Source organism: Pantoea sp. Acro-807, assembly GCF_011752675.1.
GTDB lineage: Bacteria > Pseudomonadota > Gammaproteobacteria > Enterobacterales > Enterobacteriaceae > Pantoea > Pantoea eucrina.
Window position 1 is genome coordinate 228,852 of record NZ_VWXE01000003.1, and the last position, 57,671, is coordinate 286,522.

Sequence of the window (57,671 nt, forward strand, 5' to 3'; positions counted from 1 at the left end):
ATTGCCGGGGCCGCGACATGGTACTGGGGGACCGGCTCGGTATTTATTCTGATGACAGCGATGGCGCTGCTGACCTCACTCGCTATCCTGGCCATCCGCGGAAAAGATATTGATCATCAGGCAGCGCGCGGTCTGGATGCGTCTGCGGGCGGCGCGGTTCCCCGCCTCTCTGACCTGACGCGCAACGCACCGCTGATGACCACAGGCATCACGCTGCTGCTGTTCCATCTCGCGAATGCGGCACTGCTGCCGATGCTCAGTATGCGCGTAGCCGCCTCGCCCGGCGGCATGAATCCCGGCGTTTATGCTGCTGCAACCGTTATTATCTCGCAGGCGGTGATGATCCCGGTAGCGCTCTGGACGGCGGCGCGCGCCGAAACGCTGGGGTATCAGCGTCTGATTATGCTGGCGCTGCTGCTGCTGCCGCTGCGCGCCGTACTCGCCGCCAGCTTTACCAACCCCTGGATGATGATCCCGGTTCAGGTGCTGGACGGCATCGCGGCCGGTACGCTGGGCGTCGCCGTGCCTGGCTACATTGTGCAGCTGCTGCGCGGCAGCGGCCATGTTAATGCCGGGCAGAGTGCGGTGATGCTGATGCAGGGAGCGGGTGCCGCCTTTAGTCCGGCGCTGACCGGCATGATTGTCAGGCACTACTCTTATAGCGTGGCGTTCAGCACGCTAAGCGTGATTGCGCTGACAGCGCTGCTGATCTGGTGGCAGGCGAGGCGGTTCGCGCCGGTAAGTGAGGCATAAAAAAGGCCAGCACAGAAGCAACCTCACTATGCTGGCTGGCCAGCTGGCCGATAAATAATATGCAATGTCAAAGTCCGGGGAAGAAAATCAAAGCGCAGCCAACGCTATTTCTTTGCTTCTACGCCTGGTGTACTGGAGCGGATAAGGAACTGCTTTGTAACGTCGCCCAGATGATTGGCTGTCCAGTCGGCCATCGCCTGTTCCTGCTCGCGAATGCGGGTGAAAATTGACACGCTCTCGCTGTCGTTAAGCTGTTCCGCCGCGGCAATGAGCGCAGTGTAATTCGCGATCTCAAAGTTCTCAAAAACGTTGCCGCTGATGGCGCCTTTCACCACCTCATCTTCGGTCATCATTCCGCCAACTGCCTGGCCAAACGCCGACAGTTTTCCTGCGGCATCTTTGATCACCGAACGGGACGTGTCGTAACGGTCAATGACGCTCTGCACCAGCTGCTGCTGTTCACGTGTTTCATCAATGTGCTGCTCAATACGCGCTTTGAGATCGGGATAGTGTTCGAGCCGGGCTGCCATTTTTTCCAGCATGCTCTCCGCCTGCTTCTCCATAGCGTGTGCATCTCTGACCCAGTCAATAAAATGTTCTTCGTAAGTCATTAGATTCTCCCGTTAATGTTAAGCCTGTGCACCCTGTGCAGCATCTTTATCTGTGCCACGACGACTCTTTTTACCCCCTTTACGGCCCGCTTCAATTGCGCGCTCAGGGTTATTGCGAAAGTTACCGCCGCTGACCTGACCGCCTTTTTTCCCCGCTTCGCGGGCACGTTCAGGATTCAGGGCAAAATTACCGGCACCGCCACGTGGATTGCTCATCATTTACTCCTCAGAGGGTAAAGCATATTAAAGTATTTAGTTTGCAACTTAAGGTTAGCGTTATTTTCCGGATTAACAAGGGCGCCAGCCAGGAATAATCTTAATTGGGGTTTTTATATTTTTTATTTCTTTAAGAGCTAATTTATAAAATCACGATTCATTTTGTGTACAGAGAAATACTATTTGTACAATAAATTTTATCTCGGTATTTTTAGATATTTATCCTTTATTTTTAGTTTCTTACTTCAATTAAGGGTGGTTTTTATAAGTTGTACGATTTTACTGTGTGTTGTACAGATTTATATTGCAAGGTAACAGAGTGTCGTATGAAGGGAATTAAGCGCAGCGGTGGAAAGTATTTCTTAAATTTAACATGTAATTTTTTGTCAGTTGATTTTTTTGACTGAGATCATTTCAGCCAGGGCAATAATATATTCTGGAGTGGTCATTACCTAAATTGAGACTTTCAGGTTATGCAGTGACTTAACGGGGCTCTGCACCTTATGATGGCGGCATCACTTATGCTCAGCCCGGTGAGCAAGCATGCAGGAATCACCCCGTAATGAATTTACTCAACGATCTCGATCTGCGTCAGCTGGAAGCGTTCGCAGCAGTTATTGCAGCGGGCAGCGTGACCGCCGCAGCCAAAGCGCTGAATCGCTCACAGCCTGTGGTGTCACGCCAGCTGCAGGAGCTGGAGCTCTCTCTGGGCTATCCGCTCTTTATCCGCAACGGACCGCGTATTCACCCCTCCGAAGAGGCGCTGCAGCTGCATCAGTATGTGCAGAAAGCGCTGCTCTCTTTACAGCAGATCCGGCTGCGTGCGCAGGAGATCGCGCAGCAGCAGCAGCGGCCACTCAGCATTGCGGCCACGCCGGCGCTGGCTGCAGGGCTGCTGCCACAGGCGCTGGCGGCGATTGGCCTGCACAATAAAGTGCAGATCATCAGTGAGTCTGCGGCGCAAACGGCGCACGCGGTGATCACCGCTGAGGCGGACATCGGCCTCTGCAGCCTGCCGCTGGAGCATGATGCAGTGGTACTGCACTGGATTGGTCACGCGCGCTGCGTGGTGGCGCTGCCGGATAGCGACCCGCTCGCGGCGCAGCCGCAGATATCGCTCAGCCAGCTGGCGGGACGGCGACTTATCGCCCCCTGGAACCCGCAGCGCCTGCGCGGGCGCTATGAAAAAGCGCTGAAGCGTGTCAATACGCCGCTACCGGAAACCATTGAAACCAACTCTTCGGCAAATATTCTTGGCTGCGTCCGCGCCGGGCTGGGCGTGGCTATTCTGGAGCCGGTTTCCGGCTGGGGAATGCCGCTGGCTGGCGTCACTATCTGTACGCTGGAAGAGGATATTCCTTACTACTTTGGCGTGGTCACGCCGCAGGGACGGCAGATCACCGCGGCAGCACAGGCGCTGGTAGAAGCGCTCGCCGCCGCGGCTGCCGCGCTGTTGCCCGATTTTCAGCGGCTGGCCTCAAGCGAACACACCCGCGTTATGCGGCTTATCAATCAGCTTTAAGGCGTCTGCAGGGCGTGGCAACTGGCTTATACCCATTCCGGCATAAGATATAAGAAATCCATTGGTTAAATGCTGAGCGCTATTATTGACTCCGCCCGGTCGCAGGAGGAGTATGCAAAGCCTCAGCTTTTACTATGCGTATTAACAATCATTAGCCGGTAACTATGTGTTATCAGGATAATAAATCCGGCGGTTGTGGGTATGCGTTTGACAGCGTTTTTTGCGCTGACATCAGGGGATACTTATATGACTTCAGCTGCCGACGGTCTGGCTGCGCTGGAAGCTCAGCTACAGCAGGACCTGGAATACCTTGAACTGCCCGCAAAACCCTGGGTGCCTGTGCACACGGCTTATGACCAGCCGGTGCGCGATGTCGTCGTGATCGGTGCCGGAATGTGCGGCCTGGCGGCGACGGCCCGGCTGCAGCTGGCGGGCATCACCAATAGCATCGCTTACGACACTGCACCAGCAGGGGAGGAGGGGCCGTGGGTCACCTTTGCCCGCATGGAGACGCTGCGTTCACCCAAATCACTGCAGGGACCGGCACTCGGTCTGGCCTCGCTGACCTTTCGCGCATGGTATACCGCGCAGTGGGGAAAAGCGGCCTGGCAGGCGCTGGACAAAATCCCGAAAGAGATATGGATGAACTATCTGGTCTGGTACCGGCAGGTACTGAATCTGCCGGTACAGAACGGCGTCCGCGTTACCGCCATTGAACCTGCCGGGTCGCTGATTGCGCTGACGCTGGAAGGCGCAGCGCCGGCACGCGTATATACCCGCCGGCTGGTGCTGGCAACCGGCCGTTCCGGCCTGGGCGGCGTCGCCGTTCCCCCCTTTTTGCAGGGCGTCGATCGCCGCTTCTGGGCACACTCCGCCGACAACATCGACTTCCGTGCGCTGCAGGGTAAGCGGGTTGCGGTGATCGGTGCCGGTGCCTCGTCAATGGATAATGCCGCAACCGCGCTGGAGCAGGGCGCTGCCAGGGTGGATCTGCTGATCCGCCGTAAAGCGATGCCGCGCATCAATAAAATGACCGGTATCGGCAGTCAGGGCGTGGTACACGGTATGCACCAGCTGCCGGATATGTGGAAATGGAAGTTTGTTGATTATACCGCTGCCACCCAGACGCCGCCGCCGCGCGCCTCCACCCTGCGCGTTTCGCGTCATGAAAATGCCCGTTTTTTGCTGAACTGCGCTATCAATGCCGTCAGGCCCGAAGGGGATGAGCTGGTCATTGAGACGACGCAGGGGCCGCTGCGCTATGACTACCTGATTGCGGCTACCGGTTTCAGCAACGATTTCAGCGGCCGATCCGAATTCGCCGCCATCGCCCCGCACATCCGCCGCTGGGCAGACGGTCGCTATCAGCCTGCCATGGGGCCGGCGCGCCAGAATATGCTGGAGGCGCCTGACCTGGGACCCGGGTTTGAGTTTCGCGAGCGCTCCCCCGGCGCCTGCCCGATGCTTTCACATATTCACTGTTTCAATGATGCCGCGATGCTGACGCACGGCAAAGTCTCCGGTGATATCCCCGCGGTCAGCGCCGGTGCCGATCGGCTGGTGCGGGCGATTGCGGCCTCGCTGTTTGCCGAGGATGTGGAGCAGCACTATGCCAGCCTGCAGGCGTATGACACGCCTGAATTACAGGGCGATGAATGGGTGGACGCCACCCCCTTACTGAATCAGGAGAACGCGTTATGAGTGACGCTATCGATCGCGCCGCCGGGCTGACCCCTGACGCGGCGCTCTACCAGACGCGGCGGCTGCGGCCGGAGTTTGTTGATGGCGCCGAGGCGTGCCGTCGCTCCGTGCTGACACCGGAAGATGACCAGGGGCTCTCTGCAGCCCTGCGGCTGGCGCTGGCGCAGCGCATGGCGCGGCTGAATCAGGATAGCGCGCTGGAGCAGGCGTATCAGCATGAGCTGGCGCAGCTGCAGCCGGCAGATGAGCTGCTGGCGCTGGCGGAAGGTGCGCTGCCGGCAGGCGAACCGCTGGCGACGATTGTGCGTCATACCGATCTGGTCACGTCTCAGCCGGTGCAGGCCACCGAGCAGCACATCCGGCTGCTGGAGCAGGCGGGGCTGAATAACCCGCAGATTGTGGCGCTCTCTGAGCTGATCGCCTTTGTTAACTTCCAGACGCGCGTGGCGGCTGGCCTGCGCCTGCTGAGGTCAGCATGATCCCTTCTGTTTCCCTGAAGCCGCTGCACTGGCACCCCTATATTGCGCCGGTCAGCGTAGACGACGCCACGCCTGCCCAGCGCGATGCGATGAAAATCACACCGTCTAACAAGAAGGTGTCGGAGTATGTCCGCACGCTGGTACACGATCCGGAAAGCTACACCGCACGCACCGGGCTGTTCAACGCCATCATGTATGTTGAAGGCGGCCTGAATCGCGCCGATCGCGAGCTGGGCGCGCTGGGCGCGTCAATCGTGAACGGCTGCCGCTACTGCGCGGTGGTGCATGCGCGCCGGCACGTGCAGCTGGCTGAAAACGACGCGGTGGTCAGTGCAATCTATTTTGACCGCGCCGATGCGCTGGGCGAGCGCGACGCCGCGATCTATCACTTTGCCCGCCGCCTGTCGGTCACGCCAGCCGAAGCGACGGCAGAAGATATTGCGCCGCTGCGTGCGGCCGGAATGGACGATCGGGAGATTATCGACCTGATCCACGCTATCGCCATCTTTGGCTGGGCCAACCGTCTGATGCATGTGCTGGGCCATGCTGACCTGAATAAATAGGGCAATGCCATGTTAGAACTTAATAATATTACGCTCGCCTATGGTAACAACCCGATTCTGAAAGGGGTCGATCTGACGGTAAAGCGGGGCGATGTGGTGTCGATTATCGGGCCAAGCGGCACCGGTAAAACCACGCTACTGCGCTGCATTAATTATCTGGCAAAGCCCACAGCCGGAACGATCGCGCTCGATCAGATCCGCATGGATTATCGCAAACCCGATAAAGCGGCGATCCAGGCGATCCGCCTGCGTACCGCGATGGTATTTCAGCAGTTCAACGTCTTTAAGAACATGACGGTGCTGGAGAATGTGATGGATCCGCTGATCGTGATCCAGCGCAAAAGCCGCCAGGAGGCGCGGACCATCGCGCTTGAGGAGCTGGAGCGGGTCGGACTCGGCGCGAAAGCCGATCACTATCCTTCCCAGCTATCTGGCGGACAGCTGCAGCGCACCGGCATTGCCCGCGCACTGGCGGTGCGGCCGGAGGTCATTCTGTTTGATGAACCGACCTCTTCGCTGGATCCGGAGCTGGTGGGTGAGGTGCTGAAGGTAATCAAAGATGTCACCTCCTCAGGCATCACCTCGCTGCTGGTCACGCATGAGATGCAGTTTGCGAAAAGCGTCTCTAACCGCATTGTGTTTATGGATCAGGGGGTGGTCGCCGCGCAGGGTACGCCGGCAGAGATGTTTGAAAACCCGACCCTGCCGCGCCTTGCCCAGTTTCTCAGCTCAGAACGCATATTCTAATAATCAGAGGAATCAAGATCATGCCTGCACTTAAAACAACATTACGTCGCCTGGCCGCGCCTGGCATCATCGCACTGGCGCTGGTCAGCGGCAGCAGCTTTGCCGATGCGGTTCGCACCATCAAAATCGCTACCGCTGCAGAGTCCAAGCCGCTCTCCTGGGGCGCGATTGGTCATGAGCCGCAGGGCTATGAGCCCGACGTGCTGAAAGCGATTAATGCCAGACTGCCGCAGTACAAATTTGTGATGGAAGGCGCCGCGGATATCGCTCAGGAGACCGGGCTGGCGACCGGCAAATATGATATGGCAACCGGCGGCTACTATAAGGCCCCGGCGCGTAGCAAGCAGTTCCTGATCCCGGATGCACCGATGGGTGCCAGCCTGATGAAGATCTACAGCCGCAGCGACAGCACCATTCAGGGCATGAAAGATCTGGTGGGCAAAAAGGTTGTCCCGGTGACCGCTGGCGGTGGCGTCTACAAATTTGTGACGCAGTGGCAGCAGGATAATCCGAACGACAAGATCGCCATTAAAGCCTCCAGTGCTGGCGTGCCCTATCCGGATCGCCTGAAAGAGGTGCAGAACGGCAAGTATGACGCGCTGATCCTGCCATCCAACCTCGGCGAGCAGACGGTCATTGATAACCAGAAACTGGCTATCAAAGCGAGCGAACCGGTGGCGATCAACAACACCTATGTGCTGCTGCATCGTTCGGCAGAGAATCAGGCGCTGAGTCAGGACATTACAAAGGCGCTGCAGGATCTTAAGGCGGACGGCACGCTGGATAAGCTGGCGCAGAAGTGGTTTGGTGAAGACGTCACGAAATATATGCAGTAACGGATTCACAAGCAGATACCGCGCCGGCTCTCTGGCAGGCGCGGCTCTATAGTAAGCAGGAGTGTTTCACCGTGAATCTATCCGCCATGATCCCCGAGCTGCTGTCAGCGCTGCCGCTGACGCTCGGTATTATGTTTGTTGCGATGCTGGCTGGCTTTGTTCTGGCGCTCATCACGACGCTTTTCCGCGTCCGTCGTATTCCGCTGGTCAGCCAGCTGGCCGATCTGTACGTCTCTTATGCGCGCAGCGTGCCGGTGGTTCTGCAGCTGTTTGTCGCTTTCTACGGCCTGCCGCTGATTACGCAGCAGCTCGGCTTTACGGATTTTGTTTCACCTAATCTGGCCGCCATGATTGGCCTGAGCTTCTATCACGGCGGCTATCTCTCCGAAGTAATGCGCCCGGCGTTTCTGGCGGTAGAGCGCGGTCAGCACGATGCGGCGGACAGCCTGGGTTACGGCTTTCGTCACAAGATGCTGCGCGTGGTAGGACCGCAGGCGGTGCACTTTGCGCTGCCGGGCTATGGTAACGCGATAATTTACCTGATCCATAACGTTGCGCTGGTGATGTATATCGGTGCCGCTGATGTCATGGCGACGGCGCATCTGATTATGGAGCGCGATTATAACCAGTATCAGTTTGGTACCTATCTGGTGCTTGCGGTGATCTATTCGCTGCTCTGTCTGGTCGCCTGGCTGATTATTCGTTTCTTTGAACAGCGTCATGCGAAGTACAGCGCCAAAACGGCGCGCGTCAAGCTGACCGCCAGCGTCTGAGCAGGAGAGCGCGCATGTTTGATACTGAAGTACTACTGCCCGATTTCTGGAGCATTCTGGATGCGGTGCCGGTTACGCTGCTGATGGCGGTAACGGTGTTTATCTGTTCCACGCTGCTGGGCGGGCTGTTTGCATATATTGAGCATCAGCGTATTCCGCTACTGCGTCAGCTGGTGATGGTTTACAAAATTGCCTTTAAAGGCGTGCCGATGGTGGTGGTGATTTTTCTCGCCTACTACGGTCTGCCATCCGCGCTGCATTTCTTCGCTACGCTGTTTAACGTTGAGGTGAATGCTCACTCGCTGCCTAACTGGGTGATTATCATCGTCGCGCTGAGCGCCTGCGTAGCGGCGTTTCAGGCAGAAGTGTGGAAAGGGGCGCTGAACTCGTTTGACAGCGGCCAGTCCGACGCCGCGCTGTCGCTGGGTTACAGCGGTGGCCAGCTGTTCCGGCGCGTGATGTTCCCGCAAATCATCGTGGCGGCGATCCCGGATCTGGCCAACGCCTTTATGGTGATTATGAAAGCGCTGTCGCTCGCCTTTGCTATCGAAGTAGTGGATATCTTTGCGCAGGCGCAGCTGACGGCGGCGCTGAACTTCTACTATCTCGAAGCGTTCCTGATTGCCGTGGTGTTTTATATGGTGATTGCGTGGGTGGTGACCAAGGTCGCCGATATGATTGAAGCGCGGTTGCGCGTCAGGACCTGAGAGAGAGAGGAGGCTGGCGCCGGTTCTGTTCGCCACGGGGGCGTGGGGCACGGGACTGGTTCCGTTCGCCACAGGGGCACGGGGCCGGTTCCGTTCGCCACAGGGGCACGGGGCCGGTTCCGTTCGCCGTCAGCCGTGGCAGCAGCCTTTGCCCCGGCGCGGCGACCGGGCAGAGGACGCCTGGCCGCGCCCTCTGCACTCCCCGGCCCTGCGCCAGCCCCGCCCGCCGCTGCGCGGTTCCCTCGCTCAAGCCCGCTTCCCGGGGACCGGCCGCTATTCGCTCCTGCTCACCGCGCCCTTTCGCCGACGTCCTGTCGGCTCATCCCGGAATCGCGCCCTCCCTCGGCGGACCCGGATGGCGCTTCCCCCGCCTTCTGATTTTTTCTCTTTCCTGGGCTTTTTTAATGGCGGTGGGTTCTGGTGGTTTGCGCTTTTTTCCTGTCACATGTGTTTTATGGCTGACGGTCCTGTCGGAAAGCTTCAGCGCACACCAGACCAAATTTAAAAAAAACAAAATGAAGAATTTGCAGGCGGGGAGGGGGACGCCATCCGCAGCGCCGGGCGCAGAGTGACGGCCAGGGCGAGCCGGCAGGACGCCGGCGAGAGCGCGGGCTGAGCAGGAGCGAATCCGCGCGGTCCGTTAAGGCCGGAGGGATAAGTCCGGGAATTCGCGAGGACGGCGCGGGGCGCGGATTGCTAAGGGGCGCGCCCACCCGCCCCTTAGCCCGTCCGCGTGCGGGAATGCCGCTGAAACTGCCAGAAGCCAGGCGGGCGGAACCCCCCCGGTGCCGCGCGCTGCTTAGCGCACAGCCGCGTGCTGCTGCCCCGGGGCCGGTTCCGTTCGCCGTCAGCCGTGGCAGCAGCCTTTGCCCCGGCACGGCGACCGGGCAGAGGGCGCCTGGCCGCGCCCTCTGCACTCCCCGGCCCTGCGCCAGCCCCGTCCGCCGCTGCGCGGTTCCCTCGCTCACGCCCGCTTCCCGGGGACCGGCCGCCATTCGCTCCTGCTCACCGCGCCCTTTCGCCGACGTCCTGTCGGCTCATCCCGGAACCGTGCCCTCCCTCGGCGGACCCGAATGGCGCTTCCCCCGGCTTCCACTTTTTTCTCTTTCCTGGTTTTTTTTATGGCTGTGGATTTTGTTCGCAGGTTCAGACCCTGCAACCTTTTAAGAATGAAAAAATGAATGTGCAGGCGGGAAGGGGGCGCTATCCGCAGCGCCGGGCGCAGAGTGACGGCCAGGGCGAGCCGGCAGGACGCCGGCGAGAGCGCGGGCTGAGCAGGAGCGAATCCGCGCGGTCCGTTAAGGCCGGAGGGATAAGTCCGGGAATTCGCGAGGACGGCGCGGGGCGCGGATTGCTAAGGGGCGCGCCCACCCGCCCCTTAGCCCGTCCGCGTGCGCAAGCGCCGCTGAAACTGCCAGAAGCCTGGCGGGCGGAACTCCCTCAGTGCCCCGCGCTGCTAAGCGCCCAGTCCCGCGCTGCCGCGCCCCCCTCCCCAACAGACAAAGCAAACTGAAAACTGGCCGATAATGCGCCATTACTTCTGCGGTTGGGACAATTTTCCGAAACTCGTCGGCTTTTCACCTCGTCTGTTTACAGAAAATTCAGGACAGGCAAAATAGCGTTTATTTTCTCACCGTAATTGACTATGTCTGAAGAAGCCCTGCGTCAGCAGATCCAGAACCTGAAAAAACACAACGCGCGCCTGAAGCGCATTGCGCATGATGCGCGCAATAAACTCAGCGCTGCGCTGGATGGCACCGGACTCTGCCTGTGGCAGCTGGACATTCCCAGCGGCAAACTGGTGATATTCAACCGGCGCTGGGGGGCGATGCTCGGCTTTCAGCCGAAAGAGACCAAAGCGCGGTTTGATGCCTGGCGGGAGTGCCTGCATCCGGAAGATGCTGATGAGGTGCTGCGGGCGTTTTACGACCATATCGAAGGGCGGGCACCGTGGTATGAGGCGCTGCACCGCATGATTGGCAAAAATGGCAAAATTACCTGGGTGCTGGACCGCGGTCGCGTCAGCGAGTGGGATGCGGCGGGTAATCCGCTGCGTGTGACCGGTACGCATATCGATATGACCAAAGAGAAAAATTATGAGGCTCAGCTTGCGCTGCTGGCGCATCACGATCCGCTGACGGGTCTCGCCAATCGCCATGCGCTCTCCGTTCAGTTTGCGCAGATGCATGCCGGAGGGCCGCTCTGTGTGGCGTTTATCGATCTGGACAACTTCAAACACGTCAATGATACGCTCGGTCATCGCAGCGGTGATGAAGTGCTGATCCAGCTCAGCCAGCGGATGCTGGACGCTCTGCCGCCTGTGGTGCTGGCAGGCAGGCTCGGCGGTGATGAGTTTGTGCTGCTGATGCCATTCCTGATCGACTACCCTAAAGTGCGGATTCTGGCGCAGGCGGTGCTGGAGGCGGCGCTGCAGCCGTTTGATGTCGACAACGGTCTCGCACAGATTGGCGCTTCAATCGGGGTGGCTCAGGTACGGGCAAAAGAGAGCTTTGATGATGCGCTGAAACGGGCGGACGAGGCGATGTATCAGGTGAAGCGTAACGGAAAACAGGGGATAAGGCTTGCTGCCTCCGGGCAGGAGAGACGCGACATTTAATTATTAAACGCATCCGCTGTCACCCCTGTTCGCGTAATGCGCCTAAACTTGTCTGTGATTATTGCTGCAGCGATCTCTGCCGGCAATAAAACTGCCTGTTATCGGCCACACACGGAGAATGAGATGAGCACTTTTCAGACTAAAGATGGCGTTACGCTCTGGTTCAAAGACTGGGGCAGCGGCCAGCCAGTGCTGTTCAGCCACGGCTGGCCGCTGGATGCGGATATGTGGGACAGCCAGCTGACTTTCCTCGCGGAGCGGGGCTATCGGGTTATCGCGTTTGACCGTCGCGGTTTTGGCCGCTCAGAGCAGCCGTGGGAAGGGTATAACTACGATACCTTCGCTGATGATATCCATGACCTGATCGAACATCTCCAGCTGGAAGAGATTACGCTGGTAGGGTTTTCAATGGGCGGAGGCGATGTCACGCGCTACATTGGCCGCTACGGCAGCGCAAAAGTAAAATCGCTGGTGCTGCTGGGTGCCGTGACGCCGGTGTTTGGCCGGAAAGCGGATCATCCGGAAGGCCCGGAACAGGCGGTCTTTGATGATATCAGGGCGGGATTACGTCAGGACCGTGCGCAGTTCATCAGCGATTTTGCCACGCCGTTTTATGGTCTGAATGCCGGACAGCAGGTTTCAGACGGGGTGCTGACCCAGACGCTCAATATCGCGTTGCTCGCTTCGCTGAAAGCGACTATCGACTGCGTTACGGCGTTTGCAGAGACGGACTTCCGGGATGATATCGCTAAAGTCGATGTGCCCACGCTGGTGATCCACGGCAGTAACGATCAGGTCGTACCCTTTGAGGCGACCGGCAAGCTGGCGCATGAGATGATTAAACATTCACAGCTGAAAGTGTATGACAATGCACCGCACGGCTTTGCTGTTACTCATCAGGATCGACTCAACGCCGACCTGCTCGCCTTTTTGCAGCAGCAGAAATAAAAAAAGGTCGCCTGCGGGCGACCTCCTCTGAACTGCAGGGCAGAGTTAATCTGCCAGCAGATGACCATACATCGTCAGCAGACGACGCGTCACGCCGTTGGTCCAGCCAAAACCGTCCTGCAGCGGATATTCGCCGCCGCCGCCCGGACGCGCCCGATCGCCGCTGATATCATATTTCTCAACCAGCTTGTGATGCAGCGAGTAGAAGTTTTTCACCGTCGTCAGCCAGTTCACCGCAATTTCAGTGGCCAGCGTCTCTTCACCGTAATGATTCAGCCCCACTACGGCCATCCACTGCAGCGGTGCCCAGGCGTTAGGCGCGTCCCACTGCTCGCCGCTCTCGACCATCGAGGTCAGCAGTCCGCCCTGCGTCAGCAGCAGCTGGCGCAGCGCAATCGCCTGCAGATGCGCCTGCTCAGGCGAAGCGAGACCGAGGAACAGCGGTACAACCGCAGCGGCAGTAAAGGCGCCAAACCGCTCGTTGCGCCAGTCGTAGTCACGATAAACGCCTGCGGTGGTATCCCAGAGGTAACGGTTAATCGCCTGCTTGCGCGCATCCGCTTTTTTCTGCCACGCCAGCGCCGTCAGCTCTTCGCCCCGGGCGTGCGATAGCGTGGAGATCATCAGCTCCAGCTTGTAGAGAAACGCATTGAGATCGACCGGGATAAACTGCGTAGTACGGATACTCGCCAGTCGCTGCGGATCGCGTAGCCAGCGTGAAGAGTAATCCCAGCCGGATGCAGCACCGGCGCGCAGATCGCGGTAAACCTCACTGGCCGGACGGCTCGACTTGCTGGCCGTCTCCACATCTTCCACCCAGGATTCATCACGCGGTGTGTCGCGATCGTCCCAGTAGCGGTTGAGCAGAGAGCCGTCGGGCATGCGCACAACGTGACGATAAGCCTGATGCGGCATCAGCTCACCTGCGCCATCCATCCAGAACTGATACTCTTTCATCAGCTGGTCAAGGTAGCGTTTGGCACCGCGAATGCCATCCTCTTCAAACAGCTCCACCATCAGAGCAAATACCGGTGGCTGCGAGCGGCTGAGATAGTAAGTACGGTTTCCGTTAGGAATATGACCGTAGTTATCGATCAGCCAGGCAAAATTGTCCGCCATATGACGCAGCAGATCGTCACGTCCGGCATCAGCCAGCCCCAGCATGCTGAAATAGGAGTCCCAGTAATAGGTTTCGCCAAAGCGGCCGCCGGGTACCACGTAAGGTTTTGGCAGCGGCAGCAGCGAGGAGTGTGGCATATGCTGCTGAGGCATTTTTGTCAGCACCGGCCACAGATCATCGATGTGCTCTTTCAGCGTTTTATCCGGATTTGAGACATAAAAGCTCTCATTTACCTGCGGCAGGTAAAAGTGCTCATGAATAAACTTTTCCAGATCGAGATCGCCCGCCCGTTTGCGGCGACGATAGCGGATAAGAATATCCAGCGGATCGAATTTAGGCGCGCAGTCGGGAAATGTTTTGCTGTCAGCAAAAATATGAGAGGTCTGAACGTGTTCAAACATCTCCAGATAGCGATCGGCAGGCGTCAGCGCATCCGGTGCCGGCAGTCCCTGAATCAGCTCAGGTTCTGGCTCCGAATCCTCTGCGCCTTCACGCACGAACTCATGAGGATCGTATTGATACTCCAGATCAGCATGGGCTTCGTGTTCCCCGAACACCTGGCGTGGCTGGTGGTTAGTATTAATAACGGCCTCCTGAAATTCCTGGTTGCTCAAAAGACAAATTATAGAGGGTTCGCGGTTGCAGACAACAATGCGAAATATCTATGAACGTAATAAATATTGTCGATGGATCGCCGTTTTTGCCTTTTTTGCAATATTAACAACGGCCTGTATTTAAAGATATTTAAGGTGTTTCTTAAATATACCTTCAGAAAGCGCACCGGATTAATCTGCAAATAAGAAAATCGCCAATTTCAGGCGCCGTTCTCCCTTTTTTCTTGATCAATTTATGCGGTTGTTTTCTGCACCCGGTGCGCGACTTACGCGTTACAGCCATCCGGGTGTCTGTACATCCGGAATCTGCACAGGACCTCGCCGCGGTAAATTTTTTGCCAGATGAGCAGGCGCTAAGCGAAAACGTTATTAATTACCTTTCGCTATAAACAGGTTTTTTTTAATTTTAATTTAACTAAAAAACGGCCGTGCAATAATTTTTACACTGCGCTGGCGCAAACATCAGGCTGCCGTTTTGGTTGTTACCGTAATTAACAATCAAATGAACTGCTTAAAGAAGTAATCTCTTTTACAGCCGCTAAGCTTAATAACAACATTGTCACAATAGAGCAGGATAATTAACCTTAACTCAGTGATTTTAAACAGATAGTTTCTCGCAAAAACAATGATCTTAATCAAGATTTACTGGTATAGTTTTATTCACTCCTACTTTTCCGTTTGTTCCTGCCGGTTTCTCACATTTGGCGGGAATTGATGACGGCGTAGCAGAAATTATTCTGTGCGCCATCTTTGTTAATAATAAGTAAAAATTCCGCGTAATTTTGTGGCAATGAGGTAAGCAATGTTTGGATTAGATGCTTTTCATCTGGCCAGGATACAGTTCGCGTTTACTGTCTCCTTCCATATTATCTTCCCGGCCATCACTATCGGGCTTGCCAGCTTTCTGGCAGTGCTTGAGGGGATGTGGCTGAAAACCCGTAACGAAACCTATCGCGATCTCTATCACTTCTGGTCGAAAGTGTTTGCGGTGAACTTCGGTATGGGGGTGGTCTCAGGTCTGGTTATGGCCTATCAGTTCGGGACCAACTGGAGCGGGTTTTCGCAGTTTGCCGGGAGTATTACCGGTCCGCTGCTGACCTATGAGGTGCTGACTGCCTTCTTCCTTGAGGCGGGCTTCCTCGGCGTCATGCTGTTTGGCTGGAACCGCGTCGGACCAGGCCTGCACTTCTTCGCCACCTGTATGGTCGCGTTAGGTACGCTGATCTCCACGTTCTGGATCCTCGCATCAAACAGCTGGATGCACACGCCGCAGGGCTACATCATCCAGAATGGTATTGTGGTGCCGGAAGACTGGTTCAAAATTGTGTTTAACCCCTCATTCCCTTATCGGCTGTTCCATATGTCGGTGGCGGCATTCCTTGCCAGCGCCTTCTTTGTGGGCGCGTCCGGGGCATGGCATCTGCTGCGCGGCAATGACAACCCGGCGATCCGCAAGATGTTCTCAATGGCGCTGTGGATGGCGCTGATTGTTGCTCCGATTCAGGCGATGATTGGCGATGCGCACGGCCTGAACACGCTGGAGCATCAGCCGGCAAAAATTGCTGCCATTGAAGGACACTGGGAAAACCCGCCGGGTGAAGCCACGCCGCTGATCCTGTTTGGTATTCCGGATATGGAAGAGGAGCGTACGAAGTATGCGCTGGAAATTCCTTATCTCGGCAGCCTGATCCTGACGCACAGTCTTGATAAACAGGTTCCGGCACTGAAAACCTTCCCGAAAGAGGATCGGCCTAATTCGCTGGTGATCTTCTGGTCGTTCCGCGTCATGGTGGCGATGGGGCTGCTGATGATCACGCTCGGCGTGTTCAGCCTGTGGCTGCGTTATAAACAGCGTCTTTACAGCTCACGACCGTTCCTGTGGTTTGCGCTGCTGATGGGACCATCGGGCCTGATCGCTATCCTTGCTGGCTGGTTCACCACTGAAATCGGACGTCAGCCGTGGGTGGTTTACGGCGTGCAGCGCACAATTGATGCGGTTTCAGCGCATGGCGACCTGCATATGAGTATCAGCCTGCTGGCCTTTATCCTGGTCTACTCATCGGTGTTTGGCGTGGGCTATGTCTATATGATGCGCCTGATCAAAAAAGGTCCGCACACCGGTGAAGGGAAAGATGTCCGTCACGGTGGTCCGGGTCAGGATAAGACGCCAGCGCGCCCGCTCTCTGCTGCACATGAGAGCCTGGATGCTTCGCAGGAGGGTAAATAAATGATCGATTTTTCCGTTATCTGGTTCGCCATCATCGTCTTTGCCACGCTGATGTATATCGTGATGGATGGCTTTGACCTGGGCATCGGTATTCTGTTTCCGTTTAACAAAGATGCCGTTGAGCGCGACATGATGGTTAACACCGTGGCGCCGGTCTGGGATGGTAATGAAACCTGGCTGGTGCTGGGCGGAGCAGGGCTGTATGGTGCCTTTCCGCTCGCCTATGCGGTGATCGCTGATGCACTGGCGATCCCGCTGACGGCTATGCTGATCGGCCTGATTTTCCGCGGTGTGGCGTTTGAATTTCGCTTCAAGGCGACCGAAGAGCATCGTGCATTCTGGGATAAATCGTTTATTGCCGGCTCGCTGCTGGCGACCTTCAGCCAGGGCGTGGCGGTCGGTGCGATGATCAACGGTTTCCCGGTTAAAGGACGTGAGTTTGCCGGTTCAGCTCTGGACTGGCTGGCCCCGTTCCCGCTGTTCTGCGGCGTGGGTCTGGTCGTGGCCTATGCGCTACTGGGCTGCACCTGGCTTATCATGAAAACCGAAAACGAACTGCACCGTAAAATGTCTGCGCTGGCTACGCCGCTGGTGATTGCGCTGCTGGTGATAGTCGGCATTATCAGCCTGTGGACGCCGTTTGCTCACGAAGCGATTTCGCAGCGCTGGTTTACCCGGCCAAACCTGTTCTGGTTCCTGCCGGTGCCGGTACTGGTTCTGCTCTGCTCGTGGGGGATCATGCGCGCCATCAAACGTGAGGCGCACTATTCGCCGTTCCTGCTGACGCTGGCGCTGATTTTCCTCGGCTTCTCCGGGCTTGGCATCAGCGTCTGGCCAAACATTATTCCGCCATCCGTAACTATCTGGGAAGCGGCATCGCCGCCGCAGAGCCAGGCCTTTATGCTGGTGGGCAGCCTGCTGATTATCCCGATGATTCTGGGCTATACCTTCTGGAGCTACTATGTGTTCCGCGGAAAAATCAAAGCTGACGCAGGATACCATTGAGATGCAAACGGAGGTCAGCAACATGAAACAGCACACTGAACACAAAGCGCCGCTCTGGAAGCGGGTGATGTGGCTGGTGATCATCTATGGTGCAAGCGTGCTGGCACTCGGCGTGGTGGCATCCCTGTTTCGTATGATGATGACCGCGGCAGGTATGCGTTCGCATTAATATCTGTCTGCAGCAGAGCGGCACAGCACAGCGTGCCGCTCGCCTTGCGTTAAAAAAAGTTAGTAACCTAAGCAATTAGTGCGCCGCCCTGAGCGGATCCTTTACTCTTCCTTACGTTGGTTAGGCGATTTTGTTATATTTATGTGACAAATAACGCATTAACGCGCGCTTTCCTGACTCATTCAATTAGAACCATGCTTAGCCTGAACCTGAAAAAGCAGTATATCTCTGACCTGGTTGACTGGATTGAAGCCAACCTGACCGATGAGCTTAATATCGATCTTATCACCCTGAAATCAGGCTATTCCAAATGGCATATGCAGCGCATGTTCAAGGAGATGACCGGCCAGACGCTGGCCTCCTACACGCGCAAACGCCGCCTGACTTTATCCGCTATGGCGCTTCGCTTAACCAGCATGCCGCTGATCGACATCGCCGTACGTTTTGGCTTCGACAATCAGCAAAATTTTACCCGCGTGTTCAAAAGCCATTTCTCGCTGACGCCTGGCGCCTATCGTCGTATTCCGGAAATGCGCATGAAAGCTTTTCACAGCCGCATCTCTGCGCCGCGCCCGTGGGTTAAAACACGGCTCGCCGAGAAGCCGGAAATTCGTCTGAGTGGAGAGGTGGTGGAGTGGGAGTGCCGCTTTGGCGAATATATTGACCATCACAATCATATTGTGGCGCAGCATACACGCGACTTTATCGCCTTTGCCGGACAGCACGCCACGCGCGGCTGGCTCGGTTTTCAGTTCAGTCCCGGCGTGAGCTCGCTCGATCAGCAGCATATCAGCCTGTTTCAGGCGCTGGAGAGTGAGCACGCTGACGTTCTGCCGCAGCATGTGCAGAACTGGACCGGCGAGAGCGGGCTGTATGCAGAGATCGACTGGCATGGCGCGCCGGAAGAGATCAACGCCTTCACCGCCGAGATTTACTACAACCATCTGCCCGCGCTCGGCGTGGCACGCCGGCCCGGTAAAGATCTGCTCAGGCTCGATTTGAAATACAGTACGCCGCAGCTGCTGCAGGGCACCTTTCATATTCCGGTAGCACTGGAATAATCAGCAAATTGTGCGGCTAAATGTGACAAACCGCACAATTTTATAAACCCTGCGCCGGTAGCGGCGTAAAATTCTGCTCCGAAGCCTGACCTGCCGCGCCATGTGCTGGCAGCGCAGCATCAGGCTGGATGGCTCTCTGCATTCCCGATCCGCTCCGGATCTTTAAATGAAACCCTAAATTATCATGCGACTTTTACCGTTGTTCTTGTCCGCGGCGCTTGCCGTTTTTTCATCGCTGGCCGGTGCGCAAATGGCTGAGCCATTTTCACCCCCCGGTGGCCTGCATCCGCACCAGCAGCGCTGTGCTCAGCAGGAAATTGTGGGTGATAACGCACTGCCTCAGTATGAAAACAGTGAGAACGTTTCTCTCTGCTGCAGCGATCTGCACGCCTGACACCTGCCGCCGCTCTCCGCTAATGCGGCAACCGCATTTTTCGACATTGTTTCCCGGCGCGGTCACCGCTATCGTTTCGCCACGTAATGAGAATTATTTACATTAATTTAGCGTGGCGGCACAGGCGGAGTGCGCTGCTGCCGCTGCCGGGAGAAGTGAATTGTCACAGAAAAAGAGTCGTGCACCGCAGCGAGTGCGTAATGAGCTGCGCTTTCGTCATCTGACGGTAGCCAGCAAAACCCGTGTTGCCGGCGTCTTCTGGCGCATTGTATTTACCGGGGCCGATCTGGCAGGCTTTCATTCCCCCTCGTTTGACGATCACATCAAAGTCTTTTTTCCCTCCGGGCCGGGCTGCGATGTTGCGCTGCCGCAGCTGAGTGAAGAGGGCATCGTCTGGCCTGAGGGCGTGCGTCCCGCCGCGCGTGACTACACGCCGCTGGCGTTTAACGGCGTCGACTCTCTGACGCTCGATTTCTATATGCATGATGACGGAGTGGCGAGCGGCTGGGCAGCTGCGGCTAAGCCTGGCGACCGGATCGCGATGGGCGGGCCGCGCGGCTCCTGCATTATGCCGGTGGATTACGCCTGCCAGGTGTATGTCTGCGATGAAACCGGGCTGCCTGCTTTTAAGCGGCGCTATGCGGAGCTGCAGGCGCAGCACGTTCACCTGCTGGCGTTTACGGATGCCGCTATCGGACATGACTATCTGGGAGAGATGGAGGGCGTTACCGTTCACTGGCTGGGCAGCAACCGTATGGCGGCCACTACGCCAGCGCAGCTGACGGCAGAACTGGCTGCCATCGATTTTACCGGCGATGACTATTTTGTCTGGCTGACCGGAGAAGGCAATGCGGTGAAACAGCTCAGCGACTATTTTACGCAGCAGCGCGGCGCGGATACGGACTTTGTCCGCGCCGTCGCCTACTGGCATCAAAAGTCACCTGAAAAGTAAGCAGCGGCAGATATCCCGCTGCCGGCGAGCGGCGCTAGCGCCGTTTGTCGGCATGGCCCAGTGAGCGATCCGGCCAGCAGTAGTCGCGCACGCGCTGTTTCAGCGTGACCGCATCCGGAAAACCGCCGTCGCGTTTGCGCTCCCAGATAACCTGACCATCCACGCTGATCTCAAAGACGCCGCCGGTACCAGGCTGCAGCGTGACCGCGCTGAGATCGTCGCTGAACGTCTGCAGCAGCTCCTGAGCCATCCACGCTGAACGCAGCATCCAGTTGCACTGGGTGCAGTAGTGCAGGGTAATCGCGGGCTTAGACATCGTTAACTCCCTGACGGCAATCCACTATCAGCCGGCCGCGCACGTTGCCCGCCAGCAGCTGTTCGGCACCTTCCTGCGCTTCGCTGAGCGGAATGATGCGGGTTATCTGCTGCAGCAGCGCGCTGTCGGCCTGTTCTGCCAGCCGCTGCCACACCTGCTGGCGCAGCGCCTGCGGACACATAACGCTATCGATACCGGTCAGCGTGACGCCGCGCAGAATAAAGGGGGCCACGCTGCCCGGCAGATCCAGTCCCTGCGCCATTCCGCACGCGGCCACCACGCCGTCGCGCCGCATCCCTGCCAGCACGTTGGCCAGCGTATGGCTGCCCACGGTATCAATGGCGGCAGCCCAGCGCTCTTTTGCCAGCGGTTTACCCGGTTCGCTGAGTTCAGCACGATCGATTACCGCTGTGGCGCCCAGCGTATTGCACAGGTAGTCGCGCTCAGCTGCGCGTCCGCTGGCGGCGACCACCTCATATCCCAGGCGTGCCAGCAGGCTCACCGCAAAACTGCCTACGCCGCCGCTGGCTCCCGTTACCAGCACCGGGCCGTGCTGCGGAGTGATGCCCTGTTTTTCCAGCGCCATCACGCAGAGCATCGCGGTAAAGCCGGCGGTGCCTATCGCCATCGTCTGCTGCGGACTGAGCGCATCCGGCACGCTGACCAGCCAGTCGCCGGAGACGCTGGCTTTCTGCGCCAGTCCTCCCCAGTGCTTTTCACCCACGCCCCAGCCGGTCAGCAGCGCCAGATCGTTCTGCTGCCACGCCGGATGGCGGCTGTGGGTCACGCGGCCCACAAAGTCGATGCCTGGCACCATGGGAAACTGGCGTACGATCGGCCCTTTGTTGCAGATGGCGAGGGCATCTTTGTAATTCAGCGTGGAGTAGCTGATATCGAGGATAACATCCCGATCGGGAAGCTGTTGCTCGGAGAGATCCTGAAGGGAGGTGCGATACCCCTGTGCATCATTTTCAATGACTAATGCTTTGAACATGCCGCCTCCGGCGATAGGAAGTGTGCAGCCAATAGTACCCCTGATTGTGAGCCGCAGCAAAAAATGCCATTATCGCGACCGGCGGGTGTCCTGCACCGGTCACGCCGTTCCTTTCTGTGCCACTGGCACCCACTCATCCTGTTATGCCGGGGATTTGAGTTATGAACCCATTGAAAATAGCCGCCAGCGTCGCAATTGCGCCGGGCCTGAGCCTGAATACCACCCGCGATGTCGTGACGCTCGACACGACCGACTTTACTGACGTTGCCGCGGTGGTGCTCTCGCTGGCGGATACGCGCAGCGGCGTACTGATGCTGCTGCGCCAGACCGGATTTAACCTGCCGGTATTTGTGGCTAACGCGTTTGATACCGCAGTGCTGGATCTGCCTGGCGTGACCGGAGAAATCAACGGCGCAGCTGAAGAGTGGCAGGCGCTGGAGCAGGCTGCGCAGCAGTATGAGGCGGCACTGCTGCCGCCTTTCTTTGATACCCTGACGCGCTACGTCGATATGCAGAACAGCACCTTCGCCTGCCCGGGCCATCAGGGCGGGGCGTTTTTCCGCCGCCATCCCGCCGGGCGGCAGTTTTATGAATTTTATGGGGAAAACCTGTTCCGCTCTGATATGTGTAATGCAGATGTCCGGCTGGGCGATCTGCTAATCCATGAAGGCTCGGCGAAAGATGCGCAAAAGTTTGCAGCCCGCGTTTTTAACGCCGACAAAACCTATTTTGTGCTGAACGGAACATCAAGCGCTAATAAAGTCGTCACCAATGCGCTGCTGACGCGCGGCGACCTGGTTCTGTTCGATCGCAATAATCATAAATCCAACCATCACGGCGCGCTGCTGCAGGCGGGCGCCACGCCAGTCTACCTGGAGGCGGCACGTAATCCGTTTGGCCTGATTGGCGGCATCGACGCGCACTGTTTCGATGAAAGCTATCTGCGGGCAGAGATCGCAAAGGTTAACCCTGAACGCGCCAGGCAGGCGCGGCCATTCCGGCTGGCGATTATCCAGCTCGGCACCTATGACGGCACCGTTTACAACGCGCGTCAGGTGGTGGACCGCATCGGTCATCTGTGCGACTACATTCTGTTTGACTCCGCGTGGCTCGGCTATGAACAGTTTATTCCGCTGATGGCAGCGGGTTCACCGCTGACGCTTACCCTGACGGAAGACGATCCGGGGATCTTTGTCACCCAGTCAGTACACAAACAGCTGGCGGGCTTTTCGCAGACCTCACAGATCCATAAAAAGGATAATCATATCCGTGGTCAGCAGCGCTTTTGCCCGCATAAGCGGCTGAACAACGCCTTTATGCTGCACGCCTCAACCAGCCCGTTTTATCCGCTGTTTGCCGCGCTGGATATCAACGCGCGTATGCACCAGGGCGAGGCAGGACGCAGCCTGTGGCACGACTGCGTCATACAGGGCATTGATGCGCGTAAAGCGATCCTGCAGCGCTGCACCATGATTAAACCGTTTCTGCCTGCTCAGGTACACGGCGCGCCGTGGCAGCAGGCAGACAGCGCCGCTATCGCCCGCGATCCGGCTTACTTTAGCTTTGAGCCCGACGCAGAGTGGCACGGCTTCAGCGGCTATGCGCCGGGCCAGTATCAGATTGACCCCTGCAAGCTGCTGCTTACCACGCCGGGCATCGACGCACGCAGCGGCGCGTACAGCGACTTTGGCATTCCGGCCACCATACTGGCGAACTATCTGCGTGAGAACGGCATCGTGCCGGAGAAGTGCGATCTCAACTCCATTCTGTTCCTGCTGACGCCGGCAGAAAGCGCGGAGAAGATGGCGCATCTGGTGGCGATGCTGGAGCAGTTTGAACAGCAGGTGCGCGAAGATGCGCCGCTGGCGGAAGTGCTGCCGAGCCTGTATCGCAAGCATGCGGAGCGCTATCGCGGCTATACGCTGCGCCGCCTCTGTCAGGAGATGCACGATCTCTACGTCAGTTTTGCCGTTAAAGATCTGCAGAAAGCGATGTTCCGCGCTGACTGTTTCCCGCCGGTAGCGGTCAATCCGCAGGATGCGCATCAGGCTTATATCCGCGGTGAAGTGGAGCTGGTGCCGGTCGCAGAAGCGGAAGGGCGCATCGCGGCGGAAGGGGCACTACCTTATCCACCGGGCGTGCTGTGCGTCGTGCCCGGCGAGGTGTGGGGCGGGGCGGTACAGCGCTACTTCCTCGCGCTGGAAGCGGGCATCAACCAGCTGCCGGGCTTTTCACCGGAGCTGCAGGGTGTTTATATCGCGGAACAGAGCAGCGGCTATAAGCAGCTGGTGGCGAATATGCTGACCTGAGCGTATCGCGCCCTGACCCGATCGGGCAGGGCGCGACAATCCGGCGCATTTAATAGCGGTGATAGCTGCGCTGCGCCTGGTTAACTTTATAGAGATAACGACGCGACTCGGCAGAAGGATGGCGGCTGGTCAGCGTCTGGTAGACATCGGCTGGCGACATATCGTTGATCAGCGAAAATGCTCGGTCTTTATCGCTGGAGAAGACGCGCAGTACGCTGCCGGCACCGCCGTTATACGCGGTGATCACCGCATAGCGACGCGAAGTGGGATCCTGAATGCCGCCCAGATAGCTTTTCTGCAGCAGCGACAGATAAGCCGTACCGGCATCGATGTTGTTTTCCGGATCCAGCAGATAACTGCGGCTCGGCTTGCCCCATTTACCTTTCATGCGGAAGACGTCAACGCCGGCAGTATGCTGCACCACCTGCATCAGCCCCAGCGCATCAGCGTGGCTGACCGCATAGGGGTTAAAGCTCGATTCGGTCTGCATAATCGCCAGAATCAGTGAGGCATCGACACCATACTGCTCAGCAGATTTACGCACCATCGGCAGATACTTATGTGCACGCTTGTCGAGATGGTTCGGCACCATCGGAATGGTTACCGACCAGATCACATGCAGCCCGGCGGTGCGTTTTTGCAGTTTGTTCTGGATCAGGTAGTCCGCAAAGCTGGCGGCGCGCCCCTGCCAGCGGATTGGCTGCCCGGTATTATCCAGCACCTGGCCATACAGCAGCGGCTCTTTACTGATCTTAATATCGTTGGCGTCAGAGTAGAGATCGACATTGCCCGGATCGTCGCCGATCAGCAGAGTGGTGACGATCGCCTGGCGCAGGCTGGCCATGGGATCGGTACTGGAGATGGTCTCAATGGTGATACTACCCTTGTCGAAGTTGATGTGACTGCGGGTGTAGTAGCTGTCACTGTACTTCACATAATCTTTCGGCCCGGCGATAAGGACTTCATTAATGCCCCAGATATTTTCAATATTGGCGGCAAACTGTCCCATCAGAATGTCAAAGCCGTTGGTATCTTTAACCCACTCTTCGTGATACTGCGATTTTTTTTGTCCGGAGCAGGAGATTAATAGCGGCGCGATCGCCAGCAGGGCTATCAGTTTTTTATTCATCGTGAATCTGTGCCTGACTCAAAAAAGCGGGCCTCAAAGGAAGGCCCGGAACGGTTATTTTTCTGGCGGGGTAAAACCTTCGATATGCACATCTTTGCCTTCAAACAGGAAATTGACCATCTCCTTTTCCAGCACTTTGCGATCTTCCGGATTCATCATGTTGAGCTTTTTCTCGTTGATCAACATGGTCTGTTTCGACATCCACTGCTGCCAGGCTTCTTTAGAAATCTCATTATAGATGCGCTTGCCCAGCTCGCCGGGATAGAGCTGAAAGTCCTGGCCTTCAGCGTCACGTTGCAGATAGGTACAAAAAATGGTGCGGCTCATTACTCTTCCTCTTCGATCGCGCGCGATGACAGTGACAGCTGCTGCGGATGGCGTAATTCATGCAGTAAACGCTCTACCGGGGCAGCAAGGCCCACTGACGGTGGTTGCGCTAAGTTATACCAGAGACCGCCCGCTTCATCCATCAGCGACCCGGCGGATGGCTCTGCCAGCCACATCGGCACAATATCCAGATGGAAATGGCTAAAGGTGTGGCGAAATGCCGTCAGCTGCTGCAGATTGCCGCTAATACCGTGCTGTGTCAGCCACTCCCGCAGTGCATCCTCGCTGCTAAACTGCGGAAAGCAGTAAAGGCCGCCCCACAGTCCCGTGGGCGGACGCTGCGCCAGCCAGACGTTATCGCCATCCTGCATCAGCAAAAACCAGCCGCTGCGTACCGGCAGAGTGACTTTGGGCTTTTTGCCCGGATAGTCAGCCCAGCTCTGGCTGGCATACGCTTCACAGCCGCTATTAAGCGGGCAGATTTCACACTTTGGCCGTGAACGGGTGCAGACCAGCGCGCCGAGATCCATCATCGCCTGATTAAACTGGCTGACGCCCTGCGCTGGCGTCACTGCTTCGCTAATCTGCCACAGCTGCTTTTCGACCTCTTTTTTGCCAGGCCAGCCACCGATTGCGTAGCAGCGCGCCAGCACGCGTTTGACGTTGCCATCCAGAATCGGAAAATGCAGGCCAAGCGACAGTGAAAGGATCGCCCCGGCGGTCGAGCGACCCACGCCCGGCAGAGCAGCAATTGCCGTGAAGTCCGGCGGGAACTCACCGCCGTGCTGATCCACGACCTGTTTAGCCGCTTTATGCAGGTTGCGCGCCCGCGCATAGTAGCCGAGGCCGGTCCAGAGATGCAGCACTTCATCCAGCGGCGCGGCAGCAAGATCGCGCACGGTGGGGAAGCGCGCCATAAAACGTTCAAAATAGGGAATAACCGTGGCAACCTGCGTCTGCTGCAGCATGACCTCTGAAAGCCACACTTTGTAGGGCGTCTTTTCCAGCTGCCACGGCAGCGTTTTACGGCCAAAGCGGTCATACCACTTCAGCACCTGTTGCGCGAATTGCGACGCCTGCATCATATGAAGGAAATTTTCCGTGTTTACTCTACAATCAGGCAGGAATTGCAGCACAGAGCGTCAGGGGTGTAAACCGGAAGATTGCAAAGGCTTGCTTCTGACCTTTAACTTTGCATAATGCCCGTTTCCCCGAACAGGCTAACCAGCAGGCTTCAACATGATAAATGACGTCATCACTCCGGAATTTGATGAAAACGGGCGGCCGCTGCGCCGTATCCGCAGCTTCGTACGCCGCCAGGGGCGGTTAACGAAAGGCCAACAGCTCGCGCTGGATCAATACTGGCCGGTGATGGGCGTTGAGTATCAGCCCGCGCCGCTGGACATGACCGCGCTGTTCGGGCGCGACGCACCGCTGGTGCTGGAGATCGGTTTTGGTATGGGCGCCTCGCTGGTCACCATGGCGCAAAATAATCCGCAGCAGAACTTCCTGGGCATTGAAGTGCATGCGCCGGGCGTGGGTGCCTGCCTGGCATCTGCGAAGGAAGCGGGCGTAGAGAATCTGCGGGTCATGTGCCATGACGCGGTAGAAGTGCTGGAGCATATGATCCCGGATAACTCTCTGCGCATGGTGCAGCTTTTCTTCCCGGATCCGTGGCACAAAGCGCGTCACAATAAACGCCGTATCGTGCAGGCGCCGTTTGCTGAACTGGTGCATCGTAAGCTGAAGCTTGGCGGCGTGTTTCATATGGCCACCGACTGGGAAGATTACGCGACCCATATGCTGGAGGTGATGAACAGCGTAGCGGGTTACGTTAATCAGTCAGCCACCCAGGATTACGTGCCGCGTCCTGAGACGCGTCCATTGACTAAATTTGAGCAGCGCGGGCAGCGACTGGGCCATGGCGTGTGGGATCTGATGTTTGAGAGGGTAAAATAATGGCCGTACAGCGCAGTCGTCGTTTACGTAAGAAACTGCATATTGATGAGTTTCAGGAGCTGGGTTTCTCCGTAGCATGGCGTTTTGCCGAGGGAACCACCGAAGAGCAGATTGATGCCACGCTGGATCAGTTTATCACTGAGGTGATCGATCCAAACGGTCTGGCTTATGACGGCAGTGGTTATCTGGTATGGGAAGGCCTGGTCTGCATGCAGCAGACCGGAAAGTGCACCGATGAGCATCGTGAACTGGTGCGCAAGTGGCTGGAAGGGCGTGAATTGTCTGATATCCAGATAACGGAACTCTTCGACGTCTGGTGGGACTAAGTTGTAGTGCGACATTCGGCTGCGCATGAAGGCGCGCCCTGTAATGTTTTGCACCAGGGGCGCATTAATGCGCCCCCTGCGATGTAATTTGCCGCAGGGGCGCCACTCATGGCGCCCGTTGTAACACCGCGCCAGAGGCGCATTAATGCGCCCCCTACAATGTAATTTGCCGCAGGGGCGCCATTCATGGCGCCCGCGCCATTGGCCGCACAATACCCACCCCGCACAGCACATTCAGGAGATCTCATGATTCGTAAGGCTCTGTTCGCCGCGCTACTGCTGACGGCAGCGCAGGCACACGCTGACTACCAGTGCAGCGTTAATCCGCAGGATGATGTGGTGATCACCCCACAAAGCGTTCAGGTTGTCGGCAGCAACGGCAATCTCACGATGACCCCACAGGGTGATGTCACCTTTAACGGCAAAACGGTTACCGTTGATAACGCGGCACGTCAGCAGGCGATTGATTACCAGAGCGCGCTGCGTCGCGATTTGCCGTGGGTCAGCAACGGCGCAAAAACGCGCCTTGAACGCGGGCGCGCCGCACTGGATAAAGTGATCGTTGAGAAACTGGGCAGTGACAGCAATGTGCGCAACCGCCTGACCACGCTGGATGGCCAGCTGAAGCAGCAGATGAATCGCATCATTGAGCAGCGCCAGGATGGCCTGACGTTCCACCACCAGGCAATAAACCAGGTGCGCGCTGACGGACAGAAGCTGGTACAGAGCACGCTGGGCGGCGTACTGCAGGATAGCCTGAATGAGATGGGCACGCAGCAGGCGACCAGCGGCAGTAATCCGCTGCAGGCGCTGATGGGCAATCTGGGTGGTCTGCAGCAGTCGATTCAGACTGAATGGAACAACCAGGAGCGCGATTTCCAGAACTTTGGCCATGAGGTCTGCAACCGGGTCATCGCGCTGGAAAACCAGCGTAAAACGCTGGTGAAGAGTATTAACTAGCAAAAAAAGAGCGGCCACCGGGCCGCTCTGATTACATAAACAGTTCCAGCAACGAATTCAGGAACAGTTTGCCTTTCTCGGTGATCTGCCACTCGCTGGCGCTCTCAGTGACATAGCCTGCGGCGATAGCCTGCTCCATCTGCGGGCGAATCGTCTGTTCATCCAGCCCGGTATAACGCTGAAACTCCACGCGCGGCGCCGCTTCCAGCAGGCGGAACCGGTTCATAAAGAACTCAAACGGCTTATCTTCGTCCGCCACTTCATGTTGCTTATCAAGATAGTTGCCCTTCATAAAGCCGCGCGGATGACGGGTTTTGACCGTCCGCACAATGCGGCCATCCGCCTGCGTCAGCTTACCGTGCGCTCCGCAGCCGATACCGAGATAATCACCGAAGCGCCAGTAGTTGAGATTATGCTCACAACGATAGCCCGGCTTCGCGTAGGCTGAGGTTTCATACTGCTGATAGCCGGCAGCCGTCAGCAGCTGGTGCCCCTGCTCGTAAATATCCCACAGCGCATCATCATCCGGCAGCTGCGGTGGTCGGGAACCAAACAGCGTGTTCGGCTCAATGGTTAGCTGATACCAGGAGAGATGCGGCGGGTTAAGCGCAATTGCCTGACGGAGATCGTCCAGCGCCTCTTCCAGCGACTGGTCAGGCAGGCCATGCATCAGATCCAGATTAAAACTGCGCAGCCCGAGCGCGGCGGCCAGTTCAGCGGCGCGTTTCGCCTCCTGCGGTCCATGAATACGCCCCAGCCGCTCCAGCTTCTGCGGACTAAAACTCTGCACGCCGATGGAAATGCGATTGATCCCCGCAGCCTGATAGCCGCTGAAGCGATCGGCTTCCACCGTGCCGGGATTCGCTTCCATGGTGATCTCCGCATCAGCCGCCAGCGGCAGGCGCGCCCGTACGCCATCCATCAGCGTCTGCATCGCGTGGCTGCTCAGCAGGCTTGGCGTGCCGCCGCCAATAAAGATGGTGCGTACCTCGCGTCCGGCGGTCAGAGGCAGGTCCTGCTCAAGATCCTGCAGCAGGTGCTGCACATACTCCAGATGCGGGACTTCCCCTTTCAGCGCGTGTGAGTTGAAGTCGCAGTAGGGGCACTTCTGTACGCACCACGGAATATGGATGTAGAGGCTCAGCGGTGGTAACTCAGCCATTGCGCATCGCGTCCAGCAGCAGCGTTAACGCTTTACCCCGGTGGGAGAGGGCACGCTTCTCCTCTTTGCTCAGTTCAGCGGCGGTTTTACCCGCTTCCGGTACAAAGAAGATGGGATCGTAGCCAAAGCCGCCTTCACCGGCCGCCGTACGGGTAATTTCGCCCGCCCAGCTGCCGTGAAACACCAGCGGTACCGGGTCAGCGGCGTGCCGCACATAGACCAGCACACAGTGAAACTGCGCCTGACGCGCGCCATCCGGCACATTTTCCAGCGCCAGCAGCAGCTTCTCCAGATTTTGCTGGTCGCTGGCTTCTGCGCCAGCATAGCGTGCGGAGTAGATGCCGGGCGCGCCGCCCAGCGCATCTACCGCCAGACCGGAATCATCCGCGATAGCCGGCAGGCCGGTTATCTGCGCCGCGTGACGCGCTTTAAGCAGCGCATTTTCAATGAAGGTCAGACCGGTCTCTTCGGCTGACTCCACGCCAAGCTCCGTTTGCGCCACGATATCCAGCCCGAAATCAGCGAGCAGATCGGCCAGTTCGCGAACTTTGCCCGGATTACCGGTTGCGAGAACAACTTTTTGCATAACAGTTCCAGATTAACAAATTACAGCAGATACCAGAGACCCGGGAACAGGTCCATGCCAAGGAAATTCAGCGCATAGAGCACCAGAATGACAATCATGGCGGAGAAGTCGATACCGCCCATAGCGGGCAGCATACGGCGAATAGGTGCCATCAGCGGTTCGGTAAGCTGTATCAGCACGTGATCCAGCGGCCCGCGTCCCTGACTGATCCAGCTCATCAGCGAGCGGATAATAATGACCCAGAACACCAGATTACCGGCTGACTTCAGCAGCGACAGCAGTCCTACCAGCAGATTGGTGGGATCAACCGAGAAAGCGCCGACCTGAATCAGCAGCAGAATCGGATACTTCAGCGTGGTCAGCACAAACGCCAGCAGCAGCGAGGCGGTATCGATGGGGCCGATAGCGGGCAGCACGCGACGCAGCGGTTTGATCACCGGCTGCGTAATCTTCACCACAAACTGCGCCAGCGGATTGTAGAAGTCGCAGCGTGACCACTGCATCCAGATACGCAGCAGCAGTACCATGACGTAGAGATCGATCAGCGTTTTGACTAAAAACGTCAGTGTTAACATGGAGTTCCTCAGTTATTGTTGTGAAGGTCGCGCATAATCCCGCGCGCCAAACAGGGCGGTGCCAATTCTTACCATAGTGCTGCCGGCCGCGATTGCCGCTTCCATATCGTCGCTCATGCCCAGTGAAAGCGTATCAATGGCGGGATAGTCGCGCTGCAGCGCATGAAACGCACTGGCCATCTGCTGGCAGACGGCCAGCTGGCGTGCATAATCCTGCTCGGGAGCCGGAATCGCCATCAGGCCGCGCAGGCTCAGGCGGGGCAGGGCGGCGATAGCCGCGGCCAGCGCCGGAACAGCCTCCAGCATGATGCCAGATTTACTGTTTTCGTCACTGATATTTACCTGAATTAACACGTTCAGCGGCGGCAGGTGCGCCGGACGCTGGTCGTTAAGCCGCTGCGCAATACGCAGGCGATCAACGGTATGACACCAGGCAAAATGTTCGGCGACCAGACGGCTTTTATTGGATTGCAGCGGACCGATAAAGTGCCACTGCAGATCGCCTTCCGTCATCAGCGCCGCAATCTTTTCCACCCCTTCCTGCACGTAGTTTTCGCCAAACGCGCGCTGCCCGGCGGCAACCGCTTCTGCGACAGCGCTCGCAGGTTTGGTTTTGCTTACTGCAAGCAACGTAATCTCTTCTGGCGCCCGGCCGCAACGCACGGCAGCGGCAGCGATACGCTCGCGTACCTGATGTAAGTTGTGCTCAATGGAAGTCATAGTCAGGAGAAATAAATGGATTTAGATGAAATTGTGGCCCTTAGTGTAAAGCATAACGCCGCCGATCTGCACCTGTGCAGCGGACATTTACCGCACTGGCGGCGGCAGGGCGTGCTGGAGCCGGTGCCGCAGCAGCTGCCGCTGCCATCTGCGTGGCTGGAGAGGTTTGCTACGCGGTTTCTCAGCGCTGCGCAGCAGTCGGAGCTTGACGTCACCGGACAGGCGGACTTTGCCCTGACGCTCAGCAGCGGCGTACGGCTGCGTGCCAATCTTTTCACCCAGCGGCACGGATTATCACTGGCGCTGCGGCTGATTGCGCAGACGATCCCGCCGCTGGCGCAGCTGCGCCTGCCGCCTGCCGTGCAGCAGCTCCTGCAGCTGCAGGAGGGACTGGTTCTGATTAGCGGTGCAACCGGCAGCGGCAAGTCGACGACGCTGGCTGCACTGGTACAGGCGCTGAACCAGCAGCAGGCGCGGCATATCATCACTCTGGAGGATCCGATCGAGTTTGTGCACCGGAGTCAGCGTTCGCTGATTCAGCAGCGTGAAGTGGGGACGCACTGCCTCTCTTTTCAGCACGGGCTGAAAGCGGCGCTGCGTGAAGATCCCGACGTTATTCTGCTGGGTGAACTGCGCGACAGTGAGACGATCCGTTTAGCCCTGACCGCCGCTGAGACCGGACATCTGGTGCTCGCTACGCTGCATACCCGCAGCGCGGCGCAGGCGGTTGATCGTCTGGTTGATGTCTTTCCGGCCGAAGAGAAAAACCTGGTGCGCACGCAGCTGGCGGGCAGCCTGAAAGCGGTAGTGGCGCAGCGGCTGGTGGCGGCGAAAGCGGGCGGACGTGTTGCGCTGTATGAGGTGCTGATCGCCACGCCTGCGGTAGCCAGCCTGATCCGTGAAGGCAAAGGACATCAGCTGCCGGGCGTGCTGCAGACCGGTGCGCAGCATGGCATGCAGACCTTTGCGCAAAGTGAACAGGCACGCCGCGCGGAGGGCATTATTGACCAGGCAAGCGGATAGCGGAGCTGAAGCAGCACTGATGCTGCAGCTGTGCGCCCGGTCAGCTCCCGGCATCGGCTACACCTGCTGACCGGAGTGCGCTTTATCGCGTTTACGCTGCTTGCAGCGTCAGTGGGTTTCGAACCAGTCCTGCAAAATAATCACGGCCGACTGTGAGTCTACCTGTCCTTTCTGCAGTGCACGAAAGCCGCCGCGCTTAAAGAGATCGGCGCGCGCCTCAACGGTACTCAGGCGCTCATCCTGCAGCTCAACGCGTACGCCAAAGCGGCCGTGCAGGCGATTGGCAAATTTGCGTGCGCGGGCAGTCAGCGGCTGTTCGGTGCCGTCCATATTCAGCGGCAGGCCGACCACCACGTAGTCAGGCTGCCACTCCTTCAGCAGTTTCTCAATCAGGTTCCAGTCTGGCGTGCCTTCCTGAGCTTTCAGCGCTGTCAGCGGGCGTGCGGTGCCGGTGAGCTGCTGACCCACGGCAACACCGATGCTTTTGGTGCCAAAATCAAAGCCGAGCAGCGTTGCATTCTGCATCAGGCGTGTCCCGCATCGCTGGTCATGTTATGAATATCGACACCCATGCTGCGGGCGGCTTCGCGCCAGCGTCCGGCAATCGGCGTCTGGAACAAAATTTGCGTGTCGGCCGGGGTCGTAAGCCAGGCGTTCTCCAGCAGCTCGTTCTCCAGCTGATCTTTTTCCCAGGCGCAGTAGCCGAGTGCGACCAGCACATTCTCCGGCTGCTGAGCAGTGCCGATCGCTTCCAGCACATCGCGCGAGGTAGTAATCACGGTGTTGTCTGAGATGCGAATACTGGAGGCATAAGTATGCTGCGCAGAGTGCAGAATAAAACCGCGATCTTCCGCCAGCGGACCGCCGGCAAACACCGGTTTATCGAGCTTAATCGCCGGATCGCGCTCTGACGGAGTGATTTTTAGCTTCTTCAGAATACCCTCTACCGTCAGGTTCTCCATCGGTTTATTAATAATCAAACCCATCGCACCCTCTTCATTATGCTCGCAGATATAGACAACAGAGCGTTTGAACAGAGGATCCTGCAGAGAGGGCATCGCTATCAAAAAATGATGCTGTAAATTCATTGTCACTCATTTACCGAAGAGAACCGGCGCCAGTGCGGCAGCGCCGGTATCAAAGGGGTTAGGGAGTTTGCACTCCGGCTGCGTCCTCAGCCCAGACGTTTTTCGATCGCGTCCATCAGCATTCCGGTAACTGAAATCGGGAACGCCGCTTCAATTTCCCGTACGCAGGTTGGGCTGGTGACATTCACTTCAGTAAGTTTATCACCGATGATATCCAGGCCAACAAAAATCAGCCCCTTCGCTTTCAGCGTGGGACCGACACGCCGTGCAATTTCCCAGTCGCTGTCAGAAAGCGGGCGCGCTTCGCCGCGACCACCGGCTGCAAGATTGCCGCGCGTTTCGCCGCCCTGTGGAATACGCGCCAGGCAGTAAGGCACCGGCTCGCCATCGACGACCAGGACGCGCTTATCGCCCTCTTTAATCGCCGGCAGATAATTTTGCGCCATGCAGAAGAACTGGCCATGGTTGGTCAGGGTTTCTGTGATCACGCCGAAGTTTGCGTCATCCTGCTTAACGCGGAAAATGGATGCGCCACCCATACCGTCAAGCGGCTTCAGAATGACATCACCATGTTCCTGCCAGAAAGCGCGCAGCTGCTCTTTATTACGCGTGACCAGCGTATCCGGCGTCAGATCTGCAAACCATGCAGTATAGAGCTTTTCGTTACAATCGCGCAGGCTCTGCGGTTTGTTCACAATCAGCGTACCCTGCTCCTCAGCCCGCTCCAGCAGATAGGTCGCGTAAATAAACTCGGTGTCAAAAGGTGGATCTTTACGCATCAGCACAACGTTGAGATCGGCCAGCGGGATAGTCTGCTCGCTGCCAAACTCATACCACTGCGAAGCATTCTGCTCCACGCTCAGCAGACGCGTACGAGCGTAGGTCACGCCGCCGCGCAGAGAGAGGTCGCCCATCTCCATGTAATGAATTTCGTAGCCACGACGCTGTGCCTCCAGCAACATGGCGAAGCTGGTGTCTTTTTTAATATTGATAGACGAAATCGGGTCCATCACAATGCCAAGCTTAATCATTATTCTCTCCTCAGAGGGGATATCAGCGACGTCCTTCCATGCGAAAGCGTCGTGCTGTGTAGTAGTCTGCGTCTCTTTTACGGCCCGAATTATCCCTTAACCGAGATCGCCAAACCTCACCTGAAGTGCCGTTATAGCGGTGAGGGCAGTGGTTTCCGTGCGCAGCACGCGCGGCCCCAGTAATATATCCGTAAAGCCCTGCTGCGCCGTCATGGCGATCTCCTCAGCAGATAATCCCCCTTCAGGGCCAATCAGCAGCCGCACCCGCTCAACCGGTTGCGGCAGGGTGTTGATGCTGTGGCTGGCGCGTGGATGAAGATTCAGCCTGATGCCCTCATCAGCTTCGGCACACCAGGCTTCCAGCGTCATCGCGTCACGAATCAGCGGTACGCGGTTGCGGCCACACTGCTCGCAGGCGGCGATAGCAATCTTCTGCCACTGCTGGATCTTCTTTGCCAGCCTTTCTGCATCCAGCTTCACGCCGCAGCGCTCAGAAAACAAGGGCGTAATCACGTTTACGCCCAGCTCTATCGATTTCTGGATGGTGAATTCCATTTTTTCACCACGCGACATCACCTGACCCAGATGTAAATGCAAGGGGGATTCCCGGTCATCAGGCTGACCGCTAAGAACCCTTACTTTTACACGCTTTTTATCCGCCTGGGTGATTTCGGCGTTAAAAGTCAGATTAGTGCCATCAAACAGTTCAAGCATCTGCCCGGCGCCCATGCGCAGCACGCGGCCAACGTGGTTAGCCGCGTCATCTTCAAGAAAGATTTCACTGTCAACAGAGAGCGGTTCGGGGTGATAAATGCGGGGTATACGCATGCGGTTCCTGCCAGCGTTATTGCCGCATCCCGTGATGCGGCGCAAAAATAATAAGCTAGTTTAGGGTAGCGCTTTTAGCGCTGGCAAGCGCGCTGTACATACGGGTTGTGATTTCCCTGCACCTGAGCAATACGGCTGTCGCGCTCGCACTCCCAGACGCTGACCGGATAGAGCTTATCCCAGGCGCTAAACAGCTGAGTCTGCTGGCGGGAGAGGCGCAGCTGATAGCGATCGCGCATGTAAAAGTAGGTGCGTGCAATGGCGCCGCGCGCGCGGGCCGGCGGTTCAGCCAGCTTCTGTTTGAAGTCCACTTTCATCGCGCACTGCCCGTAAGGCTGCTCGCCGCTGTTCCACTGGCTGTACTGGAAATTGTTTCGATCGCCGTTAACCTCGCCGATAGCGGGCTGAAGATTATGCAGATCGCTCTCTATACGGCGATAGACCGGATCTTTGGCGCAGTTTTTTCGCCCTCCCTCCTGCCAGCACTGGCGCTGATGGCCAAATTCCCACGCCGGAACCACATGTTCCCATTCAATGCGCCCGGCGCGGTTGGCATTTTTTCGTACGCTATAGCCGCAGCTTTTAAGATCGGGCACGCCTTTTTTTCCCTGCCAGCTGATCGTGCAGCCGCAGTAGAAATCGGGCGCATCCGCGTTGATTTGCGATGCAACCACTTTTGCCTGGCGAAAATTATTCTGATGAAACGAAGAGAAGCTGAGGCTGTACGCGCTAAGCGGTGCCAGCAGCAGAGGAAGAAGTAACAGCGTTTTGCGAGACATATTCCAGAAATTTACCCGATACCCAAAAAAGGGCGGCAGGGTAGCAGAATGACCGGAGCGGGGAAATGGGATTAGCGCGCTATATGCTGCTGAATTCGCCGGGCTGCAGCAGTGAACCACAGCGAACGCAGCGATATTCACTTTCTCCGCGCAGCACGCGATTATGCCGGCGCACGGTCAGCTGATGCTGCTGACAGCTGCAGCGATAGGTGAAGGTGTTGGTGCGCACCGAGTTCAGGGCAAACTGATGAGTACGGCGTGCCGGCACGCCGAGCACCGTCTCCATCATCCACTTCCACTCTTTGCCGTGCGGCGCAACGCGCCCGAAGCGCTTCCACACCAGCAGGTGCGCCAGTTCATGCGGCACCACTTCGTCGGTGAACGCCTGCAGATTCTCCTGCAGCAGCACCGGATTCAGCCGGATCTCCCACTTCTCCAGCCAGGCGGTACCTGCGGCAGTGCCGCGCTGCTGGTAGAGCAGTGCGGGTTCATCAAAGGTGCATTCAAGGCGCTGTGCGGCGAGCTGCAAAAAGTGCCGCAGCGATCGCATGACCGCCTGCTGACAGGCGACAGGTACGCGGGTCGTTTTCATGGCGGGCAGCATACCATACGCTGCGCTGGCGCGGCAGCGGGCAGTCGCGCCCATAAAAAAGGGCCGCCCGCAGGCAGCCCTTGTCACTCAGTAAAACATTACTGCTGACCGATGTCGCGCAGTTTTTTACCTGCCATCAGGTTACGCTCAATGTGCTCCAGCGAGACGTTTTTGGTCTCCGGGATCAGCACCAGCGTCAGCACAATGAAGAACAGGTTCAGGCCGGCATAGACCCAGAAGGTCGGCGCGTTGCCCAGCGTGTTCAGCATGGTCAGGAAGGTAGCGCCCACGATCATGTTGGCGATCCAGTTCGTGGTGGTCGAGACGGTAATCCCGAAATCGCGCCCTTTCAGCGGCTGAATTTCAGAGCAAAGCACCCAGATCAGCGGGCCGGCTGACATGGCAAAGCCGATGATAAACATCAGCAGCATCGCCACGGCGAAGTACTGTGCGCCCTGAGAGTGGATGCCCAGGTGCAGCATGGTGCCGAGAACGCCCATACCGGCCGCCATAACCATAAAGCCCAGCACCAGCGTCGGTTTACGGCCCCAGCGATCGACCAGACCGATAGCGATAAAGGTCGCCAGAACGTTGACCAGACCAACAATCACCGTACCCCACATCTGCTGCGTGGTGTTGGCGAAGCCGGCAATTTCAAAAATTTTCGGCGCGTAATACATAATGACGTTCATGCCGGTGAACTGCTGCATCACCTGCAGCAGCACGCCGAGGAACACCGCACGACGGAAGTTGCTGTTGCCCTGAAACAGCTGCCAGCCAGACTGTTTTACTTTCAGGCTCTCACGGATCTCATCCAGCTCACGTTTTGCCTGTTCGCTGGTGTCGCGCAGGCGATCCAGCACGCGCTGCGCATCGCGGAAGTTACCTTTCGCAGCCAGCCAGCGCGGGCTGTTTGGCAGGAAGAAGACGCCAACCAGCAGCAGAATCGCAGGGATAGTGATCACGCCCAGCATCCAGCGCCACTCTCCGGATGCGCTGAACGCGGTATCAGAGAGGTAGGCGCCCAGAATACCGATGGTGATCATCAGCTGATAGAGCGAAATCATACTGCCGCGGATTTTCTCTGGTGCAATTTCAGAGAGATAGAGCGGGGCAGTATAAGAAGCCACGCCAACTGCCAGGCCCAGTACTACGCGGGCAGCAATCAGCATCTCCGGGTTTGGCGCCATAGCTGACCACAGCGAACCGATAACAAACAGCACAGAGCCGGCCATCAGGCTCTTTTTACGACCCAGGTGTGATGACATCCAGCCGCTGCCGATTGCACCGACCGCCGCGCCAAACATCATCGAGCTGACAATCCACTCCTGCTGGTGAGCAGTAACATTGAAATCTTTAGCGATAAAGGGCAGGGCACCTGCGATGACACCGATATCCAGCCCGAACAGCAGGCCGGCTAACGCCGCCAGAAAGCAGACAAACAGGGTCATCGCCTTGTTTGAGGTTCTGCTTTTGTGAGTATTACCAGGCATAAAGCCTCCGAAAGTTATTTGTCTTGTTTTTTATTAATGCTAAGAGACCTGTACACGATAAAAAGTGAGCGCGATCACACGAATGTAACCGCTTACACACGCCGAAACCCTGTAATCCAGCATTTTTTGCCCGGAACAGTCTCTTCGCCAGTAAGGTATAGCACCCTTCAAGTTTCTGACATCGCTTTAAATATTGCCTATCAGACGACGCTGAAAATAACGCATTTTCAGAGTGATGACTACGCTGAAAAATCTCTAAATTACAGATTAAAAAAGAGTTTTAGAATGTAATCGTTAACACTTTGTTATCACAGCGGTGATAAGAGTGTAGCCAGTGAAAAATTTTATGCCCGGGAAAGCCTGAAGCCAGCTATGCCGCAGGATTTCACCCGGCAGGAAGCACGCAGGGCGATTAACGGCACGGCACCCAGGGGGCGCATTAATGCGCCCCTGGTTCAGATGATGTACGCAGCCAGGGCGGCATAAATGCCGCCCCTGTGGTTACACATGACCCACCCCTGGTCCGGATGAGTTACGAAATCAGAGCGGTGGGGTACGTTCAGGCATAAAAAAGCCCGCACAGAGCGGGCTATTAAACAGAATACTCTGCGCTTACAGGCCAGCGGCTTCGCGCAGCAGGGCGGCTTTATCCGTCTGCTCCCACGGGAAGTGTTCGCGGCCAAAGTGACCGTAGGCGGCGGTCTCTTTATAGATAGGTTTCAGCAGATCCATCATCTGAATCAGACCGTAAGGGCGCAGGTCAAAGAATTCACGAACCAGCAGCGTCAGCTGTTCGGTCGGTACTTTCTCAGTGCCAAAGGTTTCTACCATGATCGACGTTGGCTCTGCCACGCCGATAGCGTAGGAAACCTGAATCTCGCAGCGATCGGCCAGGCCGGCAGCAACAATGTTTTTTGCCACATAGCGCGCGGCGTAGGCTGCAGAGCGGTCAACTTTTGATGGATCTTTACCGGAGAAAGCACCGCCACCGTGACGAGCCATGCCGCCGTAGGTATCAACGATGATTTTACGGCCGGTCAGGCCACAGTCACCCATCGGGCCGCCAATAACAAAGCGACCGGTCGGATTGATATGGTATTTAGTGCTGGCGTTGATCCACTCAGCAGGCAGCACCGGCTTAATGATCTCTTCCATCACCGCTTCACGCAGATCGGTCTGAGAAACCTCTTCTGAATGCTGGGTTGAGAGCACGACAGCGTCGATACCAACAATCTTGCCACCATCATACTGGAAGGTGATCTGGCTTTTGGCGTCCGGGCGCAGCCAGGACAGCGTGCCATTTTTACGCACTTCAGCCTGACGCTGCACCAGACGGTGCGCATAGGTAACCGGCGCAGGCATAAGCACATCTGTTTCGTTAGTTGCGTAACCAAACATCAGACCCTGATCGCCCGCACCCTGCTCCAGCGGATCGGTACGATCTACGCCCTGATTAATATCAGGTGACTGCTTGCCAATGGCGCTCAGTACGGCGCAGGAGTTGGCATCAAAGCCCATATCAGAATGAACATAGCCGATCTCACGTACGGTATTGCGGGTGATCTCTTCAATATCGACCCAGGCGCTGGTGGTGATTTCACCGCCTACCAGTACCATACCGGTTTTGACGTAAGTTTCGCAGGCCACGCGCGCTTTCGGATCCTGTTCGAGGATGGCATCCAGCACGGCATCGGAAATTTGGTCAGCGATCTTATCAGGATGTCCTTCTGATACGGACTCAGATGTAAAAAGGTGTTTAGCCATTCTGTTCTTTACCTTAGAAATGGGTTGAATTCGACTGCATAGCGCCAGTGAAAAACCTGCTTAGCGCCCCTTCAGGCAAAGCCACGAGCAGCAGGGAGTGTCAGCACGCCAGGCTCACACCGCCTGGAACTTATTCAGTTTAGATGGAAAACCATCTGGACGGCTATTTTAGGTTACCCGATGTGCATTTTACCAGAGCTTTTTCTGATTCGGTTTGTTTCAAAAAGCGGCTTACTGGAAGCTTTTGCTGACAGCGCGCGCAGGGCGGGGACAAAGATTTTGCAATTTTACCCGGCTGGCGGTATAAAACGCCGCTATTGATGCCAGGACGCCGTCAGGCGTTGCACGATCAGATACCGTGTCTGATTTTTTTCCGCTCCGTTTCCGCATGCTGCCCGCAGGCGCTGGAGGTGAGTAAAGTAATGAACCGTTCCCATCTGCTCTCTGGTTCACAGCGCATATTTTGCGCGCTGGCCTCTCTTTCTGCTGTTCACTCTTCCTGTTCTTTCTGTCGATGTTTGCCGCCGCGCAATCATGACGACATGCATAGCCATTAAACTGCGGCTGAAATCAGACACCAGCACACGCGCGTGATTTATACCCGCAGCCGTGCCAAATCCGATTGGATTTCCACTGACTGCAGCACGATGTTTTACACTTACTGGCAGTAACACCCGGGGTAACCTGATGAGGCGGGACACGCAGCATGAATAAGTTTTTAGCCGCAAACGCACCAGCAGTACCTGATAACTCTCTACTATTTCAACAGAAAACTGAGGTTCGCGATGTCTGACGACATGAAGAATATCAAGGGTTCGTCAGCTGGCGAACAGGGTGTCCTCCGCTCAATGCAGGAGGTGGCGATAAGCGATCAGGAAGCGAGCCGTATGCTGCGCACCTATAACATCGCCTGGTGGGGCAACAACTATTACGACGTAAACGAGCTGGGCCATATCAGCGTATGTCCGGATCCCGATCGGCCTGAGGTGCGGGTTGACCTGGCGAAGCTGGTCAAAGAGCGCGAGGCTGACGGTCAGCGTCTGCCGGCGCTGTTCTGTTTTCCGCAGATCCTGCAGCATCGCCTGCGCTCCATCAACGCGGCGTTCAAGCGCGCACGCGAATCCTATGGTTATAAAGGCGACTACTTCCTGGTTTATCCGATCAAGGTTAATCAGCACAAGCGCGTCATTGAATCGCTGGTTAACTCGGGTGAACCGCTGGGCCTTGAAGCGGGCTCAAAAGCAGAGCTGATGGCGGTACTGGCGCACGCGGGCAAAACGCGCACCGTTATCGTCTGTAATGGCTATAAAGATCGTGAATATATCCGGCTGGCGCTGATCGGTGAAAAGCTCGGCCATAAAGTCTACCTGGTGCTGGAAAAAATGACCGAGGTCCGTCTGGTACTGGAAGAGGCGGAGCGTCTGAATGTGGTACCGCGTCTCGGCATCCGCGCGCGCCTGGCCTCGCAGGGCTCGGGTAAGTGGCAGTCGAGCGGTGGTGAGAAATCGAAGTTTGGCCTGGCGGCATCTCAGGTGCTGCAGCTGGTGGATATCATGCGCAAAGCTGGCCGGCTTGACAGCCTGCAGCTGCTGCACTTCCATCTCGGCTCGCAGATGGCGAATATCCGCGATATCGCGACTGGCGTACGCGAATCTGCCCGCTTCTATGTTGAGCTGGCAAAGCTTGGCGTAAATATCAAATGCTTTGACGTCGGCGGCGGCCTGGGGGTGGACTATGAAGGCACCCGCTCCCAGTCTGACTGCTCGGTAAACTATGGCCTGAATGAGTATGCCAATAATGTTATCTGGGCGATTGGCGACGCCTGCGAAGAGCATGGTCTTGAACATCCGACGGTGATCACTGAGTCAGGCCGCGCCGTAACGGCACACCATACCGTGCTGGTCTCTAACATCATCGGCGTAGAGCGTAACGAATTCAGCACGCCGGTCGCACCTGATACGGATGCACCGCGCCCGATTCAGAGCCTGTGGGATACCTGGCAGGAGATGCATGAGCCCAATGTGCGCCGTTCGCTGCGTGAATGGCTGCATGACAGCCAGATGGATCTGTTTGATATCCACACCGGTTACTCATCCGGCACCTACGATCTGGGACAGCGCGCGTGGGCGGAACAGCTCTATCTGAGCATTTGTCACTACATCCAGCAGCATCTGGATCCGAGCAATCGTGCACACCGCCCGATTATCGATGAGCTGCAGGAGCGTATGGCAGATAAAATCTACGTTAACTTCTCTCTGTTTCAGTCGATGCCGGATGCCTGGGGTATCGATCAGCTCTTCCCGGTTATGCCGCTGGAAGGTCTGAACAAGATGCCGCAGCGTCGCGCTGTGCTGCTGGATATTACCTGTGACTCCGATGGGACAATCGACCATTACGTTGACGGTGACGGGATCGCAACCACTATGCCGATGCCTGAATATGATGTGGATAATCCGCCAATGCTGGGCTTCTTTATGGTGGGTGCTTATCAGGAGATCCTCGGCAATATGCATAATCTATTTGGTGACACCGAAGCAGTAGATGTGTTTGCTTTCCAGGATGGCAGCGTGGAAGTGCAGTTATCAGATGAAGGGGATACCGTCGCTGACATGCTGGAATATGTACAGCTGAATCCGGACGATCTGATGACGCTATTCCGCGATCAGGTGAAACAACAGCAGGATATAGATGAAGAGCTGCGATCGCAGTTCCTTGCCGAGTTTGAAAGCGGCCTTTATGGTTATACCTATCTTGAAGATGAATAATCAGTAATAACGTATCGGGCCCTGCGGGGCCCTTTTTTTTGCTGTAAAATTTTTTCTGGTTTGTGACGTAATTCACTATTTCATACGAGCGCCACTTCCTCGTTTTCTTCTGCCGCTGCTGTCCGATCAATTTGGCTTAAAAATCAATATCCTCTGCCGGTATCGCTCGCTCTGGCACTGCATTTTCTTATGTATTGATAAATTTTTTTATGTTTCGCTTATCCTTAAATCATAATTTATTTATGTTTTTAATAAATAAGAGATGCTTTTAGCCGTGATGCATCTGGCGCATTTACTGGCGCCAGGTTTCCTGAAAAATAGCCGGTTATTGCTAAAGTGAAACGCTAATAACGCTGCGCCTTAACATTGATTTAACTTAAAATCAGTAATATAACGCTAAGTGAGGCGCTGATGCTCGCGCAGTGCAAGAGAACAGGCTTATTTACAGGTGCCAGTTATAGAATATTACCGGAACGGTTGTCAGAAAATGATTGGTTTTAGCTATCATTTCATGGCCATTTTTAGCTGAAAACTATTTTTCAAAATGTAAATTGCAGGCTAATCTCCAGTTGCTATAGTAATTTTTGTCGATGTTTAGATTTCAGATAACATGAATAAATCTGATATTTAGAGTCTTATCAGCAGCGTCTTCAGGAAGGGTGCCATGACCGAGCGTTTTAATCCGGTTTTCTTGCTGGAACCCGTTCACAGTCTGACCGGAGAGGTGACTTCATGGGAGCTGCTGACACGTTTTAAAGAAAAAAAAGCGACAACTACACAACGCAATCCCGACAGAGAAGAGCATTTTTTCTCTCTGCTTTCTGCCGATGAGAAATGGCAGCTATTCCTTCACCAGGTCGAAAATATTATTCAGCTTAGTCAGCAGGGGTTTAACCAGGTTATCAGCGTAAACGTAGACAGAGATATTGTTGCCGGCATATTTGCAGACGAAGTCATTCAGGAAAAACTGGCGTCTGTTGCATTATTGCGGCTGGAAATCTCTGCATTTTTCACCTCGCGTTTTAATAGTGAGGATCTGCTGACCCTTAAAGGCGTAGCGAAAATTACGCCGGCTCCTCTCTGGCTCGACAATTTTGGTCCGGGTTATTCAAGCCTGACCATGCTTGACAGCGGAATATTTGAGATCGTCAAGATTGATAAAGCGTTTTTCTGGCAATTCAGCGAAGACCGCACCTTTGACATTCTGCTTAATCACCTTAATCAATTATGCCGCGGCGTCATTGTTGAGGGGGTTGAAAATCAGCACTATGTGGATCTGCTTGCGCATAAGCCCGTTTATGGCATGCAGGGTTACCACTGGCAGAGTGTTTATCTTGATGATTTATTTGCGTAATTCAGCACACAGCTTTGCGATTATGGTCTGCGCAGAAAGTCATTTCAGCTGAAAAGGTAAGCGTGCCTGCTGCGCTTATATTCACTTCTGAATCACGCTTCTGTATTCCGCATAACGCCTGATGTCCTTTCTGAATCCGCAATTAAACCTGTTCAGCGCTGTTCTTACTCTTTTACCGGAATAAGAACGGCCGATGAAGGATGTAAGTAATTCACTGAATTACTTGCGATAGCAAGCGGTATCTGATGATACCGGGCGTGCCAGTAACGCTCATAAACTTATATCTGCGCGGGATCCCGATAACATGAACAATATTTCTATCACGCCCAAAGGTGGGACGATTGCTAACGAAGTGAGCGGTACTCAGGTTACGCTGAACGCACCCAGTGTGGTTAAACTTAACCTGAATCAGGCTGACATTAAGGCTTTCACACGCAATGGTAATGATTTAGTCGTAACCACTAAATCAGGTGAAACACTTGTTATTCATGATTTTTACAGCGCCAATGGCGACAGCGATCTGGTCCTGCAGGACGATCGCGGTGCGCTCTGGTGGGTTGAAGATCCCGGCACAGAGGGCTTTCAGTATGTGTCGATCGACAGCACTGAAGGCCTGCTGGCAGAAAACGTAACGGATAATGGCACGATTGCCGCATTCGGTATTGGCGGCGCGGCTCTGGCCGGTATCGGGGCGCTGTTTGCGACCGGTGGCGGTGGCGGTGGCGGTGGCGATGACGATACGGGTAATTCCGGCGGCGGCACTAATCCCGGTAACGGAGGCAACAATCCTGGCGGCGGCGATCCCGGCAACGGTGGCGGCAATCCTGGTAACGGCGACACCACCGCACCCGATCCGGCCGGAAATATCGTGGTCAGCGACAATGTCGGCAGCAGCCAGGGGCCGTTACTCAACGGGCAAACCACCGATGACAATACGCCAACGCTGACCGGTACGGCGGAAGCGGGAGCCGTGGTTAAAGTGTATGACGGTTCCGTTCTGCTTGGCAGCGTCACGGCGGGAGCAGACGGGCGCTGGAGCTTTACCACACCGGCACTGAATAACGGCAGCCACACGCTGAGCGTGACGGTCACCGATGCGGCAGGCAATGTTAGTCCCGCCACCAGCGGATTCGTGATCAATGTCGCCGCCGGCATCGCACCTACCAGCAGCACGCTGGAAATCACCGATGACAGCAGCCCTGCGCTGCGTACGCTGCCGGACGGGTCCAGCACGCGTGACACCACCCCAACCCTGAGCGGGCTGGCGGGCGCCAATGAGCTGGTTACGCTCTATAACGGCACTACCGTACTTGGCAGCACGCTTGCCGACGCAAGCGGGCAGTGGAGTTTTACGCCTGCAGCGCTGCCGGATGGCAGCTACGCCTTCCGCGCGGTAGCCACCGATGCCGCCGGAAATAGCACATCATCCGTCACGCTGACCATTACTATTGATACGGTGCCGCCAGCCGTCGCCAGCGATCTGCTGCTCAGCAGCGACAGCAGCGGCCCGCTCGCGCCAATTGCCACGAATGGCGTGACCCGTGATACCACGCCGGTGTTAAGCGGCAGCGCTGAACCAGGCAGCGTCATCACCGTACGTGACGGCACGACGGTACTGGGCAGCGCTATCGCAGACAGCGACGGGCGCTGGAGTTTTACCACCCCGGTGCTGAGTGAAGGCAGCCATACTCTGACTACTACCGTGACGGATGCGGCAGGCAATACCGGCCCCGCTTCCGCTCCGCTGCAGCTGACGGTTGATACCACGGCTCCGGAGGCGATAACCGATCTGCGGGTCTTTGACGACGCGGGCGACAGCCAGGTTGAGCTGCCGCAAAACGCCACTACTGATGACAATACGCCCGTGCTGAGCGGCAGCGGGGAGCCGGGCGCCTCGGTCAGCATCTACGATGGTGACGTACTGCTTGGTGTGGCCCTGGTTGACGTTAACGGCAGCTGGCAGTTTACCACCCCTGCGCTCAGCAACGGCGCGCACAGCTTCACCGTTATCAGCACTGACGCGGCCGGTAACATTGGTCCGGCCAGCACACCTTTCACGCTTAACGTCCAGGCGGATCTGCCGCCAGCGACCGCGCCGCTGGAAGCGGTAAGCACCGGTGATAATACGCTGCAGCCGCTGACCGACGGCGCGACCACGCGCAGCGAGGAGTTAACGCTAAGCGGCGTCAGCACGCCGGGCAACCTGATTACACTCTTTGACGGAAACACTGAAATCGGCAGCGTTGTCGCCGATAGCAACGGCCAGTGGTCGTTTGCCCTGCGCGGTCTGTTCCAGGGGCTGCACAGTTTCTACCTGCGTACTACCGATGGCGCAGGCAACGTCACGCAAAGCGCGCCGCTGAATATCACCGTCGACAGCGTGGCACCGGCAGCGGCTGATGCGCTGACGCTAACCGGCAGTGACGGCAGCACCGTAGTCAATATCGCGCCGGAGAGCACCGTTAACGATGCCCGGCCGGTGCTGAGCGGCACGGCGGAACCGGGTGCGCTGGTGACGATTCGCGATGGCGACACCGTGCTGGGCAGCGTGACCACCAACAGCGACGGCAGCTGGCGCTTTACCACGCCGCAGCTGGGTGAGGGCAGCCACAGCCTGACCACCACCGTAACCGATCTGGCTGGCAACAGCAGCCCCGCCTCTGCGCCACTCACGTTTACCGTGGATACAGTCGCACCAGCGGCGGTCAGCAATCTGCAGGTCACTGATAACGCAGGCGGTAGTACCGGCCCGCTGACTTCAGGCCAGCTCACCGATGACAACACGCCGACGCTGAGCGGCACGGCCGAAGCGGGCAGCGTGGTGCGCATTTATGACGGCGACGTGCTGCTGGGCAGCGCCGTTGTGGATAGCAACGGCAGCTGGAGCCTGACGCTGCCGGCGCTGAGCAACGGTCAGCATAACATTACCACCACCGTGACCGACGCTGCAGGGAACGTCAGCCCGGCGTCACCGGCGTTTACGCTGGCGATTGATGCCGGCAGCGTGCCGGCAACCAGCTCACTGGAGGTAACAGATGACAGCGGCAGCACGCTGGTTACGCTGGCAGATAACGACAGCACCGGCGATAACACCCCGGTGCTGAGCGGCGTCGCCACCGCTGGCGACGTGGTCAGACTCTATAGCGGTACTACGCTACTGGGCAGCGTCGTCGCAGACGGTGACGGCCAGTGGCGCTTTACGCCTGCCGCGTTAGCCGACGGCCCCTATGCGTTCCGGGCGGTTGCCACCAGCGCAGCGGGGGCGGAGAGCTCCTCATCGGTTATCAATATCACCATCGATACCAGCGTGCCCGCCGCGCCGTCCGGTGTTCAGCTCAGCAATGAAAATGGCGATCCGGTTACGCCAGGCAGCAGCACCAGTCTCACTACGCCGACGCTGAGCGGCACCGCGGAGCCTGGCTCCACGGTGACCGTCCGCGACGGTGATACGGTGCTTGGCACCGCCACCACGGATGCTCAGGGCAACTGGAGCTATACCACGCCGCCGCTCAGCGATGGCGAACACGCGCTGACCAGCACGGTCACCGATGCGGCCGGTAATACCGGCCCCGCCTCTGACCCGGTGGCGGTCACGGTAGATACGCAGCCACCGGCCGCCGCCAGCGGTCTGCAGCTGAATAACCAGGAGGGTAACGCGCTGCCGGCGGGCGGTGCCACGAATGAAACCACGCCGACCCTCAGCGGCAGCGCCGAGCCGGGCAGCATCATCACCGTTTCTGATAATGGCGACGTTCTGGGCAGTACCGTGGCGGGCGGCGACGGCAGCTGGAGCTTTACGCCGCCGCAGCCGCTGGATGAAGGCGCGCACGCGCTTACCACCACCGTAACCGATACGGCGGGCAACACCGGGCCGGCCAGTGCCCCGGTCAGCGTGGTGATCGACACTACTGCACCCGCGATCGCCAGCGATCTGCTGCTGAGCAACGGGCAAAACGGTAACGAAATCACCGGCATCACTAACAGCACTAAGCCGGTACTCAGCGGAAGCGCTGAGCCAGGCAGTACCGTCACCGTTTCTGATAACGGTAACGTGCTGGGCAGCACCACCGCCGGTAGCGACGGCAGCTGGAGCTTTACCTCACCGGTACTGCAGCCGGGTGAACATAGCCTGACCACGGTTGTCACCGATCCGGCTGGCAACAGCGGGGCAGCGTCCACGGCAGTGGTGTTTACCATCGATACGACTGCGCCAGCGGCACCCGCTGCTCTGCAGGCGGCTAACGATGAAGGTACTGCGCCGGTTCCGGTTAACAACGGTCTGACGAATGACGCCACGCCGCTGCTGAGCGGCAGCGGCGTGGCCGCAGGCAGCGTGGTGACAATTTCAGATGGGGATGAGGTACTGGGCTCCGTTACCGTGGGAGAGGGGGGAAGCTGGAGTTTTGCCCCAGACGAACCGCTGGCAGACGGTGAGCACAGCCTGACGGCCGTCACCACCTCACCGGCAGGGAACAGCAGTGCGCCTTCTGCACCGCTGGTGCTGACCATTGATACTACGCCGCCCGTTGCGGCAGGCGGCCTGCAGCTGAGTAACGATCAAAACGGTAACGCCATCAACGCCGGCGGCGTAACTAACGACACCTCGCCGGCGCTGAGCGGCAGCGCTGAGCCAGGCAGCACGGTCAGCGTCTATGATAACGGCACGCTGCTGGGCAGCGTCAGCGCTGACGGCACCGGAGCGTGGCGCTTTACGCCGGAAACGCCGCTGGCAGCCGGACCGCACAGCCTGACTACTACGGTCACGGATGCGGCGGGTAACCGCGGCGATGAGTCTGAACCGCTTAACTTTACGGTTGAAACCACGCCGCCGCCTGTGGCGGACGATCTGGTGCTGAGTAATGACAGCAGCGGCACGCTGGTGACGGTCACCAACGGGACTACCAGTGATACTACCCCGGTGCTGAGCGGCACGGCGGCTGCGGGCAGCACGGTAACGGTACTTGACGGCACCACGGTGCTGGGCAGCGTGGTCGTGGATGACGGCGGTACATGGCGCTTTACGCCAGAGTCGCCGCTGAGCGAGGGTCCGCACAGCCTGACGGCTACGGTAACCAGCCCGGCGGGTAACGTCAGCGAGCCTTCTGCTGCGCTGGTGTTTACCGTTGATACTATTCCGCCAGCGGCGGCAGGCGAGCTGCAGCTCAGTAACAACGACGGCGAAACGCCATTGCCGGTTGATAACGGCGTGACCAACACGACGTCGCCGGTGCTGAGCGGCAGCGCCGAACCGGGTGCGCTGATCACCGTTTCCAATGGCGACACGGTGCTGGGCAGCGTAACCGCAGATACAGACGGCAACTGGAGCTTCACGCCAGAGGCACCGCTGCCTGAGGGCGATTACAGCCTGACCACTACCGTTACCGATCCGGCGGGCAACGTCAGCGCGCCATCGGCACCGCTGAATTTCACCATTGATACAACGGCACCCGAAGCTGCAGAGGCTTTGCAGGTCAGCAATGAGGCGGGCGGCGTGGCGCGCCCTGTCGATGAGGCCGGTGCGACTAATACCACCTTGCCGGTGGTAAGCGGCACGGCGGAAGCGGGCAGCATCGTGACCGTCTATAACAACGGCGAAGTACTGGGCAGCGTCACTGCAGGCAGTGACGGCGGCTGGCGCTTTACGCCGGATGCGCCGCTGGCTGAGGGCGATTACAGCCTGACCACGCGAGTGACTGACGCCGCCGGTAACACCGGCGCGGCCTCCTCTGCATATAACTTCACCATCGATACCACAGCCCCTGGCGCCGTAGTCGACCTGACCGCGAGGGATGACAATAACGCACCGATCACCGGCGTCACCAACGACGCCACACCGGTGCTGAGCGGCAGCGCTGAGGCAGGTAGCCTGGTAACGCTCTATGACGGAACAGCCGCTATCGGCTCTGTCCGGGCAGACGCAGACGGGGCCTGGCGCTTTAGCGACACGGTCCTGACCGATGGCGCACATACCTTACGGGCCACCGCGACCGACGCCGCAGGCAACGTCAGCGCTACAGGCAACTCTGTGACCCTGACGGTGGATACCAGCGTGCCGGCTGCACCTGCTTTCTCCGTCACTTCCGGCGAAGGCGTGCCGGTTGCCAGTAACGGCTACACCAGCGACAGTACGCCGCAGCTCAGCGGTACGGCCGCCGCCGGCAGTCTCATCACTATTTATAATGACGGCACGGCTATCGGCAGCGTGGTAGCCGGTGGGGATGGCGGCTGGCAGTATACGCCCGCAGCCCTGGATGATGGCAGCTATGCGCTGAGCATTACGGAGACGACGCCGGCGGGCAACGTCAGTCCGGCCTCGGCCGTAACCACGATTAACGTGGATACGCAGGCACCGGAAGCAGCGCAGAACGTGCTGGTTAACAACAATGAAGGCAGTACGCTGGTGCCGATCAACAGCGGTGACGTGACCAACGACGCGACGCCGCAGCTGATCGGTTCAGCCGAGCCGGGCAGCGTGGTGCTGATCTATGACGGCGCTACGCAAATCGGTTCGGTTACCGTGAACAGCAGCGGCAGCTGGCAGTTCACGACTGGCGCGCTTACGCAGGGCGAGCATAACCTGAGCACCGTTGTCAGCGACGCAGCCGGGAACACCAGCCCCGCTTCGCCCACAATCACCTTTACCGTGGATACGGTCGCACCGGCTGCGGCCACTGAGATCGCGCTGGTGAACAACAATGGCGCTACGCCGCAGGCGATTACATCCGGCTCCACCACCGGTGACAACACGCCTGAGTTCTCCGGTCGCGCAGAGCCTGGCAGCACCATCGTTGTATCTGATGGCAATCTGATCCTCGGTACCACCACGACCGATGCACAGGGTAACTGGAGCTTCTCGCCGATCCTCAGCGACGGCCCGCACAGCCTGAGCGTGACGGTCACCGACGCCGCCGGTAACAGCAGCGCGCCGGGTGCGCCGATCGCCTTTACCGTGGACACCACGGCGCCTTCCGCCGTTACGCAGCTGACGCTGAGTAATGATAACGGCACTGCGCCGGTAGCCGTTCCCAACGGGGGCCTCACTAATGATGGCACGCCGCTGTTCAGCGGTCGCGGGGATGCGGGCAGCATTATTACCCTTACCGATCAGAGCGGTACGCTGCTGGGTTCCACCACGGTAAACGGACAGGGAAGCTGGAGCTTTACGCCTGCCACCGCGCTGGCGGACGGCAGCTACACCTTTACCGCCACGGCATCTGACACGCTTGGTAACGTCAGCGCACCGGTGACTTTCAGTGCGATCGTTGATACCACGCCGCCGGCGGTGGCAGCGAACATCGCGCTGACGAACAACGACGGCACCACGCCGGTGGCTATCGCCAGCGGCAGCATCACCACGGATAATACGCCGTTCCTCAGCGGCACCGCAGAGCCGGGCAGCGTGGTAACGATTCTGGACGGAACCGCAATACTGGCCAGCGTGACCACCGGCAGTAACGGACAGTGGAGCTATCAGCTGCCGCAGCTGGACGATGGCAGCTACAGCCTCACCACCACGGTGACCGATACGGCCGGTAACACCGGTCCGGCTTCTGCTCCTGTCGCCTTTACCGTGGACGCCACGCTGCCGGATGCCACATCGCTGGTGGTCAGTAACGACAACGGTACGACACCGCAGCCTCTGACAAACGGCGCGCTGACCACGGACAATACGCCACTGCTGAGCGGCACCGCGGAACCCGACAGCCTGATTACGCTGTATGACGGCGGAGTGGTGATTGGCTCGGTGACGGCGGACGGCGACGGCAGCTGGAGCTTCAGCTCACCGGTACTGACCGACGGCCAGCACACGCTGAGCGCCACGGTCACCGATGAAGTGGGCAACGTCAGCGCACCGTCCGGTGCGCTGACCATCAATATTGATGCCACTGCGCCGCAGCCGGCAGGCGATCTGCTGCTGCAGAATGATATACAAGCGACGCCGGTAACCATCAATAGCAACAGCGTAACTCCTGATGCGACGCCGCTCATCAGCGGTACCGCAGAGGCAGGAGCGACCATTATTGTGTATGACGGTGCGCAGGAGGTTGGCAGAACCACCGCCGATCCTCAGGGGGCCTGGAGCCTCAACACCAGCGTGCTGGCTGAGGGGGCGCACACCCTGACGGTGACCGCCACCGATGTAGCGGGCAACGTCAGCGAGGTGGCGTCGACGGTCAGCTTTACGGTCGATACCAGTACGCCAGCCGCGGTGCTGAGCTTTGATATCTACAACAACGCCAGCACCACGCCGGTGCTGGTGGCGAACAACGGCTTCGCCAGTGACAGCACGCCGGTGCTGCGCGGAACCGGCGTCGCCGGCACGGTAGTGAATATCATTCAGGATGGAGCCATCGTTGGCACCACAACCGTGGGTGAGAATGGCGTCTGGCGTTATGAATCCGCAGCGCTGGACGATGCAACCTATGCCTTCAGCGTCTCGGTCAGCAACGCGGCGGGCACCGCCGGCCCGGTTACCGGCCCGATTACCATCACTATCGACACGGTGGCACCGGAGGCAATTGACGATCTGCTTGTTACCGACAGCGTCGGCGGCGCTGAAGGTCCGCTGACGTCAGGCGCGATCACTGATGATAATCTCCCGGCCTTCAGCGGCACGGCGGAGGCGGGCAGCACGATAACGGTCTATGACGACAACGTGCTGCTGGGAACGGCCACCGCTGACGAAAACGGCAGCTGGAGCTTTACGCCAGACGCTGCGCTGTCAAACCGCGAGCATAGCTTTACGTTCACCGTGACCGATGCGGCGGGTAACGTCAGCCCGGCTACTGACGCCTTCACGCTGACCGTTGAAGCCAATCTGCCACCGGTCGACAGCACGCTGCAGATCACCGATAACAGCGGCAGCACGCTGGTAACGGTAGCAGACGGGGCCGATATCCGTGACAACACGCCGGTCCTGCAGGGAACGGGCCCGGCAAATGGCACTGTAACCATTTCTGATAACGGTACAGTGCTGGCTACTCTGCCGATAGACGCGAACGGACAGTGGAGCTATACGCCAGATCCGGTACTGGATGAGGGCGCGCACGCGATTTCTGTCGTCAGCACGGATGAAACCGGCAATCCTGGCGATCCGTCAGCGGTGATTAATTTCATTGTCGATACCGTCGTGCCCGACGTCGTCACCGATCTTGCGGCGGCCAATAACAACGGTGCCACGCCGGTGCCGGTAACGGATAACGGCGTGACTAACGACAGTACGCCACAGCTCAGCGGCACGGCGGAAGCGGGCGGGCTGGTGACCATCTACGATGGCAATACGGTAATCGCTTCGGTCACTGCTGACGGCGACGGCGCATGGAGCACCACGCTGCCGCTGCTGAGCCAGGGCGCGCACGCGCTTAGTGTGACAGTGACCGATGCGGCGGGCAACGTCAGCGATCGCTCCGGCGCGCTGAACATCACGGTCGATACGGTAGCCCCTGCGGCCGGCACGGTGAACGTCACCGCGGGTGATTCGGATACGCCGCTCACCAGCGGGGCAACCATTAACGACAGTACGCCAGCGCTGAGCGGCACCACGGAGGCAAACGCCACGGTCAGCGTGTATGACGGCACCACGCTGCTCGGTACCGCTATCGCCAGCGGCGTGGGCGCCTGGAGCTTTACCCCTGCCGCGCTGGGCGAGGGCAGTCACGCCCTGAGCGTGCGCGTCACCGATGCGGCCGGTAATACCGGTATCGCCTCTGCCGTCACCACGGTAGTGGTGGATACCGTGGCACCGGCGGCCATCTCCGGCCTGACGGCGGTCAACAACAACGGCAGCACGCCGCTGACTATCGCGGCTGGCAGCACCACCAGCGACAACACGCCGCAGCTGAGCGGCACCGCTGAGGCGGGCAGCATCGTTACCGTGCGGGACGGCACCACCGTGCTCGGCTCGGTAACCGCCGGCACCAACGGCGCGTGGAGCTTTACCACCGCCGCGCTGGCGGATGGTCCGCACACGCTGAGCGTGAGTGCCGCCGATGCGGCGGGCAACGTCAGCCCGGTGAGCGATATCAGCTTTACCGTGCTGACCGCAGCGGTCGCCCCGGTCACGGCACTGACGGTAACGGATAACGCCGGCGCGATTCAGGGGCCGCTGACCAGCGGTACGCCGACTGACGATACCACGCCAACGCTCTCCGGCAGCGCCGCGGCAAACAGCGTGGTGGTGATCAGTGAAGGCACTACGGTGCTGGGATCGGTGCTGGCAAACGGCGACGGAGCCTGGAGCTTCACCCCTGCCGCGCTGAGCGAAGGTACGCATCCGCTCAGCGTCACGGTACGCGATGCGGCGGGCAGCAGCAGCGATCCGGTGAACTTTACCGTAGTAGTGGATACCACTGCGCCAGCCACCTCAACGCTGGTGGTGACCAACGATGTGACCAGCGCAACCATCCCGGCGGGTGGCTACAGCAGCGATGCGACGCCGACCTTAAGCGGCGTGGCGGAAGCGAACGCCATTGTCACGGTACGCGACGGTAACGCGGTGCTGGGCTCGGTGACCGCTGATGCGGAAGGACGCTGGAGCTATGTCAGCACTACGCTGAACCAGGGACTGCATACCCTGAGCGTCACCGCCACCGATGTGGCGGGCAACGTCAGCGGCGCGACCAGCACCACGCTGATTGTGGATAGCGTGGCGCCGGTCGCCGTGAGCGGCCTGAACGCGGCTAACAACAACGGCAGCGCGCTGGTGGCAATTGCCGCCGGCGGCACCACCAGCGATGCCACTCCGCTGCTCAGGGGCACGGCAGAGGCGGGCAGCGTGGTGACGATCCGCGACGGCGACACCGTTCTCGGATCGGTAACGGCGGGCAGCGGCGGCGCGTGGAGTTTTGTCACGCCGGCGCTGGCAGAGGGGGCACACACCTTTAACGTTACCGCCAGCGATGCGGCCGGTAACGTCAGCCCGAATGCGACGCTGACGCTGACGGTCGATACCACTCCGCCAGCCGCAGTAAGCAATCTGGTGGTCACCGATGACGCCGCGCCGAACACCGGTCCTCTGACTAACGGCGCCGTGACCAACGACACCACGCCGGTGCTGAGCGGTACGGCAGAGGCGGGGGGCGTGGTCACCGTCTATGACGGCACTGCAGTACTGGGTTCCGCTGTGGCCGACGGCAGCGGCGCGTGGAGCTTTACGTCGCCCGCGCTGAATAATGGTCCGCATGCGCTGAGCGTCACGGTGCGTGATGCGGCAGGCAACGTCAGCGCGGCGTCGCCCACGGTCGCAATCACCGTGGACACCGTAGCGCCGGCTGCGCCAACGCTGGTCGTGACCAACGACGTGGCGAACACTACGGTGGCGAACGGCGCAGCAAGCGGCGACAGCACGCCAACCCTGAGCGGCAGCGCCGAGGCCAATAGCCTGGTGATTATCCGCGACGGCACCACGCTACTCGGTTCAGTCACCGCCAGCGGTACCGGCAGCTGGAGCTTTACCCCTGCTACAGCGCTCGCTGAGGGATCGCATACCTTCAGCATCACCGCCACCGATGCGGCAGGCAACGTCAGCAGCAGCGTCAGCTCAACGGCGATCATTGATACCGTTGCGCCAGGTGCGGTTACCGGTCTGGCTGCCGCCAACAACAACGGCAGTACGGCGATCGCGATTCCCAATAATAGCGTGACCAGTGACAGCACGCCGCTGCTGACCGGATCCGGTGAGGCGGGCGCACGCGTAACTATCCTTGACGGCAATGTTGCGCTGGGCACGGCGATTGTCAGCAGTAACGGCAGCTGGAGCTTTGTCAGCCCGGTGCTGAGTGAAGGCAGCCACACCCTGAACGTGACCCAGACCGACGCCGCCGGAAACGTCAGTCCGCCAGCCAGCATCACGCTGACGGTGGATACGGTGGCGCCGGCAGCGGTCAGTAACCTGACGATCACGGACGATGTGGCGCCGGTGACCGGACCGCTGGCAAATGGCGCAGTCACCAATGACGCGACGCCAACGCTGAGCGGGACGGCGGAGGCGAGCGCGGTCGTCACGGTGTATGACGGCAGCACGGTGCTGGGATCGGTGGTGGCAGGCAGCGACGGCGCATGGAGCTTTACGCCAGCTGCGCTGAGCAACGGCGTGCATTCGCTGAGCACGACGGTACGTGACGCCGCGGGCAACGTCAGCCCGGCGACGCCGGCGGTGTCGATTACCGTTGATACCGTGGCCCCCGCTGCGCCAACGCTGGTGGTCACCAACGACATTAACAACACCACGGTGGTAAATGGCGGCGCGACGCGCGACAGCACGCCAACCCTGAGCGGCACGGCCGAGGCAAACAGTCTGGTGATTGTGCGCGACGGCACCACTGTCCTGGGGTCGGTGACCGCCAGCAGCAGCGGCAGCTGGAGCTTCACGCCGGGAACAGCCCTCTCCGAGGGATCGCACACCTTCAGCATCACCGCCACTGATGCCGCGGGTAACGTCAGCAGCAGCATCAGTTCGACGGCGATTATCGACACCACGGTGCCGGTTGCCGTAACCGGCCTGACCCTGGCTAATAACAATGGCAGTACGGCGATCGCTATCCCCAACAACGGCGTGACCAATGACAGCACGCCGCTGCTGAGCGGATCGGGCGAGGCGGGTGCACGCGTCAGCGTTTACGACGGCACTACGCTACTGGGAACTGCGACCGTCGGCGGCAGCGGCAGCTGGAGCTTCATCACGCCAGCGCTGGGTAATGGTCCCCATACGCTCAACGTGACGCAGACCGACGCGGCGGGTAACGTCAGCCCGCAGGCTTCGGTCACGCTGCGGGTTGACACCGTAGCGCCGGTGGCCAGCACGCTCACCATTACGGATGATGCGGGCAGCGCGCCGGTAACGCTGACCAGCGGTGCCTTTACGCGCGATACCACGCCGACGCTGAGCGGTACGGCAGAAGCGGGCGCGCTGGTGACCATTTTTGACGGCACGACCGCACTGGGTTCCGTCACGGTGGGTACGGGCGGCAGCTGGAGCTTTACCACCGCGGCGCTGAGCAACGGGGCGCATACCCTGAGCACCACGGTGACTGATCCGGCAGGTAACGTCAGCAGCACCAACGTAGCGACCACCATCACCGTTGACACGGTTCCACCGGCGGCGGTATCCGGATTGCTGATCAACAGCGCCGGCACCAGCGTCACCGGCAGCGGCGAGGTCGGCGCAACGGTGACGGTCCGCGACGCCAGCGGCGTCACGCTCGGCACCACCACGGTGGGCAGCGGCGGCAGCTGGTCAGTGGCGCTGAGCACTGCGCAGACTACCGGTGCCACGCTCTCGGTGACGCAGAGCGACAGAGCGGGCAACGTTTCGCCATCGGCGTCGCTGCTGGGAGCCATCCGCGTTGTGGCGACCAACGATGTTAGCGAGGTTGATTACGGCACCACGCAGGCCACCATCAATAACGGCACCGTGAACTCTTCGCACACGGCGCTGCTTACCCTGGGGGTCGGCTCGCTACTGGGCGCCAGCGTGCTCAATAACGGTAACGCCTATATCTTCAATGTGGGTCAGGACGATTTCCGCACGGTAACGCTCTACGGCTCAGTAAACAGTATCGGCGTGGCGGCTAACTAC

General features: G+C 58.3%; 45 protein-coding genes (2 of these 45 cut by a window edge). 25 read left to right on the forward strand and 20 right to left on the reverse strand.

Features of this window, described 5'->3' with window-relative positions; all coding sequences use genetic code 11:
* On the forward strand, nucleotides 1-753 hold the 3' portion of the coding sequence (locus F3J39_RS09845) for an MFS transporter (RefSeq protein WP_039380128.1). It extends 441 nt beyond the left edge of the window; only the last 753 of its 1,194 coding nucleotides appear in the window; its start codon lies off the left edge, out of view; its stop codon occupies nucleotides 751-753.
* A gap of 104 nt (nucleotides 754-857) precedes the next feature.
* Here F3J39_RS09845 and F3J39_RS09850 read toward each other — a convergent pair whose 3' ends face one another.
* A complete protein-coding gene (locus F3J39_RS09850; protein ID WP_039380127.1) occupies nucleotides 858-1,364 on the reverse strand; it encodes a DUF892 family protein in 507 nt (168 codons plus the stop codon).
* Between the two features lie 18 nt (nucleotides 1,365-1,382).
* Complete coding sequence (locus F3J39_RS09855) at nucleotides 1,383-1,580, reverse strand: general stress protein (protein WP_039380126.1); 198 nt, start codon at nucleotides 1,578-1,580, stop codon at nucleotides 1,383-1,385.
* A gap of 562 nt (nucleotides 1,581-2,142) precedes the next feature.
* Between F3J39_RS09855 and F3J39_RS09860 the strand changes: the two genes are divergently transcribed.
* From F3J39_RS09860 to F3J39_RS09905, 10 genes are all read left to right on the forward strand, one after another.
* On the forward strand, nucleotides 2,143-3,102 hold the full coding sequence (locus F3J39_RS09860; protein ID WP_052246444.1) for a LysR family transcriptional regulator: 960 nt from the start codon (nucleotides 2,143-2,145) through the stop codon (nucleotides 3,100-3,102).
* A gap of 246 nt (nucleotides 3,103-3,348) precedes the next feature.
* Nucleotides 3,349-4,803, forward strand: coding sequence for an NAD(P)/FAD-dependent oxidoreductase (locus tag F3J39_RS09865; RefSeq protein ID WP_166714133.1), 1,455 nt, complete (start codon nucleotides 3,349-3,351; stop codon nucleotides 4,801-4,803).
* Nucleotides 4,800-5,282 (forward strand): hypothetical protein, encoded by a 483-nt coding sequence (locus F3J39_RS09870; protein ID WP_094112234.1) that lies wholly within the window; start codon nucleotides 4,800-4,802, stop codon nucleotides 5,280-5,282. The genes F3J39_RS09865 and F3J39_RS09870 overlap by 4 nt, the downstream gene beginning before the upstream one ends.
* Complete coding sequence (locus F3J39_RS09875; RefSeq protein ID WP_104085444.1) at nucleotides 5,279-5,845, forward strand: peroxidase-related enzyme; 567 nt, start codon at nucleotides 5,279-5,281, stop codon at nucleotides 5,843-5,845. The genes F3J39_RS09870 and F3J39_RS09875 overlap by 4 nt, the downstream gene beginning before the upstream one ends.
* 9 nt (nucleotides 5,846-5,854) lie before the next feature.
* Complete coding sequence (locus F3J39_RS09880; protein ID WP_039380122.1) at nucleotides 5,855-6,592, forward strand: amino acid ABC transporter ATP-binding protein; 738 nt, start codon at nucleotides 5,855-5,857, stop codon at nucleotides 6,590-6,592.
* 20 nt (nucleotides 6,593-6,612) lie between these two features.
* Nucleotides 6,613-7,428: a transporter substrate-binding domain-containing protein gene (locus F3J39_RS09885; RefSeq protein WP_039380121.1), complete on the forward strand. Its 816-nt coding sequence runs from the start codon at nucleotides 6,613-6,615 to the stop codon at nucleotides 7,426-7,428.
* 86 nt (nucleotides 7,429-7,514) lie between these two features.
* The gene (locus F3J39_RS09890) at nucleotides 7,515-8,201 is read left to right on the forward strand and encodes an amino acid ABC transporter permease (RefSeq protein WP_199181693.1); all 687 of its coding nucleotides are present in this window, start codon (nucleotides 7,515-7,517) and stop codon (nucleotides 8,199-8,201) included.
* Between the two features lie 14 nt (nucleotides 8,202-8,215).
* Nucleotides 8,216-8,908 (forward strand): amino acid ABC transporter permease, encoded by a 693-nt coding sequence (locus tag F3J39_RS09895; RefSeq protein ID WP_039380119.1) that lies wholly within the window; start codon nucleotides 8,216-8,218, stop codon nucleotides 8,906-8,908.
* A gap of 1,645 nt (nucleotides 8,909-10,553) precedes the next feature.
* Complete coding sequence (locus F3J39_RS09900; RefSeq protein WP_166714134.1) at nucleotides 10,554-11,525, forward strand: sensor domain-containing diguanylate cyclase; 972 nt, start codon at nucleotides 10,554-10,556, stop codon at nucleotides 11,523-11,525.
* 123 nt (nucleotides 11,526-11,648) lie between these two features.
* Nucleotides 11,649-12,473 carry an alpha/beta hydrolase gene (locus tag F3J39_RS09905; protein ID WP_071668595.1) on the forward strand — a complete coding sequence of 275 codons (825 nt, stop codon included), beginning with the start codon at nucleotides 11,649-11,651 and terminating at the stop codon, nucleotides 12,471-12,473.
* Nucleotides 12,474-12,518: 45 nt separating this feature from the next.
* On the opposite strand, the gene treF is transcribed toward F3J39_RS09905, so the two are convergent.
* Nucleotides 12,519-14,177 carry an alpha,alpha-trehalase TreF gene (gene treF / locus F3J39_RS09910; RefSeq protein ID WP_348769942.1) on the reverse strand — a complete coding sequence of 553 codons (1,659 nt, stop codon included), beginning with the start codon at nucleotides 14,175-14,177 and terminating at the stop codon, nucleotides 12,519-12,521.
* An 832-nt stretch (nucleotides 14,178-15,009) separates the two neighbouring features.
* On the opposite strand from treF, the gene F3J39_RS09915 reads away from it, so the two are divergent.
* The 6 genes from F3J39_RS09915 (at nucleotide 15,010) to F3J39_RS09940 (ending at nucleotide 20,015) form a co-directional block, all read left to right on the forward strand.
* Complete coding sequence (locus F3J39_RS09915) at nucleotides 15,010-16,434, forward strand: cytochrome ubiquinol oxidase subunit I (RefSeq protein WP_039380115.1); 1,425 nt, start codon at nucleotides 15,010-15,012, stop codon at nucleotides 16,432-16,434.
* The gene (cydB, locus tag F3J39_RS09920) at nucleotides 16,435-17,439 is read left to right on the forward strand and encodes a cytochrome d ubiquinol oxidase subunit II (RefSeq protein ID WP_039380114.1); all 1,005 of its coding nucleotides are present in this window, start codon (nucleotides 16,435-16,437) and stop codon (nucleotides 17,437-17,439) included.
* Between the two features lies 1 nt (nucleotide 17,440).
* Nucleotides 17,441-17,608: a DUF2474 domain-containing protein gene (locus tag F3J39_RS09925; RefSeq protein WP_065648369.1), complete on the forward strand. Its 168-nt coding sequence runs from the start codon at nucleotides 17,441-17,443 to the stop codon at nucleotides 17,606-17,608.
* Between the two features lie 194 nt (nucleotides 17,609-17,802).
* Nucleotides 17,803-18,669: a helix-turn-helix domain-containing protein gene (locus F3J39_RS09930; protein ID WP_039380113.1), complete on the forward strand. Its 867-nt coding sequence runs from the start codon at nucleotides 17,803-17,805 to the stop codon at nucleotides 18,667-18,669.
* A 250-nt stretch (nucleotides 18,670-18,919) separates the two neighbouring features.
* Nucleotides 18,920-19,063, forward strand: a complete 144-nt coding sequence (locus F3J39_RS09935; protein WP_223811773.1) for a cytochrome P450 — start codon at nucleotides 18,920-18,922, stop codon at nucleotides 19,061-19,063.
* A gap of 160 nt (nucleotides 19,064-19,223) precedes the next feature.
* A complete protein-coding gene (locus F3J39_RS09940) occupies nucleotides 19,224-20,015 on the forward strand; it encodes a siderophore-interacting protein (RefSeq protein ID WP_108570340.1) in 792 nt (263 codons plus the stop codon).
* A gap of 34 nt (nucleotides 20,016-20,049) precedes the next feature.
* On the opposite strand, the gene F3J39_RS09945 is transcribed toward F3J39_RS09940, so the two are convergent.
* On the reverse strand, nucleotides 20,050-20,331 hold the full coding sequence (locus F3J39_RS09945; RefSeq protein ID WP_039380110.1) for a SelT/SelW/SelH family protein: 282 nt from the start codon (nucleotides 20,329-20,331) through the stop codon (nucleotides 20,050-20,052).
* Nucleotides 20,324-21,325, reverse strand: coding sequence for an MDR family oxidoreductase (locus F3J39_RS09950; protein ID WP_104085451.1), 1,002 nt, complete (start codon nucleotides 21,323-21,325; stop codon nucleotides 20,324-20,326). Before F3J39_RS09950 ends, F3J39_RS09945 begins: the two co-directional genes overlap by 8 nt.
* 161 nt (nucleotides 21,326-21,486) lie before the next feature.
* On the opposite strand from F3J39_RS09950, the gene F3J39_RS09955 reads away from it, so the two are divergent.
* Nucleotides 21,487-23,634 carry an ornithine decarboxylase gene (locus tag F3J39_RS09955; RefSeq protein ID WP_039380108.1) on the forward strand — a complete coding sequence of 716 codons (2,148 nt, stop codon included), beginning with the start codon at nucleotides 21,487-21,489 and terminating at the stop codon, nucleotides 23,632-23,634.
* Between the two features lie 49 nt (nucleotides 23,635-23,683).
* On the opposite strand, the gene mltC is transcribed toward F3J39_RS09955, so the two are convergent.
* From mltC to mutY, 3 genes are read right to left on the reverse strand one after another with little or no spacing between them, the layout of a single operon-like run.
* Nucleotides 23,684-24,763, reverse strand: a complete 1,080-nt coding sequence (gene mltC / locus F3J39_RS09960) for a membrane-bound lytic murein transglycosylase MltC (protein WP_166714135.1) — start codon at nucleotides 24,761-24,763, stop codon at nucleotides 23,684-23,686.
* A 54-nt stretch (nucleotides 24,764-24,817) separates the two neighbouring features.
* The gene (locus F3J39_RS09965; protein WP_039380106.1) at nucleotides 24,818-25,090 is read right to left on the reverse strand and encodes an oxidative damage protection protein; all 273 of its coding nucleotides are present in this window, start codon (nucleotides 25,088-25,090) and stop codon (nucleotides 24,818-24,820) included.
* A complete protein-coding gene (mutY, locus tag F3J39_RS09970; RefSeq protein ID WP_071668592.1) occupies nucleotides 25,090-26,175 on the reverse strand; it encodes an A/G-specific adenine glycosylase in 1,086 nt (361 codons plus the stop codon). The genes F3J39_RS09965 and mutY overlap by 1 nt, the downstream gene beginning before the upstream one ends.
* A 154-nt stretch (nucleotides 26,176-26,329) precedes the next feature.
* On the opposite strand from mutY, the gene trmB reads away from it, so the two are divergent.
* The 3 genes from trmB (at nucleotide 26,330) to F3J39_RS09985 (ending at nucleotide 28,335) form a co-directional block, all read left to right on the forward strand.
* On the forward strand, nucleotides 26,330-27,049 hold the full coding sequence (gene trmB, locus F3J39_RS09975) for a tRNA (guanosine(46)-N7)-methyltransferase TrmB (protein ID WP_039380104.1): 720 nt from the start codon (nucleotides 26,330-26,332) through the stop codon (nucleotides 27,047-27,049).
* Complete coding sequence (locus F3J39_RS09980; protein ID WP_071668591.1) at nucleotides 27,049-27,375, forward strand: YggL family protein; 327 nt, start codon at nucleotides 27,049-27,051, stop codon at nucleotides 27,373-27,375. The genes trmB and F3J39_RS09980 overlap by 1 nt, the downstream gene beginning before the upstream one ends.
* Nucleotides 27,376-27,621: 246 nt before the next feature.
* Entirely contained in the window at nucleotides 27,622-28,335 is a 714-nt protein-coding gene (locus F3J39_RS09985) for a DUF2884 domain-containing protein (RefSeq protein ID WP_094111533.1), read from the forward strand.
* Between the two features lie 31 nt (nucleotides 28,336-28,366).
* On the opposite strand, the gene hemW is transcribed toward F3J39_RS09985, so the two are convergent.
* Genes hemW through F3J39_RS10005 form a run of 4 tightly spaced genes read right to left on the reverse strand, consistent with a single transcriptional unit; the run spans nucleotide 28,367 to nucleotide 31,378 of the window.
* Complete coding sequence (gene hemW / locus F3J39_RS09990) at nucleotides 28,367-29,497, reverse strand: radical SAM family heme chaperone HemW (RefSeq protein WP_104085454.1); 1,131 nt, start codon at nucleotides 29,495-29,497, stop codon at nucleotides 28,367-28,369.
* Nucleotides 29,490-30,083, reverse strand: coding sequence for an XTP/dITP diphosphatase (locus F3J39_RS09995; RefSeq protein WP_145339606.1), 594 nt, complete (start codon nucleotides 30,081-30,083; stop codon nucleotides 29,490-29,492). The genes hemW and F3J39_RS09995 overlap by 8 nt, the downstream gene beginning before the upstream one ends.
* Nucleotides 30,084-30,103: 20 nt before the next feature.
* Nucleotides 30,104-30,658: a YggT family protein gene (locus tag F3J39_RS10000; protein ID WP_039380096.1), complete on the reverse strand. Its 555-nt coding sequence runs from the start codon at nucleotides 30,656-30,658 to the stop codon at nucleotides 30,104-30,106.
* 12 nt (nucleotides 30,659-30,670) lie between these two features.
* A complete protein-coding gene (locus F3J39_RS10005) occupies nucleotides 30,671-31,378 on the reverse strand; it encodes a YggS family pyridoxal phosphate-dependent enzyme (protein ID WP_039380094.1) in 708 nt (235 codons plus the stop codon).
* A 15-nt stretch (nucleotides 31,379-31,393) separates the two neighbouring features.
* Here F3J39_RS10005 and F3J39_RS10010 point away from each other — a divergent pair, with 15 nt between their 5' ends.
* Nucleotides 31,394-32,401 carry a type IV pilus twitching motility protein PilT gene (locus tag F3J39_RS10010; RefSeq protein WP_071668588.1) on the forward strand — a complete coding sequence of 336 codons (1,008 nt, stop codon included), beginning with the start codon at nucleotides 31,394-31,396 and terminating at the stop codon, nucleotides 32,399-32,401.
* Between the two features lie 108 nt (nucleotides 32,402-32,509).
* Here F3J39_RS10010 and ruvX read toward each other — a convergent pair whose 3' ends face one another.
* The 8 genes from ruvX to metK all read right to left on the reverse strand — a co-directional run bounded on the left by ruvX (nucleotide 32,510) and on the right by metK (nucleotide 39,976).
* A complete protein-coding gene (gene ruvX, locus F3J39_RS10015; RefSeq protein ID WP_039380089.1) occupies nucleotides 32,510-32,926 on the reverse strand; it encodes a Holliday junction resolvase RuvX in 417 nt (138 codons plus the stop codon).
* Nucleotides 32,926-33,489 carry a YqgE/AlgH family protein gene (locus F3J39_RS10020; protein ID WP_039380087.1) on the reverse strand — a complete coding sequence of 188 codons (564 nt, stop codon included), beginning with the start codon at nucleotides 33,487-33,489 and terminating at the stop codon, nucleotides 32,926-32,928. The genes ruvX and F3J39_RS10020 overlap by 1 nt, the downstream gene beginning before the upstream one ends.
* Before the next feature lie 86 nt (nucleotides 33,490-33,575).
* The gene (gene gshB / locus F3J39_RS10025; RefSeq protein ID WP_039380084.1) at nucleotides 33,576-34,520 is read right to left on the reverse strand and encodes a glutathione synthase; all 945 of its coding nucleotides are present in this window, start codon (nucleotides 34,518-34,520) and stop codon (nucleotides 33,576-33,578) included.
* A 96-nt stretch (nucleotides 34,521-34,616) separates the two neighbouring features.
* On the reverse strand, nucleotides 34,617-35,348 hold the full coding sequence (gene rsmE / locus F3J39_RS10030; protein WP_039380081.1) for a 16S rRNA (uracil(1498)-N(3))-methyltransferase: 732 nt from the start codon (nucleotides 35,346-35,348) through the stop codon (nucleotides 34,617-34,619).
* Nucleotides 35,349-35,422: 74 nt separating this feature from the next.
* Complete coding sequence (gene endA, locus F3J39_RS10035; protein ID WP_166714136.1) at nucleotides 35,423-36,127, reverse strand: deoxyribonuclease I; 705 nt, start codon at nucleotides 36,125-36,127, stop codon at nucleotides 35,423-35,425.
* A 79-nt stretch (nucleotides 36,128-36,206) separates the two neighbouring features.
* Nucleotides 36,207-36,719: a SprT family zinc-dependent metalloprotease gene (locus F3J39_RS10040; protein ID WP_139239665.1), complete on the reverse strand. Its 513-nt coding sequence runs from the start codon at nucleotides 36,717-36,719 to the stop codon at nucleotides 36,207-36,209.
* A gap of 98 nt (nucleotides 36,720-36,817) precedes the next feature.
* Nucleotides 36,818-38,212: a sugar porter family MFS transporter gene (locus F3J39_RS10045; RefSeq protein ID WP_065648236.1), complete on the reverse strand. Its 1,395-nt coding sequence runs from the start codon at nucleotides 38,210-38,212 to the stop codon at nucleotides 36,818-36,820.
* Nucleotides 38,213-38,824: 612 nt separating this feature from the next.
* Nucleotides 38,825-39,976, reverse strand: coding sequence for a methionine adenosyltransferase (metK, locus tag F3J39_RS10050; protein WP_039380075.1), 1,152 nt, complete (start codon nucleotides 39,974-39,976; stop codon nucleotides 38,825-38,827).
* Between the two features lie 785 nt (nucleotides 39,977-40,761).
* Between metK and speA the strand changes: the two genes are divergently transcribed.
* The 3 genes from speA to F3J39_RS10065 form a co-directional block, all read left to right on the forward strand.
* A complete protein-coding gene (speA, locus tag F3J39_RS10055) occupies nucleotides 40,762-42,741 on the forward strand; it encodes a biosynthetic arginine decarboxylase (protein ID WP_039380074.1) in 1,980 nt (659 codons plus the stop codon).
* Nucleotides 42,742-43,405: 664 nt separating this feature from the next.
* A complete protein-coding gene (locus F3J39_RS10060; RefSeq protein WP_071668583.1) occupies nucleotides 43,406-44,095 on the forward strand; it encodes an EAL domain-containing protein in 690 nt (229 codons plus the stop codon).
* Between the two features lie 304 nt (nucleotides 44,096-44,399).
* A protein-coding gene (locus F3J39_RS10065; RefSeq protein ID WP_166714137.1) for an Ig-like domain-containing protein crosses the window boundary here: on the forward strand, nucleotides 44,400-57,671 show its 5' portion. The gene runs 1,266 nt beyond the window's last position; the window shows 13,272 of its 14,538 coding nt (coding positions 1-13,272); the start codon lies at nucleotides 44,400-44,402; its stop codon lies off the right edge, out of view.

Excerpts from the sequence above, each read along its gene's own strand:
- F3J39_RS09850 (WP_039380127.1), bottom strand. The coding sequence starts at position 1,364 with ATGACTTACGAAGAACATTTTATTGACTGGGTCAGAGATGCACACGCT.
- F3J39_RS09855 (WP_039380126.1), bottom strand. The coding sequence starts at position 1,580 with ATGAGCAATCCACGTGGCGGTGCCGGTAATTTTGCCCTGAATCCTGAA.
- F3J39_RS09860 (WP_052246444.1), top strand. The coding sequence starts at position 2,143 with ATGAATTTACTCAACGATCTCGATCTGCGTCAGCTGGAAGCGTTCGCA.
- F3J39_RS09865 (WP_166714133.1), top strand. The coding sequence starts at position 3,349 with ATGACTTCAGCTGCCGACGGTCTGGCTGCGCTGGAAGCTCAGCTACAG.
- F3J39_RS09870 (WP_094112234.1), top strand. The coding sequence starts at position 4,800 with ATGAGTGACGCTATCGATCGCGCCGCCGGGCTGACCCCTGACGCGGCG.
- F3J39_RS09875 (WP_104085444.1), top strand. The coding sequence starts at position 5,279 with ATGATCCCTTCTGTTTCCCTGAAGCCGCTGCACTGGCACCCCTATATT.
- F3J39_RS09880 (WP_039380122.1), top strand. The coding sequence starts at position 5,855 with ATGTTAGAACTTAATAATATTACGCTCGCCTATGGTAACAACCCGATT.
- F3J39_RS09885 (WP_039380121.1), top strand. The coding sequence starts at position 6,613 with ATGCCTGCACTTAAAACAACATTACGTCGCCTGGCCGCGCCTGGCATC.
- F3J39_RS09890 (WP_199181693.1), top strand. The coding sequence starts at position 7,515 with ATGATCCCCGAGCTGCTGTCAGCGCTGCCGCTGACGCTCGGTATTATG.
- F3J39_RS09895 (WP_039380119.1), top strand. The coding sequence starts at position 8,216 with ATGTTTGATACTGAAGTACTACTGCCCGATTTCTGGAGCATTCTGGAT.
- F3J39_RS09900 (WP_166714134.1), top strand. The coding sequence starts at position 10,554 with ATGTCTGAAGAAGCCCTGCGTCAGCAGATCCAGAACCTGAAAAAACAC.
- F3J39_RS09905 (WP_071668595.1), top strand. The coding sequence starts at position 11,649 with ATGAGCACTTTTCAGACTAAAGATGGCGTTACGCTCTGGTTCAAAGAC.
- F3J39_RS09915 (WP_039380115.1), top strand. The coding sequence starts at position 15,010 with ATGTTTGGATTAGATGCTTTTCATCTGGCCAGGATACAGTTCGCGTTT.
- cydB (WP_039380114.1), top strand. The coding sequence starts at position 16,435 with ATGATCGATTTTTCCGTTATCTGGTTCGCCATCATCGTCTTTGCCACG.
- F3J39_RS09925 (WP_065648369.1), top strand. The coding sequence starts at position 17,441 with ATGCAAACGGAGGTCAGCAACATGAAACAGCACACTGAACACAAAGCG.
- F3J39_RS09930 (WP_039380113.1), top strand. The coding sequence starts at position 17,803 with ATGCTTAGCCTGAACCTGAAAAAGCAGTATATCTCTGACCTGGTTGAC.
- F3J39_RS09935 (WP_223811773.1), top strand. The coding sequence starts at position 18,920 with ATGGCTGAGCCATTTTCACCCCCCGGTGGCCTGCATCCGCACCAGCAG.
- F3J39_RS09945 (WP_039380110.1), bottom strand. The coding sequence starts at position 20,331 with ATGTCTAAGCCCGCGATTACCCTGCACTACTGCACCCAGTGCAACTGG.
- F3J39_RS09950 (WP_104085451.1), bottom strand. The coding sequence starts at position 21,325 with ATGTTCAAAGCATTAGTCATTGAAAATGATGCACAGGGGTATCGCACC.
- F3J39_RS09955 (WP_039380108.1), top strand. The coding sequence starts at position 21,487 with ATGAACCCATTGAAAATAGCCGCCAGCGTCGCAATTGCGCCGGGCCTG.
- mltC (WP_166714135.1), bottom strand. The coding sequence starts at position 24,763 with ATGAATAAAAAACTGATAGCCCTGCTGGCGATCGCGCCGCTATTAATC.
- F3J39_RS09965 (WP_039380106.1), bottom strand. The coding sequence starts at position 25,090 with ATGAGCCGCACCATTTTTTGTACCTATCTGCAACGTGACGCTGAAGGC.
- mutY (WP_071668592.1), bottom strand. The coding sequence starts at position 26,175 with ATGATGCAGGCGTCGCAATTCGCGCAACAGGTGCTGAAGTGGTATGAC.
- trmB (WP_039380104.1), top strand. The coding sequence starts at position 26,330 with ATGATAAATGACGTCATCACTCCGGAATTTGATGAAAACGGGCGGCCG.
- F3J39_RS09980 (WP_071668591.1), top strand. The coding sequence starts at position 27,049 with ATGGCCGTACAGCGCAGTCGTCGTTTACGTAAGAAACTGCATATTGAT.
- F3J39_RS09985 (WP_094111533.1), top strand. The coding sequence starts at position 27,622 with ATGATTCGTAAGGCTCTGTTCGCCGCGCTACTGCTGACGGCAGCGCAG.
- hemW (WP_104085454.1), bottom strand. The coding sequence starts at position 29,497 with ATGGCTGAGTTACCACCGCTGAGCCTCTACATCCATATTCCGTGGTGC.
- F3J39_RS09995 (WP_145339606.1), bottom strand. The coding sequence starts at position 30,083 with ATGCAAAAAGTTGTTCTCGCAACCGGTAATCCGGGCAAAGTTCGCGAA.
- F3J39_RS10000 (WP_039380096.1), bottom strand. The coding sequence starts at position 30,658 with ATGTTAACACTGACGTTTTTAGTCAAAACGCTGATCGATCTCTACGTC.
- F3J39_RS10005 (WP_039380094.1), bottom strand. The coding sequence starts at position 31,378 with ATGACTTCCATTGAGCACAACTTACATCAGGTACGCGAGCGTATCGCT.
- F3J39_RS10010 (WP_071668588.1), top strand. The coding sequence starts at position 31,394 with ATGGATTTAGATGAAATTGTGGCCCTTAGTGTAAAGCATAACGCCGCC.
- ruvX (WP_039380089.1), bottom strand. The coding sequence starts at position 32,926 with ATGCAGAATGCAACGCTGCTCGGCTTTGATTTTGGCACCAAAAGCATC.
- F3J39_RS10020 (WP_039380087.1), bottom strand. The coding sequence starts at position 33,489 with ATGAATTTACAGCATCATTTTTTGATAGCGATGCCCTCTCTGCAGGAT.
- gshB (WP_039380084.1), bottom strand. The coding sequence starts at position 34,520 with ATGATTAAGCTTGGCATTGTGATGGACCCGATTTCGTCTATCAATATT.
- rsmE (WP_039380081.1), bottom strand. The coding sequence starts at position 35,348 with ATGCGTATACCCCGCATTTATCACCCCGAACCGCTCTCTGTTGACAGT.
- endA (WP_166714136.1), bottom strand. The coding sequence starts at position 36,127 with ATGTCTCGCAAAACGCTGTTACTTCTTCCTCTGCTGCTGGCACCGCTT.
- F3J39_RS10040 (WP_139239665.1), bottom strand. The coding sequence starts at position 36,719 with ATGAAAACGACCCGCGTACCTGTCGCCTGTCAGCAGGCGGTCATGCGA.
- F3J39_RS10045 (WP_065648236.1), bottom strand. The coding sequence starts at position 38,212 with ATGCCTGGTAATACTCACAAAAGCAGAACCTCAAACAAGGCGATGACC.
- metK (WP_039380075.1), bottom strand. The coding sequence starts at position 39,976 with ATGGCTAAACACCTTTTTACATCTGAGTCCGTATCAGAAGGACATCCT.
- speA (WP_039380074.1), top strand. The coding sequence starts at position 40,762 with ATGTCTGACGACATGAAGAATATCAAGGGTTCGTCAGCTGGCGAACAG.
- F3J39_RS10060 (WP_071668583.1), top strand. The coding sequence starts at position 43,406 with ATGACCGAGCGTTTTAATCCGGTTTTCTTGCTGGAACCCGTTCACAGT.